Annotated in this window: 50 protein-coding genes and 2 pseudogenes; 15 read left to right on the top strand and 37 right to left on the bottom strand. The window is 72.4% G+C overall.

Annotation, left to right across the window (positions count from 1 at the left end; all coding sequences use genetic code 11):
• Positions 1–370 precede the first annotated feature (370 nt).
• A complete protein-coding gene (locus tag OHL10_RS17955) occupies positions 371–778 on the bottom strand; it encodes a hypothetical protein (RefSeq protein ID WP_265523619.1) in 408 nt (135 codons plus the stop codon).
• Positions 779–816: 38 nt separating this feature from the next.
• Between OHL10_RS17955 and OHL10_RS18695 the strand changes: the two are divergent.
• Positions 817–948, top strand: a pseudogene (locus tag OHL10_RS18695) (IS3-like element ISAar24 family transposase); the annotation flags it as partial.
• Positions 949–1,043: 95 nt separating this feature from the next.
• On the opposite strand, the gene OHL10_RS17950 reads toward OHL10_RS18695, so the two are convergent.
• From OHL10_RS17950 to OHL10_RS17940, 3 genes are all read right to left on the bottom strand, one after another.
• Positions 1,044–1,214, bottom strand: a complete 171-nt coding sequence (locus OHL10_RS17950; protein ID WP_265523618.1) for a hypothetical protein — start codon at positions 1,212–1,214, stop codon at positions 1,044–1,046.
• Between the two features lie 266 nt (positions 1,215–1,480).
• Complete coding sequence (locus OHL10_RS17945) at positions 1,481–2,122, bottom strand: NAD(P)-dependent oxidoreductase (protein WP_265523617.1); 642 nt, start codon at positions 2,120–2,122, stop codon at positions 1,481–1,483.
• Between the two features lie 68 nt (positions 2,123–2,190).
• Positions 2,191–3,042 (bottom strand): NmrA family NAD(P)-binding protein, encoded by an 852-nt coding sequence (locus OHL10_RS17940; protein WP_265523616.1) that lies wholly within the window; start codon positions 3,040–3,042, stop codon positions 2,191–2,193.
• A 59-nt stretch (positions 3,043–3,101) separates the two neighbouring features.
• On the opposite strand from OHL10_RS17940, the gene OHL10_RS17935 reads away from it, so the two are divergent.
• The 3 genes from OHL10_RS17935 to OHL10_RS17925 all read left to right on the top strand — a co-directional run bounded on the left by OHL10_RS17935 (position 3,102) and on the right by OHL10_RS17925 (position 5,422).
• Positions 3,102–3,590: a MarR family winged helix-turn-helix transcriptional regulator gene (locus tag OHL10_RS17935; protein WP_265523615.1), complete on the top strand. Its 489-nt coding sequence runs from the start codon at positions 3,102–3,104 to the stop codon at positions 3,588–3,590.
• 507 nt (positions 3,591–4,097) lie between these two features.
• A complete protein-coding gene (locus OHL10_RS17930; RefSeq protein ID WP_265523614.1) occupies positions 4,098–4,784 on the top strand; it encodes a PAS and ANTAR domain-containing protein in 687 nt (228 codons plus the stop codon).
• 158 nt (positions 4,785–4,942) lie between these two features.
• A complete protein-coding gene (locus tag OHL10_RS17925; protein ID WP_265523613.1) occupies positions 4,943–5,422 on the top strand; it encodes a DUF4291 family protein in 480 nt (159 codons plus the stop codon).
• 19 nt (positions 5,423–5,441) lie between these two features.
• Here OHL10_RS17925 and OHL10_RS17920 read toward each other — a convergent pair whose 3' ends face one another.
• Positions 5,442–5,942, bottom strand: coding sequence for a hypothetical protein (locus OHL10_RS17920; RefSeq protein WP_265523612.1), 501 nt, complete (start codon positions 5,940–5,942; stop codon positions 5,442–5,444).
• Between the two features lie 524 nt (positions 5,943–6,466).
• Between OHL10_RS17920 and OHL10_RS17915 the strand changes: the two genes are divergently transcribed.
• Positions 6,467–6,721, top strand: coding sequence for a hypothetical protein (locus tag OHL10_RS17915; protein WP_265523611.1), 255 nt, complete (start codon positions 6,467–6,469; stop codon positions 6,719–6,721).
• An 85-nt stretch (positions 6,722–6,806) separates the two neighbouring features.
• Here OHL10_RS17915 and OHL10_RS17910 read toward each other — a convergent pair whose 3' ends face one another.
• The 11 genes from OHL10_RS17910 to OHL10_RS17860 all read right to left on the bottom strand — a co-directional run bounded on the left by OHL10_RS17910 (position 6,807) and on the right by OHL10_RS17860 (position 13,974).
• Positions 6,807–7,145: a hypothetical protein gene (locus OHL10_RS17910; RefSeq protein ID WP_265523610.1), complete on the bottom strand. Its 339-nt coding sequence runs from the start codon at positions 7,143–7,145 to the stop codon at positions 6,807–6,809.
• A gap of 47 nt (positions 7,146–7,192) precedes the next feature.
• The gene (locus OHL10_RS17905; protein ID WP_265523609.1) at positions 7,193–7,870 is read right to left on the bottom strand and encodes a TetR/AcrR family transcriptional regulator; all 678 of its coding nucleotides are present in this window, start codon (positions 7,868–7,870) and stop codon (positions 7,193–7,195) included.
• The gene (locus OHL10_RS17900; protein ID WP_265523608.1) at positions 7,867–8,682 is read right to left on the bottom strand and encodes a tyrosine-protein phosphatase; all 816 of its coding nucleotides are present in this window, start codon (positions 8,680–8,682) and stop codon (positions 7,867–7,869) included. Before OHL10_RS17900 ends, OHL10_RS17905 begins: the two co-directional genes overlap by 4 nt.
• Positions 8,679–9,554 carry a phosphonate ABC transporter, permease protein PhnE gene (phnE, locus tag OHL10_RS17895; RefSeq protein WP_265523607.1) on the bottom strand — a complete coding sequence of 292 codons (876 nt, stop codon included), beginning with the start codon at positions 9,552–9,554 and terminating at the stop codon, positions 8,679–8,681. Before phnE ends, OHL10_RS17900 begins: the two co-directional genes overlap by 4 nt.
• The gene (gene phnC, locus OHL10_RS17890; protein ID WP_265523606.1) at positions 9,535–10,350 is read right to left on the bottom strand and encodes a phosphonate ABC transporter ATP-binding protein; all 816 of its coding nucleotides are present in this window, start codon (positions 10,348–10,350) and stop codon (positions 9,535–9,537) included. The genes phnE and phnC overlap by 20 nt, the downstream gene beginning before the upstream one ends.
• A gap of 13 nt (positions 10,351–10,363) precedes the next feature.
• Entirely contained in the window at positions 10,364–11,284 is a 921-nt protein-coding gene (gene phnD, locus OHL10_RS17885) for a phosphate/phosphite/phosphonate ABC transporter substrate-binding protein (protein ID WP_265523605.1), read from the bottom strand.
• A 113-nt stretch (positions 11,285–11,397) separates the two neighbouring features.
• Positions 11,398–11,793, bottom strand: coding sequence for a hypothetical protein (locus OHL10_RS17880; RefSeq protein WP_265523604.1), 396 nt, complete (start codon positions 11,791–11,793; stop codon positions 11,398–11,400).
• 29 nt (positions 11,794–11,822) lie between these two features.
• On the bottom strand, positions 11,823–12,305 hold the full coding sequence (locus OHL10_RS17875) for a DUF1269 domain-containing protein (RefSeq protein WP_265523603.1): 483 nt from the start codon (positions 12,303–12,305) through the stop codon (positions 11,823–11,825).
• 29 nt (positions 12,306–12,334) lie between these two features.
• Entirely contained in the window at positions 12,335–12,742 is a 408-nt protein-coding gene (locus tag OHL10_RS17870; protein WP_265523602.1) for a DUF7144 family membrane protein, read from the bottom strand.
• 45 nt (positions 12,743–12,787) lie between these two features.
• A complete protein-coding gene (locus OHL10_RS17865) occupies positions 12,788–13,459 on the bottom strand; it encodes a GAP family protein (protein ID WP_265523601.1) in 672 nt (223 codons plus the stop codon).
• A gap of 17 nt (positions 13,460–13,476) precedes the next feature.
• Entirely contained in the window at positions 13,477–13,974 is a 498-nt protein-coding gene (locus OHL10_RS17860; RefSeq protein ID WP_265523600.1) for a DUF1269 domain-containing protein, read from the bottom strand.
• A gap of 173 nt (positions 13,975–14,147) precedes the next feature.
• On the opposite strand from OHL10_RS17860, the gene OHL10_RS17855 reads away from it, so the two are divergent.
• Both OHL10_RS17855 and OHL10_RS17850 read left to right on the top strand, forming a co-directional pair.
• On the top strand, positions 14,148–15,920 hold the full coding sequence (locus tag OHL10_RS17855) for a SulP family inorganic anion transporter (RefSeq protein WP_265523599.1): 1,773 nt from the start codon (positions 14,148–14,150) through the stop codon (positions 15,918–15,920).
• Positions 15,921–15,922: 2 nt separating this feature from the next.
• Positions 15,923–16,645, top strand: coding sequence for a GAP family protein (locus tag OHL10_RS17850; protein WP_265523598.1), 723 nt, complete (start codon positions 15,923–15,925; stop codon positions 16,643–16,645).
• A 27-nt stretch (positions 16,646–16,672) separates the two neighbouring features.
• Here the strand turns inward: OHL10_RS17850 and OHL10_RS17845 are convergent, their stop codons facing one another.
• From OHL10_RS17845 to OHL10_RS17830, 4 genes are all read right to left on the bottom strand, one after another.
• Entirely contained in the window at positions 16,673–18,424 is a 1,752-nt protein-coding gene (locus OHL10_RS17845) for a SulP family inorganic anion transporter (protein ID WP_265523597.1), read from the bottom strand.
• Positions 18,425–18,467: 43 nt separating this feature from the next.
• The gene (locus tag OHL10_RS17840; RefSeq protein ID WP_265523596.1) at positions 18,468–26,282 is read right to left on the bottom strand and encodes a DUF5979 domain-containing protein; all 7,815 of its coding nucleotides are present in this window, start codon (positions 26,280–26,282) and stop codon (positions 18,468–18,470) included.
• Between the two features lie 216 nt (positions 26,283–26,498).
• Positions 26,499–28,391, bottom strand: coding sequence for an alkyl/aryl-sulfatase (locus OHL10_RS17835; RefSeq protein WP_265523595.1), 1,893 nt, complete (start codon positions 28,389–28,391; stop codon positions 26,499–26,501).
• 60 nt (positions 28,392–28,451) lie between these two features.
• Positions 28,452–29,504: a TIGR00341 family protein gene (locus OHL10_RS17830; protein WP_265523594.1), complete on the bottom strand. Its 1,053-nt coding sequence runs from the start codon at positions 29,502–29,504 to the stop codon at positions 28,452–28,454.
• A 149-nt stretch (positions 29,505–29,653) separates the two neighbouring features.
• On the opposite strand from OHL10_RS17830, the gene OHL10_RS17825 reads away from it, so the two are divergent.
• Positions 29,654–31,132, top strand: a complete 1,479-nt coding sequence (locus OHL10_RS17825; RefSeq protein WP_265523593.1) for a glycosyltransferase family 2 protein — start codon at positions 29,654–29,656, stop codon at positions 31,130–31,132.
• A gap of 13 nt (positions 31,133–31,145) precedes the next feature.
• On the opposite strand, the gene OHL10_RS17820 is transcribed toward OHL10_RS17825, so the two are convergent.
• The 4 genes from OHL10_RS17820 to OHL10_RS17805 form a co-directional block, all read right to left on the bottom strand.
• Positions 31,146–32,318 carry an ice-binding family protein gene (locus tag OHL10_RS17820; RefSeq protein ID WP_265523592.1) on the bottom strand — a complete coding sequence of 391 codons (1,173 nt, stop codon included), beginning with the start codon at positions 32,316–32,318 and terminating at the stop codon, positions 31,146–31,148.
• 390 nt (positions 32,319–32,708) lie between these two features.
• The gene (locus tag OHL10_RS17815; protein ID WP_265523591.1) at positions 32,709–33,713 is read right to left on the bottom strand and encodes a LacI family DNA-binding transcriptional regulator; all 1,005 of its coding nucleotides are present in this window, start codon (positions 33,711–33,713) and stop codon (positions 32,709–32,711) included.
• A gap of 31 nt (positions 33,714–33,744) precedes the next feature.
• Positions 33,745–34,356 (bottom strand): hypothetical protein, encoded by a 612-nt coding sequence (locus tag OHL10_RS17810; protein ID WP_265523590.1) that lies wholly within the window; start codon positions 34,354–34,356, stop codon positions 33,745–33,747.
• On the bottom strand, positions 34,353–34,895 hold the full coding sequence (locus tag OHL10_RS17805; RefSeq protein ID WP_265523589.1) for a helix-turn-helix domain-containing protein: 543 nt from the start codon (positions 34,893–34,895) through the stop codon (positions 34,353–34,355). The genes OHL10_RS17810 and OHL10_RS17805 overlap by 4 nt, the downstream gene beginning before the upstream one ends.
• 74 nt (positions 34,896–34,969) lie before the next feature.
• Between OHL10_RS17805 and OHL10_RS17800 the strand changes: the two genes are divergently transcribed.
• Positions 34,970–36,145 carry a benzoate/H(+) symporter BenE family transporter gene (locus OHL10_RS17800; RefSeq protein WP_425499034.1) on the top strand — a complete coding sequence of 392 codons (1,176 nt, stop codon included), beginning with the start codon at positions 34,970–34,972 and terminating at the stop codon, positions 36,143–36,145.
• Here the strand turns inward: OHL10_RS17800 and OHL10_RS17795 are convergent.
• Positions 36,130–36,645: a DUF6630 family protein gene (locus OHL10_RS17795; protein WP_265523588.1), complete on the bottom strand. Its 516-nt coding sequence runs from the start codon at positions 36,643–36,645 to the stop codon at positions 36,130–36,132. The two genes, OHL10_RS17800 and OHL10_RS17795, sit on opposite strands and share 16 nt — an antisense overlap.
• A gap of 150 nt (positions 36,646–36,795) precedes the next feature.
• On the opposite strand from OHL10_RS17795, the gene OHL10_RS17790 reads away from it, so the two are divergent.
• Both OHL10_RS17790 and OHL10_RS17785 read left to right on the top strand, forming a co-directional pair.
• A complete protein-coding gene (locus OHL10_RS17790; protein ID WP_265523587.1) occupies positions 36,796–37,620 on the top strand; it encodes a metal-dependent hydrolase in 825 nt (274 codons plus the stop codon).
• A gap of 81 nt (positions 37,621–37,701) precedes the next feature.
• Entirely contained in the window at positions 37,702–38,097 is a 396-nt protein-coding gene (locus OHL10_RS17785; RefSeq protein ID WP_265523586.1) for a hypothetical protein, read from the top strand.
• 37 nt (positions 38,098–38,134) lie between these two features.
• Here the strand turns inward: OHL10_RS17785 and OHL10_RS17780 are convergent, their stop codons facing one another.
• The 4 genes from OHL10_RS17780 to OHL10_RS17765 are packed head-to-tail and all read right to left on the bottom strand — an operon-like array spanning position 38,135 to position 44,760.
• A complete protein-coding gene (locus OHL10_RS17780) occupies positions 38,135–38,770 on the bottom strand; it encodes a GNAT family N-acetyltransferase (protein WP_265523585.1) in 636 nt (211 codons plus the stop codon).
• A gap of 17 nt (positions 38,771–38,787) precedes the next feature.
• A complete protein-coding gene (locus OHL10_RS17775) occupies positions 38,788–42,258 on the bottom strand; it encodes an error-prone DNA polymerase (protein WP_265523584.1) in 3,471 nt (1,156 codons plus the stop codon).
• On the bottom strand, positions 42,251–43,870 hold the full coding sequence (locus tag OHL10_RS17770; RefSeq protein WP_265523583.1) for a DNA polymerase Y family protein: 1,620 nt from the start codon (positions 43,868–43,870) through the stop codon (positions 42,251–42,253). The genes OHL10_RS17775 and OHL10_RS17770 overlap by 8 nt, the downstream gene beginning before the upstream one ends.
• Complete coding sequence (locus tag OHL10_RS17765; RefSeq protein ID WP_265523582.1) at positions 43,867–44,760, bottom strand: hypothetical protein; 894 nt, start codon at positions 44,758–44,760, stop codon at positions 43,867–43,869. Before OHL10_RS17765 ends, OHL10_RS17770 begins: the two co-directional genes overlap by 4 nt.
• A gap of 285 nt (positions 44,761–45,045) precedes the next feature.
• Here OHL10_RS17765 and OHL10_RS17760 point away from each other — a divergent pair, with 285 nt between their 5' ends.
• Entirely contained in the window at positions 45,046–45,594 is a 549-nt protein-coding gene (locus OHL10_RS17760; RefSeq protein WP_265523581.1) for a YbhB/YbcL family Raf kinase inhibitor-like protein, read from the top strand.
• 67 nt (positions 45,595–45,661) lie between these two features.
• Here OHL10_RS17760 and OHL10_RS17755 read toward each other — a convergent pair whose 3' ends face one another.
• The 6 genes and pseudogenes from OHL10_RS17755 to OHL10_RS17730 form a co-directional block, all read right to left on the bottom strand.
• Positions 45,662–46,621: a siderophore-interacting protein gene (locus OHL10_RS17755; RefSeq protein ID WP_265523580.1), complete on the bottom strand. Its 960-nt coding sequence runs from the start codon at positions 46,619–46,621 to the stop codon at positions 45,662–45,664.
• A gap of 31 nt (positions 46,622–46,652) precedes the next feature.
• Positions 46,653–48,803: an iron ABC transporter permease gene (locus OHL10_RS17750; RefSeq protein WP_265523579.1), complete on the bottom strand. Its 2,151-nt coding sequence runs from the start codon at positions 48,801–48,803 to the stop codon at positions 46,653–46,655.
• Positions 48,800–49,786, bottom strand: coding sequence for an ABC transporter substrate-binding protein (locus OHL10_RS17745; protein WP_265523578.1), 987 nt, complete (start codon positions 49,784–49,786; stop codon positions 48,800–48,802). Before OHL10_RS17745 ends, OHL10_RS17750 begins: the two co-directional genes overlap by 4 nt.
• Positions 49,787–49,891: 105 nt before the next feature.
• Positions 49,892–50,677 carry an ABC transporter ATP-binding protein gene (locus OHL10_RS17740; protein ID WP_265523622.1) on the bottom strand — a complete coding sequence of 262 codons (786 nt, stop codon included), beginning with the start codon at positions 50,675–50,677 and terminating at the stop codon, positions 49,892–49,894.
• 193 nt (positions 50,678–50,870) lie between these two features.
• A complete protein-coding gene (locus OHL10_RS17735) occupies positions 50,871–51,824 on the bottom strand; it encodes a universal stress protein (RefSeq protein WP_265523577.1) in 954 nt (317 codons plus the stop codon).
• 87 nt (positions 51,825–51,911) lie between these two features.
• A pseudogene (locus OHL10_RS17730) lies at positions 51,912–52,091 on the bottom strand (TrmH family RNA methyltransferase); the annotation flags it as partial.
• Positions 52,092–53,097: 1,006 nt separating this feature from the next.
• Here OHL10_RS17730 and OHL10_RS17725 point away from each other — a divergent pair.
• Both OHL10_RS17725 and OHL10_RS17720 read left to right on the top strand, forming a co-directional pair.
• On the top strand, positions 53,098–53,313 hold the full coding sequence (locus tag OHL10_RS17725) for a helix-turn-helix domain-containing protein (RefSeq protein WP_265523576.1): 216 nt from the start codon (positions 53,098–53,100) through the stop codon (positions 53,311–53,313).
• 2 nt (positions 53,314–53,315) lie between these two features.
• Entirely contained in the window at positions 53,316–54,797 is a 1,482-nt protein-coding gene (locus OHL10_RS17720) for a HipA domain-containing protein (protein WP_265523575.1), read from the top strand.
• Between the two features lie 357 nt (positions 54,798–55,154).
• Here OHL10_RS17720 and OHL10_RS17715 read toward each other — a convergent pair whose 3' ends face one another.
• Complete coding sequence (locus OHL10_RS17715) at positions 55,155–55,532, bottom strand: hypothetical protein (protein ID WP_265523574.1); 378 nt, start codon at positions 55,530–55,532, stop codon at positions 55,155–55,157.
• Positions 55,533–55,649: 117 nt separating this feature from the next.
• Between OHL10_RS17715 and OHL10_RS17710 the strand changes: the two genes are divergently transcribed.
• Entirely contained in the window at positions 55,650–56,009 is a 360-nt protein-coding gene (locus tag OHL10_RS17710; RefSeq protein WP_265523573.1) for a hypothetical protein, read from the top strand.
• Positions 56,010–56,145: 136 nt separating this feature from the next.
• On the opposite strand, the gene OHL10_RS17705 is transcribed toward OHL10_RS17710, so the two are convergent.
• A partial coding sequence (locus OHL10_RS17705; protein WP_322645589.1) for a TrmH family RNA methyltransferase occupies positions 56,146–56,280 on the bottom strand: 135 nt, incomplete at its 5' end.

Raw genomic sequence — 56,280 nt, 5'->3', positions numbered from 1 at the left:
AGCTGCGGTTCCCCACTCCGTGCAGGTCCCCGCGTCCGGATCCCAGAACACGTCGACCTTCTCAGGACCGGCACCGACCGGAGCACGAGGTGGCCGAGGTTGCCGAGGTTGCCGTACTCGACTTCGACGGCCGACTCGGGCACCCCGCCGGCCACGGCGGCACCGGGTCGTAGTGATCCTCAGGAAGCGTGAAGTCCTGACCGCGAGTCGACACGACCATCTGCAGCCGCCCGTCAGGCCCGAGCTCGCCCGGACGGGCCGCGAGCCGCTCGAACAGATCGACTCGGTGGGACGGCTTCATCGCGCCGATCGACTCGAGCACCCCGTCCACCGACTTCAGCTCGCCGACCTCACGCTCCTCGCAGGCGTCCTAGTAGGACTCCCAGTCACGGGCCGACCACCCGAACACGTCGGCGACCGTGTCGACGTCGTCCCCGTCGTACTCGGACGGGTCGACGTCGACCAGGACTTCGTCGGAGGTCGCCACCAGCATCTGCCCGTCAGCGACGACCCGAACCACCCGGCCGGCGGAGATCTCTAGGTCCAGGACACGGCCCCGCAGCCACTGCCCGTCCCTCCGCACCGCGGCCCCGCTCGTGCCGGGCGGGACCATGCCCGGGTGAGGTGGGGCGGGGAAGATCCCGCCGACCAGAGGCCGATCGTCACCGTCGCCGCGCAGGGCGTTCAGCCCGCCCTCGGCCTCAGTCGTGCCCTTCGTCGCGAACCGGCCTGTGGACTCGCGCGGGTGCACGGTCTCGTCAAACGTCCTCGTGTCCATGCTGGGGTTGTTGACGGGCGAACACGGCCGTGATTACGGAGCTCCTGGACCGACGCCGCTGGCGCACCCGCCTGGAGCTCGCGAACGGGATCATCGAGTATCTCGAGATCTTCCACAACCGCCAACGGCGGAATTCCTCACTCGGCCGACTCACACCCGTATCGCTCTAGAACACAGCGACGATCACCGTGGCCTAGATTCCAGCAACCCGGCTCCACGAAAGCCGGGGTACTCCAGGGCCTCCACTGAACCTGGGCTGCGACAGCTACACCCGGTCGCGGAACTCTCCTGTTGCGACGAGCCTGCTGCCTTCGAAGAGTTCGACAGACTTGAGGAGTGCAAACGCCTCCCCGACCCAGTCAGGGAACATCACGCGGATGTGCACCTCGACAGTCTCGCCGAGTTGGAACTGCGCCTGCCCCGAGTCGTCCTCCACGATGCAAGATGTCTGGAGCTCTCCCAGTCTGATTTGTGAACGCACTCCCGACGAAGGGGCAGTTGGCCGCCCACCCTCTTCCGGCGTGAGGAATCTAATGCGCGCGGGGCGCACATCGATGCGGCTAGAAGTCATGATTGATCTCCCTTAACCCGGCGTGGAACGCATCACTCTGGCCGCCCGGCTGAACTGTGCATCCGCTGCGGCCTCCGGACCCACGGCTTAGGTCTCAGACCCAAGACGGGGCGGACGCCCCCGCTCTGCAGTCAGCGTCGTGGGGTGGCGACGAACGGCGCAGTGCAGGGGTACAGGTCGCGCTCGACGACGTCGAGAAGGAAGGCAGCGAGGTCTGCCCGGGTGATCGATGTGGAGCGGGTGGATCGGTGGGCGTCGTGCTCGAGTGGCTTGTCCGAGGGTGGTCCGTCGACAAGGCGCGGCGGGCGCACGAGTGTCCAGTTCAGGCCGGACGCCGCCCAGATGGCGTATTCGGCGGGCTTGTCCTTGACGATGTCCCCGCCCAGTGTCCGGATGAGCCAGCTGATTGCCTTGTCCTTCGGTGCCTTGAGGTCGCCCGGGACGTCGATCCCGGCTCCGCTGACGCCGACGAACCGGCGCGGGCCGGTGGTCGACATGACGTCGACGAAAGCGCGGGCCGTTCGCGTGTGGAGGTCCGGCTGCTTGCCCGTCGGTCCCAGCGCGGACACGACGGCGTCCGCGCCTGAGAGCAGGTCGGCGATCGCCTCGGGGTCGGTCGAGTCGCCGACCACTGCTCGGACGTGGTCACGCGCCGTTCCCGGGAGCCGGTCCGGATCTCTTACGAGGACCGTGACGTCATGCCCCCTCTCAAGTGCTGTGGTGAGGGTGTGGCGGCCGGTGCGGCCGGTCGCTGCGACGAGTGCGAGCTTCACGAGTGGTTCCTTCGGAGGGGAAGACGAGGGTTCGGCGCCGATGCGCCGCCCAGGGCAATGGCGCGTTGTCAGGTGGTGGGGCGCCAGAGGGCGCGTTCGCGGCGGGCGAAGTCGACGAAGTCGATCGGGTCCCGGCCCAGGACGGTGCGAACCTCGTTGGTAAGGCCCGCCGCCATACCGAGACGGGCGGTGGTGTAGATCGCGGTGGTGACGATGACCATGCCCCACGGCATGCCAAGCACGCTGCGGGCGTGCCGGGCGTAGCGCCAGATGCTCGCGTGCCGGTACCGAATCGGGCGACCGAGTTCAACGGTGAGGATCGCCGCGATCTCGTCGTAGGTCAGGGCACGTGGTCCCGTAACCGTCCAGGCACGGTCCGCATGCGCCGCGGGGTCCATCAGGGCAGCCGCCGCCACGGCGCCCACGTCCTCAGCGTCGACGAACGCCGTGGCACCTCTTCCGGCGGGTACCAGGATCTCGTCGCGGTCACGGATGTCCGTGAGATGGGTGGTCGATAGGTTCTGATGGAAGAAGGACGCTCGCACGAAGGTCCACGTCATGTCGGACGAGCGCAGCCACTTCTCGACCTTCGCGTGCGGGACGACCTTGTTCTTATCGGCACCTTGCAAGGAGAGGAAGACGACGTGCCTCACACCGGCCTCTCGCGCCGCGGCGACGGCTGGTAACAGGTCCCGTGTCACGTTCCCGATCGCCGGAGGGCGAACGAGGAAGAGGGAATGGACGCCCTCGAACGCACCCGCCCAGGTGGCTGGATCGGTGAAGTCGAAAACGACCGTGTCACCGTGCCCGGCAGGACTGTGGCGGTCTGCCCGGCGATGATCGACGCCCGCCGCTGTGAGGATACGCACGACCGCCGCGCCGACGTTGCCGCTCGCGCCGGTCACCAGGATCGTCGACATGCCCCACCCACTCCCGAAGTATGCGCCATACATGCGATCGCTGTATGTAGAGTACATGCATGGATGTCGACGGACAATCGGACCTTGCGCAGCTCGACCGGGCGCTCGTGCGGCTTCGGCGCTTCTTCGAGGCCCCGGCCGTGCTCGACGACGACGGTGCCTCCGTTGAGCTGTCGACGCTGCTCGTGCTCGACGCCGTCACCTGCGCGCCCACGGCGGCGGAGAAGTGGACCGTGCGCGACGTCGCCCGCCAGCTCGACGTCGCGCACTCGACGGCGAGCAGGTTCGTGACCCGGGCCGAGCGGGCAGGGGCGGTGAAACGTGGCGCCTCTGGCACTGATCGGCGCGAGACCGTCGTGGAAGCCACGGAAGCAGGACGAGCACTCGCCGAGCGCGCGGCGCACTTCCGCCTCGCCCGCCTCGAGGGGATCACCGGCACCTGGGAACCACGTGACGTCGCGGCACTGGCCGCACTCCTCGACCGGTTCGCGATCGACAACATCGCCGCCGATCCTGATCGGCGCGGGATCGCGCAGCGCGACGCGTAGCGGGCCGTCAACCGGCGCTACTCTCTGGCTGGCGGTCGCTCCTTGCTGGTCACTCACGATGCACAGACGGTGCCCCGCCCAACATCCCTGGCCCGGATGCTGCGCTGATCCTTGTCGTGACATTCGTTCGATCAGGAGGGACCAGAGTGTCCAAACAGGCGTGGTTGGAACGGCGCTTCTGCGACCAGTGTCCAGACGTCCTCGACGTCCAGATGCATGTCCACGCGCCGGAGGCGCCCGGAGAGGGGCACGTCACGGCCGCCGTCGGGTACGACGCCGCGGGTCACGAGTTCCACTGCCCGGGGGTGAGCGTGGCGCTGCTCTTTGACTGCCGCCCCACCCCGCCACGGGCCGTGCGGGGGTCGTGGCGGTGCCGACATCGGCTCTTCCCACGTTGGTGGGGATGAAGGGGCTTGCCACTCAGAAGCCGCTGTGCTCTGGAGAAGGGCGGTCTTCGTGGGTACGGTTTATGGCACGGAACGAGTCAGGCAGTCGGCTCACGCGTCCTTGAACCCTGAGGAGTCGTCCCGTCATGTCGATCGAAGACCGCGCTGTCACGGCGCCTGCAGCAGCGCGCGAACAGCAAACACGACGGATCAGCAGGTCACCGGTCGATGGCGGTTCGACCTGGTCACCGAGCAGTGGTGGTGGTCGGAGGAGACCTTCCACATTCACGGCTTCGAACCGCACGAGGTCGTGCCCACAACGGAGCTCGTGCTTGCGCACAAGCACCCCTCGGACCGCGAGCGGTTCCGCGAGGTGTTCGAGGCGGCGAAAGTCTCGGGTGCCCCGTTCCACAGCGTCCACCGCATCATGGACGCCCGCGGGCAGGAACGGGTCATGACCCTGGTCGGCCAGGGCCGCCTGGATCCCGCCACCGGTGAGGTCGTCGAACTCATGGGGTACTTCATCGACACCACCCTCCCTCTGGCTCAGCGCGCTGAGGCATTAGCCGGCAAGCACATCCGCGCCGCAGCCGCCCATCGGGGGGCGATCGAACAGGCCAAAGGCATCTTGACCCTCACCCACGGGCTGACGATCGCGGAGACCTTCCAGCTCCTTCGCGCCATCTCGAACCAGCACAACGTCCCCGTGCGCGACCTCGCGGCCCGCGTGGTGACCCTGGGGCGCATCCTGCCCGTGGACGAGCACCGCCGCCACGCCGTCGACGAGTTCCTGCGCAACCCCGTTTAGGCTCGCTCTCCAGACGTGGACGTATCCTTGGCCCCGAGGGGGGCAAGACCGACCTACCGCCGCGGCGCGTCGGGCACGCCGACAGCGCCGCTCACCAGCCCGGGCCGCCGACGACGCTGCCCACCTCTACTTACCGGCCGATCGACGCGACCTCGCTGGTGGGCACCGTCGTGGGTGGCGACGAGGGCGGGCGGCTCGCCTGCACAAGACGTCCCGCCCACCTCTCACGCTCGCTCTCGCGCACCAAGCTCGGTCAGGAGCACATCCTGGCCATCCGGATCGCCCGCACCGGGTTCGAGGAAGACCTCGCCTCCACATCCCTGAGCCACTACGACGACTCTGTCTACTCCAGTCCCGAGCAATGGCGAGCACGCAAGCAAGCCAGCCTCGTCCGTGTCCAGTGGGACCCCGAGCGCGACCTCCACCTCGAACCGCTGCCCTGGCGCTCACTCCAGGTCGGACTCTCCGGCTCCGTCGTGACGCAGTACCTGCACGACTGGATCGTCAGCATCGACGACATCACCGAACGGGCGCAGCTGCTGCGCACCGCCGCGGTCGCAGACCCGTCCCTTCTCCCCGCGGAGTGCCCCTACCCGTTGCCCGACCAGATCGCCCAGGCCGTCGGCGCGAGCCGCTGACCTGGCAGATCCGCACCGGTCAGTTCGACAGCTCGACGGAATCAGCACCGGCGGCCTGGAGCAGCCAGACCAGGGCCTCAAGAGAAGCGGGCCAGCCATCGACCAGCGCCAGCACTCTCCGGCCATCGAATGCCCACCAGCGCCATGGCCGCGTGTGCGAGTCGACGGCAGCAAGCCAGTCCTCGAGCATCCACCCAAGTTCTGCCTCGGCTTGCGCCTTTCCGGCACGATCAAGCGTGCGCCAGCGGGCCAGCCACCTCTCCCGTTCATCCGCCGTCTGCGGAGCAGAACATGCTCCGACGAACCACCCCGGCAACCTCTGAGCCCACTCCGAGTCGCCGGGGCTCAGACCGTCTTCGCCGCCCTCGATCACCGCCGCTAACACGGCCCGGGCGCGCTCCACCACCACGTCGGGACTGTCAGCGCCGACAATCAACTCCTCGACCAGGCCCGGTGCTGGCCCAGATGGAACACCGACCCCAGCGCGCAAGCGCTCCATCTCCTCACGGCCCGTCAGCATCGACCACTCCCAGGGATGATCGCGCAACCCAAGCCCGCGAACTCAGATTGAGCCAGACCAGTGATCTGTCCGTACGCGCGATATCGACCTGCTGGATCGGCGCTCGGCCTGACCACGTCGGACGTCGACAGGTTCCGCCGGCTCCTCATCTGAGGCCGAGCACGAACGACAAGAGGCCCCGTCGTGTGGACGACGAGGCCTCTCGATCCGCTGTCTCATTCGGATCCCGCCGACGCTCTCGCGCCGGAAGCATGGTCCGAGTCTACCGGTCGCCGGAAGCATCGTCCGAGTCTACCGGCCCCCACCGAAGGCGGGCCCCTCCCCCGGTCGTGACACTAGGTGAACCATGAAGGTGCGCGCCGAAGCTGAGCTCGTGCCTGGCTTCGGCACCCTGCCGACGACCTGCCGTGATGACAACGCGCTGCCCCGCTGGGCAGGTAGGGTCCACGTGGAGGATCCGGGAGACCGCACCACAAGGCGGTCCTCACCGGGCGCCTGAACCGAGAGACGGGACGCATGGAGCAGTGACTCACAAACGACTCGTCTGGCTCGCGGTCATGAGCATCCCGGCCCTTGTCGCAGTCGGCGCTGCCGTCTACGCCCTCGTCGTGCTCATCACCCAGGGCCCCGCTGCGGAGGTCTGGGTACCGACCCGGGGAAGCGACGGCGGCACCTCCTCGTGGATCGGCGTCATCTTCTACGTCGTCGCGGCGGTCCTGGGGTTCAGCATCAGCTGGGTGATGTCGAAGCAGGCGGAAACGGGCAAGAGCGCGGAGTGAGGCACAGCGTGCGCCCGCACCCACGCGGAACTCCGGGTCGGCGGAACTGGCTGTCACGTTCGACAGCGTTGCTTCTCGAGCCGCCTCAGATCCCCGTCGGAAAGAACTCGAGGTCCCCGGTCGGCATGTCGTCCACCGTGACGACCTGGCACCGCACCGATCCCGTGTCGGTCTGGCCCGCGTCGACGACGTCGCGATCCATCACGATCTCGGACCATCTCCAGGGACGGGGGACGTCGAGCTCGATGTCGAACACGCCCCCGGCACGGACCGCGGCAGCACCTCGCCACGTACCGACGAGTCGACCCGTATCGGTGTCCACCGTCAGGCCCGCCTGATCGACCTCGGCATCGTTGAGCGCTACCGCCCACATCAGCACAGCCCTTCGCAGGAGAGTGCGAACCACGAGGTACGTGTGGTTCACCACTCAGCAGTGTGGTCGAGAAGACGCGGAGGCGCGACACCCCCTCGTCAAGGCATAGTCCAGGGCTCGGTGACCGTGGTCCGCTGCCGGCGTGATGGCGACGTGTCCACCGACATCCCCCGCCATGCGGTCTGGACGGCAGTTCTGCACCTGGCCATCGTCTGCGGGTCGTCGAACCGCGCTCCGCGCACGACGTACTGGTAGTAGAAGACGCCGTTGATGAGGTCGATGCAGGCGTCGATGTCGATGTCGGGCCGGAGGATCCCGCGGGAGATGCCGGTTCGCAGGACGTCGACCAGCGCGGTGCGGCGAACGGCGACGTGCGAGCGCCAGTACGCCTGCGCGAGGGTGCTGTTGGACATCGCCAGGCGGATCCGCAGGCGGAAGCGCTCTTCCGGGAAGTGCTGGCCCGCGGCCTGTGGGGTCGGAGCGAACGCGGCCAGGAGGTTCTCGAGCAGGTCGCCGTCGAGCGGGATCCGGTACGGCTCGCGGCCGTGGTCGAGGGCGGCGGCGGCGAGGTCGGTCATGCTGGGCCACCGCCGGTAGATGGCTGCGCGGCTCACCCCGCTCTGCTCGACGACCCTGCTGACGGTGATCTCCTCGCCCCGGTCGATCAGCTCGACCGCGGCGGCGACGATCCGGGCGTCGTGGCCCTGGGCACGGGGACGCCCGGGGCCACGGCGAGTGCTCACGGCCCCGGGGTCCTCGTCGGAGGTGGGTGTCATGCCGCCGGCACGTCGTTCGCCGGACCGTCGACCGCCCGCTGCCGCAGCCGTGCGACCAGGTGGTCGGTGAGCCCGGCCCCTCTCAGCGGCCCGAGCGGATCGCCGTGCCGCGCGGTGAGCGCCGCGAACAGCTCACGCATCGGCGCGTCGGAGAACTCCGACCGGACCGCGGCACGGGCCGCTTCGTCGAGGTCAAACCCGAGCCGCTGCATCAGCGGGGCCATGAGCGGCGCGATCCGCGCCATGATCGCGGTGGAGTTCTCGCCCGTGCGGGCGTAGTCCGCGATGATGCCCTCGCGGTCGGCGCCGAGCGCCAGCAGCAGGGACGCCGCGAGGACGCCGGTCCGGTCCTGCCCTGCGGCGCAGTGGAACGCGACGGTCCCCGGCGCGTACGCGATGATCGCGAGCGCCATGACGATCTGCTCGGCTGCTCCCTCGTAGATGCGCAGGTACAGCGGGCCGAACCGGCTCTGGTCGATCAGGTCGCCGGGGTCGACGTCGGGCGCGCCGGCCGCCTGACCGATGCTCACCATCAACGGCACGTGGTGGTAGGTCACGCCCGGGTGCGTGCCGAGCGGGCCACGACCGGTGAGCTCGACCTCGTCGGCGGAGCGGAGGTCGATGACGGCGCGCAGGCCGTCGGTGACGAGCCTGTGCGCGTCGTCGGTGGTGACGATCGCGAGGTCGTCGGCGCGCAGCGCGAATCCCTGGCGCACGGTTCCCCCGGGGACGTGGATGCCCCCGAGGTCGCGGAGGTTGACGGGCGCGCTGAGCACGAGGTCGGGAGCGGTGGGAGTGTCGATGACGGTCATGTGATCCTCTTCCGGATGATGGCGCTGGCCTGGTCGATGAGCGTGACCAGCACGATGATGCAGATGACGATCGCGGACAGGTGCCCGTAGTCGTACATCTTCATGGCGGTGGTGAGTTCCAGGCCGATGCCTCCGGCGCCGACCATGCCGAGGATCGTGGCGCCGCGGACGTTGCCCTCGAACAGGAGCAGCGTGTAGGAGACGAGCAGCGGCCCGGCCTGCGGCAGGACGCCGTACTGGACCACCTGACGTCTGGACGCACCGGCAGCCTGGATGGCGGTGACGGGACCGGTGTCGACGGCTTCCATGGCCTCGGCGAAGACCTTGCCGATCGAACCGATGGAGCCGATGGTCATCGCGAGGATCCCGGCGAACGGGCCGAGGCCCACGGCGGAGACGAACATCAGCGCGAAGACCAGGTCGGGCAGGGAGCGGATGACGTTCATGACCCAGCGGGTCGGGTAGTAGAGCCACCTCGGTGCGATGTTCGACGAGGCCCCGAACGCCACGACGAGGGACAGCACCGCGCCGAGGACGGTCCCGACGATCGCCATCTGGAGGGTCTCGACGAGGAGCTCGACGATCACGTCGAGCTTGTCCCACGTGGGCGGGAACATGCGCGAGAGGAAGTCGCCCATGTTGACCGCGCCCTCGCCCAGCTTGAGGAAGTCGAACTCGGCGCCGACGAACGACCAGACGAGCAGCACGAGCGCCATCGGCACACCGAGCAGGAAGCGGGCGCGGGGCACCCGGAACGCGGACTCGAGCCGCTCCCGCTCGCGCGGGTCGAGCTGCGGCTGGACGACCGGTCCGCTACGGCGCGGTGCGCGTCCCGGGACCTGCCGCGGTCTGTCAGGCGACGTGGTCGTCATCACGGTCTCCGTCCTCGTCGTCCCGCGCGTAGAGCAGGTCGAGGCCCGCGGCGTCGAGATCGTGGGTCGGGGCACAGACGAGCACCTCACCGTGACGCAGCCCGACGATGCGGTCGGAGTGCGCCAGCGCGAGCGGGAGCTCGTGCAGGCTGACGAGCACGGGGATGCCGTCCTCGCGGGCGATCTCGTGCAGGAGGTCCATCACCGAGTGCGACATCCGCGGGTCGAGCGACGCGACCGGTTCGTCGGCGAGGATGAGCTGTGGTCGTTGCATCAGGGCGCGTGCGATCGCTACGCGCTGCTGCTGCCCGCCCGAGAGCGTCCGGGCCTGCTCGGTCGCCTTGTGCGCGATCCCGACCCGGTCGAGCCGCTCGAGGGCGTGCTTGCGGTGCGCACTGGTGAACCGGCCGCTCAGGTTGATCGGCCCCGCGTCGTGCAACGCACCGGTCAGGACGTTGGTGAGCACGCTGAGCCGGCCGACGAGGTTGAACTGCTGGAAGACCTGCCCGACGGATGCCCGCACGGTGCGCAGCTGCCCTCGTCGCAGGTTCGTCAGGTCATAGCCGCTGACGCGCACCTGCCCGGCGTCGATCGGTGCGAACCCGGTCAAGCACTTCATGAGCGTCGACTTGCCGGAGCCCGAGGACCCCAGGAGCGCGACCAGCTCGCCGGGGAACAGGTCGAGGTCGACGCCGTCGAGCACAAGAGGTCCGTCGCCGTAGGCGACCTTCAGCCCTCGCACCGAGACGAGCGGGAGGCGTGCAGCACTCACCTCGCCCGTCGCCGGGCTGGTCATGGTCCGCACCGGCTCAGCCCAGGTCGGAGATGTCGACGTCGGCGACGGCGGCGATCTCGACGAACGGACGGAAGATCTCGGCGTCCGGCTCGAGGATCGGCTCCGTGCCCTGCATCGCCTGCATCATCGCGCCGAGCGCCTCGGCGTTGTCCTCGACGAAGACGTTCGGCACGGCGTCCAGCAGGAGCTCGCGCTTGTCCTCGGCGAGGTCCTGGTCCGCGAGGACCGTGACCGCCACCGGCATCGAGGCGCTCTCGCCGATCGAGCGGGTCTCGCCCTCGTCGAACGGGAACATGCCGTTGTCCATGCCTGCCATCGTCGGCATGATCGTCGACGTGCAGGCCACGTCGACCTGTCCCTCCTTCAGGGCGATGAAGCTCATGTCGTGCCCGCCCGAGAACGTCGACGCGTAGTCGACGTCCTTCTCCAGGCCGGCGTCGTGCAGCATCGCCACCGGCATGAAGTAGCCGGAGCTCGACGCCGGGTCGGCGAACGCGACGACCGTCTCCGGGGTGAGGTCCTCCAGGGTCTGCAGGGGCGAGTCGTCGAGCACCAGGCAGGTGGAGACGGGTTCATCGTTGCCCGGCCAGGCGACGAGGGAGTCGACCTCGCCGGTGCTGACCGCGAGCGCGGACGGGAACCCGCTCATGAAGCCGATGTCCACGTGGTGGTTGCGCAGCGCCTCCACGACCGCCGTGTAGTCCGGCACGTCGACGATCTCGACCTGACGACCCGTCTCCTGCTCGACGAGCTCGGCGAAGGCCTCGATCGGGTTCTCCGCCGTCGGGTCGTCCCCCAGGGGCGTCGTCGCGAACGTGATCGGGGCGTCCGGGTCGGCGGTCGTCTCGGACGCGGACGAGCTCGAGCAACCGGCGAGGACGACGGCGGCGCCCAGGCCGAGCAGGCACAGACCGGGGAGGGTGTTGGCGCGCATGCGCGTTCCTTTCGGGAGGTCCGGGCGTGGCCCGGAGGGGGTATCGCGACTGGCGATACCGAAATGACACCCTCCGAAGGTGACGGCGAATTACGAGACCGCTGTACCTGAAATCAAAGACTGGGTGAACACCTGGCGGTGGCCTCGACGCCCGTGACGTGCTCCGAGATGCGGTCGACGAGGACGACGAACACGACGGCAGCTCCCGCGACGAGCGCGGCGAACGCCGTCTGCTGGACGCCCCAGCCGCTGGGGAGGATGCGGTCGACGACGACCCACGTCGCGAGCGCGACGGCCATGACCAGCACGGGGTGGGTCCCGGGAGCGCCACGGCGAGCGCGAGCAGGACGGTCGAGTCGGCGACGAACGGCACGAGACTCCGACGCCTGCCCAGCGGCGCGAGCCAGACCGTCGGCCGCGATCACGACGGCGAGCGCGGTGCCGCCGAGCAGCACCGCGCCGCGTGACAGCAGCCAGTAGACGAAGAGCCGGACGACCGGTCCTCCCACCGCAGCACTCCCTGGAACGCGAGGAAGCGTCAGCCGAAGGTCTCGAGCAGCGCGCTGCGCTCGGCCTCCGTGAGGTTCGTCGCGACGAGCGTACCGGCCACGCCGTGGAACCGTTCGCCCACCGTGTCGAGGTCGCCGTCCTCGGTCACGACGAAGAGTGCGGACGACCCCGGCGTGATGCCCTCACGGATCCGATCGAGCTGGTCGGCATCGATACCGACGGCAGCCATGGCCTTGGACGACGCACCGATGGCGGCGCCGGCAGCCGCTCCCAGCACCGGGACGAGGAACAGCGACCCGAGCAGGAGACCCCAGAAGGAGCCCCATCCGGTACCGCGCCAGGTGTCCTCGTGCTTGTGGCGCGTCGTCGGCTTGGCCGCGCCCTCGGGCCAGCTCACGACCGCCGAGTCGATGATGCGTACAGCACCCTCGGCCGCGACGTCGTGCAGGATGGTCGACGCCGTGTCGGCGCCGCCCGGCGAGTCGAACTTCCAGACGGTGAACGTTGCCATGATCTCCTCCAGGTCAGATGCTGGGCGCGTCAGTGCGCGGCCCGTTCGGCCTCGTCACCGTGGACGACGAGCGCCCACAGGACGAAGATGTCGAGCACGATCGTGACGAGCGACCACCAGGGCGTGACCTGCAGCGTCGTGAACTGCGCGAGCGCGTTGAGGACCACGAGGACGATCGCGACCATGCGCGCCCACCCCTTGCCCGCGAAGAGGGCGAAGGCCGTCAGCACGAGCAGGACGCCGATGACGAGGTGGATCCATCCCCACGTCGACACGTCGAGGACGACGATCCCCTCGTCCGTCACCCCGACGAGGCTGTTCGGGGAGAAGACCGCGACCAGACCGCTGATGGCGTTGAAGAATCCGACGGTCAGCAGGACGACGCCGGCGAACCAGACCCATCCGACCCACACGGTGACCTGCGACGAACGTGGCATAGCAGTCCTCCAAGGACCTCGATCCGACACGACGATGGTGCGGCGTCAGAGCACGGTGAGTCCGTCACCGAGCATCTTCGACCCGAGCACGAGCAGCAGGACGGCCATGATGACCGCGTTGTGGTGGATCATCCACGTCTTGAGCTCGTCGAGCATCACGCCCGCTCGCTGCCCCATGAACACGTAGATGAAGATCGGTGTCGCGACCCCGAGGCTCGCGATGATCGCGAACACGATCGCGGCGACGACCTGGACGGTCGTGTCCCCCGCGGCAGCGGAAGCGATGGCGGTGCCGCCCGAGACCACGAGGAGCAGGTTCTTCGGGTTGACCGCGCCCAGGAGAACGGCGAGACCAGCAGCCTTGACCGGGGTGAAGGCGTCGATCGCCGACATCCAGGTCGGGGCGGGCGGCTCCACGCCGTCTCGCGGCCGGCCTCGCCACTGCTTCACGGCGAGCAGAAGCAGCAGGAGCCCGAGGACGATCTTCGTGATCGCCACCCAGGTGGCGGTGCCGGCCTCGCCCGAGGCGGCGGAGCCGGCGATCGTCGCGACGACGAGAGTCACCGCCCCCACCGCCACGAACCACCCGGCGAGGAAGGCGAACGCGTTCGCCTTCGCTCGACCGCTGACGAGCATGAGGACGACGGCGACGATCGGCAGCGGGCTGACGAGCACGCCCACCGCGACGGGGAGGGATGATCCGATCGCTGCTCCCATCATCGTCTCCTCGGCGCTCAGACGCTCTCGTCGAAGGCCGCGCGCAGCTTGGCCTCTTCGTCCTCGGAGAGGTTGGTCTGGATCAGCTGGCCGTCGAAGCCCTCGGCCTGCAGCGCGTCGTGCACACGGTCGAGAACGCCGCCGGACGTCAGCACGAAGAGGGCCGAGGTGCCCGGGGTGACCTTGCTGCGGACCGAGTCGATGAAGTCGTCGTCGATCCCGACGTCCGCCAGGGCGCCACCGAGCGCTCCGGACGCAGCACCGATCGCCGCGCCCAGGAGCGGGACGAAGAAGAGGAGACCGAAGAGGAGGCCCCAGAAGGTTCCGCCGAGCGCGCCGGCAGCCGTCGTGCTGTTCGCCTGGCGGGTCTTCGGCTTCTTCTTGCCCTCTTCCCAGGACACGGTCGCTGCGTCCTGGACCTGGATGAGCTCCTGCTTCTGCAGCCTGAAGAGGGCGTCCTCAGCCTGCTGAGCCCCGTCGGGGGTCTCGAACTTCCACACGGTCAGCGTTGCCATGTTCGTCCCTTCTCCGTTGCCGTCGCTCGGCGCAACCGCACGAGCCGCTTCGAAACTAGCCGCCCTCGCCCGGGTGCGCGCGTCGAGAGTGAGCCGGGTCGCTCCGCTGGCGGTCCGCCGGATTCACGAGATGATCTGTTCCGGGGGACTCCCCGAACGAGCGGAGGCGAACGTTGTCCGGACCCGGCAAGGTCGTCCGTCCTGCGGGCGAGGCTCCACAGCCGTCGAGCAGTCGAGGCACGCGCACCACACCGCTCCTGTTCGGCTCTCTGCGCGGCTACCAGCGGGGCTGGCTCAGGAGCGACCTGATCGCGGGTCTCACGGTCTGGGCCGTGCTCGTCCCGGAATCGCTCGCGTACGCCACGATCGCCGGGGTCTCCCCCGTGGTCGGCCTGTACGCCGCGGCGCCCTCGCTCGTCCTCTACACCGTGTTCGGTAGCTCGCGGCACCTCGTCGTCGGCCCGATGTCCGCGACCGCGGCACTGTCTGCGGGTGTCGTCGCCCTGTACGCCCCGGGCGACCCCGCCGTCTTCACGGCACTGACGACGGCGGTCGCGCTGGTGACCGGCGTGCTGTGCCTGGTCGCGGGGATCGCGCGACTCGGCTTCATCGCGTCGTTCATCTCCGAACCCGTCCTCAAGGGCTTCATCGTCGGGATGGCGCTCGTCATCATCATCGGCCAGGTCCCGGCCTTTCTCGGCGTCGAGAAGGGCGAGGGGAACTTCTTCGAGAAGGCATGGGCGATCCTCGCCCAGCTCGGCACGACGAGCCTGCCGACCGCCGCCCTCGGCGTCGTCACGCTCGCCGCGCTGCTCGCGATCCGCCGCTGGGCGCCGAAGGTGCCCGGGTCGCTCGTCGCCGTCGCGGTCGGGATCGTCGCGATCCTGGTGCTCTCGCTCGACGACGAGGGTGTCGCGATCGTCGGGCCGATCGACGCGGGACTGCCTGCTCTCGGCCTACCCGACGTGTCCTGGGGGGACTACACGTCGCTCCTCGGCCCGTGCGCCGGCGTGATGCTCGTGGGGTTCGCCGAGGCGCTCGGTGCGGCCAAGGCGTACGCGGCCCGCGAGGGGTACGACATCGACCCGAACCGCGAGCTGATCGGTATGGGTGCCGCGAATCTCGGTTCCGGTCTCGCGTCGGGGATGGTCGTGAACGGCAGCCTCTCCAAGACGGCCGTCAACGGCGGGGCCGGCGCCAAGAGCCAGGTCTCGGGTCTCACGGCCGCCGTGCTCACCGTCCTCACGCTCCTCTTCCTCACACCGGTCTTCGAGTCGCTGCCCGAGGCGACCCTCGCTGCCGTGGTCATCGCCGCGGTGATCGAGCTCGTCGACGTGCGGTCGTTGCGCCGTCTGTACGGCTTGCAGACCCCGACGATGCGCCGCCTCTACGGCAACGCCGCACGCCACGACTTCTACGCCGCGGCCGCGACGACGCTCGGTGTCCTGGTCTTCGACACCCTGCCGGGTCTCGTCATCGGCGTCCTGCTGTCCCTGTTCCTGCTGCTCTCCCGAGCATCCCGGCCGCACGTCGCACTCCTCGCGCGCACCACCGACGGACGGTGGGTCGACGCCGAGCGCCGGGCCGCGCTCGGCGCAGACGGCGGCACGTCGATCCCGGGCGTGCTGGTGGTGCGCGTCGAGTCCGGGTTGTTCTTCGCCAACGCCGACACGGTACGCAGCCGGGTACGGGACATGGTCGCGGACGGACGCCCGCACCTCGTGGTGCTCGACACCGAGACCGTGCCGTTCGTCGACGTCGATGCCGCGGGGATGCTGGCGACCCTCCGCACGGACCTCGCCCGGCAGGGCGCCACGCTCGTCCTCGCCCGCAACGTCGGCCAGGTGCGGGACGAGCTGCGGTCCGCCGTCGCCGCAGACGAGAGACCCGAGATCTACCCCGACGTCGAGAGCGCGATCGCCGCGCACCGCGGGGCGGAGGGCTGACCGTGGGCGCGCTGGTCCTCGAGCTGCTGCCGCTCGGGCTCGGCATCGTCATGAGCCCGCTCGCGATCATGGCTCTCGTCGCCGTGCTCCTCTCGCAGCGTGCGCGGACGAACGGCGTCCTCTTCCTCGTCGGCTGGGTGGTCGGCCTCGCCCTGGTCCTCGCGCTGAGCTTCGTCCTGCTCGACGCGCTCGAGGTCCACGAGAGGCGCACGCCACCGCTGTGGGTGCCGGTCATCCGGCTTCTCCTCGGTGCAGGGCTCCTCTACGCGACGGTCTTCGTCTACCGACGCGGGTCGAGCCGCAAGCAGCAGATGGCCGCAGCCGGGAGCCCGCGCGAGGTCGCGGCCGCCGCCCCCCAGCTGCCCGGCTGGCTGCAGGCGGTCGATACCTTCACCCCGGGACGCTCCTTCCTGCTCGGGCTCGGGATCTTCGCCCTCAACCCTGTCGACGTCTCGTTCGCGTTCCTCGCCGCCCTCGAGATCCGGCTCGCCGAGGTGCCCACGACGGCGGCCGTCGGGTCGCTCGTCGTCTTCGGGCTCGCCGGCACCCTCCCCATCGCCGTCCCAGTCTGCTGGCGCCTCGCCGCAGGGCCGCGCGCCGAGCCGTCGCTCGACCACGTCCGGCGCTGGATCGCCGCACACACCAGCGTTCTCAACGCTGCGCTGCTGCTCTTCATCGCCGTGCTGCAGATCCAGAAGGGCGTCTCGGCGCTCGTCGGGACCTGACGCGTCCTCAGCCCGACCGCGATCTCATCAGCGGCGACGCCACGTCGAGCGCAGCCGCGCCCACAGCCTCGTGACGAGCCCGTCCTGAACCTCGACAGGGCTCTCGACGGTCTCGACCCCACGCACGAGCCATGCCTCGGCATGACGCAGAGCGTCAGCCGTGGACTCCCCCAGCACCGGCCGAGCAGGGAAGACCGTGATGCGCTCGTGCCTCTGCAGGTCGATCACCCGGTCGAACGTCTCCACGAGCGCGGGTTCGACGCCGCTGACGTACAGCCGGCCACCGTGCTCGCCCAGCCGGTCGGCGTAGCGGGCGAGCACGGTGAAGGCCGTCGCGCCGAGGCTCGCACGGCCCCGCATGCGGAGCACCACAACAGCGTCCTGCGCCCGTGCAGGCTCCGGCAACGCCGCCTCCAGCGCACGCGCACCTGCGTAGAAGAGGCTCCCGTAGACATCGAGCACGGTGACGGAGCGGGCTTCGAGCCGGTGGGGCGAGCGTTCCTCGCGATAGCGGCCTCCCTCGAGCGGCACGAGGCGCACGATCCGCAGGTCCTGCGACTCCCGGTTCGCCTGCAGCAGGATCGAGAGCGCGGCACCGATCCCGACCGCGGCGGCGACCGGCAGGAGGAGCGTGGCGAGGAAGGTCGTCGCCATGGCGACCTGTGACTGCCCCCCGGTGTGCCAGGCCGTGGCCATGGCAGAGACCCGGATCGACGCGACCGACGCGACGACGAGCACCGCGGCGAGAGTCGCCGACGGGACCGCCCCGACGGGGCCGGAGAGTGCAACGAGCACCACGAGCACCCACACGCCCGACATGATCCCGGCCCACCGGTCCCGCGCCCCTGCGGAGACACTCACAGCGGTCTGGCCGACCGAGCCCCCCACGGGGATGCCGCGGAAGACGCCGACCGCCATGTTGGCGACACCCTGGGCGACGAAGTTCCGGTCGGGGTTCGCACGGCGCCCGCCGGGGTTCGGCACGGACTCGGCGACCCCGGCGCCCTGCACGAGCACGATCGCCGCGACCGCGAACGCGCCCAGCGCGACCTCGACGGAGAACGACCCGAGGTCCGGGAGGACGGGTGCCGGCAGCCCGCTCGGAATGGCACCCGCGTCTGCCACGAGCCGCACGGACGCCGCCTGCGTGAGCCATACCCCGAGGGACGCCGCGACGAGCGCGACGACCGCGGCGAACGCCGCGAGCCGGGTCCGGGCGAGCAGCACCAGCAGGAGCACGGAACCGGCGCCGACGAGGAGTGTCGGCAGGTCCCACGTCCCCGGCGCACGCAGCACCTCGTACGCCTGGACGACGGCGAGCGAGCCCGGCGGCTCCGTGCCCGTGAGGTCGTCGAGCTGTCCGAGGAGGATGTTGACCGACACCCCGGTGAGGAACCCCGTCATGACCGAGTGCGACACGAATCCCGTGAGCCGGCCCAGGCCCAGAAGCCCGGCGCCCAGCATCACGACGCCCGCGAGCGTCGTCAGGAGGAAGAGTGCGGAGAGCCGCTCGTCAGGGGCGACACCACTGAGCGCAGAGCCGGCAGCAAGTGCCGCCGCGCTGGTGGTCGTCACGACCATCAGCCGTGAGTCGACCGTCAGACCACCGGCGATGCGGCCGATGGCCGTCGCGTAGAGGCCGTGGATCGGGTTGACGCCGACGAGGGTGGCTGCCGCCATACCGTCGGGGACGCCACCGACGGCGCCCGGCACACCGGCGCCCGTCGAGCGCCAGAACGTCCCCGTCGCGGGACGTGTCTCGGCCCACCACGTCCGCACCGCACGTACTGGACGGATGCTCACGACGTGCGCGCGCCGGCGGTCAGTCGACACCTCCGAGCGCGCCCGCGCCCGGCACCGGACGACGGGTGACCACGAGCAGGGTTCCGGTGCCGACGAGGAGGACGACGAGGACGGTCAGCGCGCCGAGCCGCGCGCCCGTGACGGGCAGGCTGCCGCCACCCCCGCTCGCCCCCTCGCTCGTGAAGGAGTTGACCACGCGCACGTCGGTCCGTGAGCCGTCGCCCGTCGGCACCGTGAACGTTTCCGACTCCGCCGCCGCGTCACCGGGGTCGACGGTCACGTCGGTGCCCGCGACCTCGATCCGCACCTCGTCCGCGGCGCCCGTGCCGGTCTCCGTGACGGTGCACGTCGCACCCTGGGGTACCTGCTCGTACACCGCGGTCCAGTCGCCGTCCGCGGAGAGCGTGCGTTCCGCGCCGCCGGGAACCACCACGTCGCGCGCCTCCCCGTCGACGTCCCACGTGCACGTCAGCGAGACGACGAACTCGTCCTCGCGGTGCTCGGACGCGCCGGACCCGGACAGCGACTTGGCCACGACGACCTGGCCGACGTCGAACACGTTCGTCACCGTGACCTGTTCCGGGTCCGCTCCGACGGTCGCCGCGCCGGGTTCTCCGCCCTCCACGGTCGCCGACACCGTCGTCGACGACGCACCACCCGCGGCGGTCTCCGTCACAACGCACTCCGCACCGATCGGCAGGCCGTCGTAGTCGACCGTCTCGTCGCCCACGATCGCTCGCTGCGCGCCGCCCGGGACGTCGATCGGCTCGCCCTCGAAGGTACAGGCGAGGTTCACGGCGAACGGCCCCGCGCCGAACGCGTCGGCGCCGTCGCCGGCGACGAGCTTGGTCACCTCGATCGCCCCGGTGTCGAACGTGTTCGTCACGACGGCCGTCACGGGCTCGAGGGCGCTCGCCGTGCCGGTGATGACGACGGGGTCCGGTGTGTACTCCACCGATGTCGCCCCACCGGTCTCCGTCTCCGTGAGGGTGCACGTGTCGCCGTCCTGCAGCCCGAAGTACAGCGCCGGGAAGCCCGGGCCGAAGCGGCGGTCCGGTCCGCCCGGGATGAGGTCGACCGGTGCGCCCTGCGACGTCGTGCACTCGAGCGTCACCGCGTAGGGGAACTCGTCGAACGGCACCGCCGCCAGGTACTCCTCCAGCTCTTCCAGGAGCTCCGCGAGCGTCGTCGGATCGATCGGGCCGTCGGGGACGTCCGGCAAGGGCGGGAGGTCCGGCATCGGCGGAGCGAACTGCGCCGCGTCGCCGTCCACGACCTTGGTCACGACCAGCGGGGCGGTGAGGAACGTGTTCGTCACCGCGACGGTCACCGCGGTCGGCGAGCCGCCGTCCACGGGCGGGACCGTGACCTCGACCACCGTCCCGTCCGTCGGCTCACCACCGTCGACGCTCATGGTCGTCGACGACGCACCGAAGGTCTCCGTCTCGGTGACGGTGCACTCCGCCCCGACGGGCAGACCGTCGTACACGACCGGCTCCCCGGGCACGAGCTCGCGCACGTCACCGCCGGGGATCGTGAGGTCGACGTCCTCGTAGGTGCACGCGAGCGTGACCTCGAACGGGCCGGGGCCGTAGAGCGCACCGAGCCCGTCGAGCTCCTTGTCCACCTGGACCGAGCCGACGTCGAACGTGTTGGTGATGACCACCTCGGCGGTCTCGCCGGATCCGACCGTCACCGAGTCCGGCACGACGACGGCGCCCGTCGCCCCCGCGTCGTCCACCTCCTCGATGCCGCACACAGCGCCTGCGGGCAGGTTGGCGATCTGCGCGTCGAGCGGCCCGGCAGCACCGAGCACGATCTCGCCGTCGTAGACCGTGCGCGGCTCACCCGGTCCGTCGCCGTCGTCGTCGTAGGTGCAGACCACGGAGATCCTGAACGGTCCTGTGCCGTAGGCGTCCGCGCCTTCGCCGTCGACCACCTTGGTGAGGTCGATCGCGCCGACGTCGTAGGTGTTGGTCAACGTGACGTCGTTCGTCGACTGACCGAGGACGTCCCCGACGAGCGTGAGGTCCGCCACGGGGCCGTCCGTCACGACCGGCTCGGTCACGGGCTGCTCGACGGTGATCGTCACCGACGACGCGTTGCCGGTACCGGTCTCAGTGACCGTGCACTGCGACCCCACGGGCAGGCCGATCAGCTCGACGGTCTCGCCGTCCTCGAGGGTCACGACCATCGGGTCGTCCGGGCCGTACCCCTCGGCGTACACCGGCGACCCGAGGAAGGTGCAGTCCACGGTGGCCTCGAACGGCCCGAACGGGACCGGCGCGCCGTCCTGGTCGACCGCGTCCGTGACGACCTCCTTCGACAGCTCGATGCTCGACAGGTCGTAGCGGTTCACCGCGACGATCGTCGTCGGGTCGGCAGGGTCCTCGCTGTCGATCGTCACCGTGCCGACGATCAGCTCGGTCTCACCGTTCGTGCCGTCCTCGGTGATGGTGCACTCCGCGCCGTAGGGCAGGTCGGGCACAACGGTCGGTGCCCCCGGGACGACCGTGATGGGGATCGGGTCCATGACCGTCTCCACCCACGTCCCGGGCGCCGAGGTGCACTGCACGAACAGCTCGAAGGACTCGGGTGCGTACTCGCTCCCCTCGCCGATCGCCATCTTGATCACCGACAGCGGGCCGCTCGCCGTCGCGACACCCACCTTGGTGCCCTCGGCCGACAGCAGGGGGAACTCTCCCTGGTTCGTGACCGTCACGCCGGACGCGGCCGCCGAGTTGTACGCGATCGCCCGGTCGCCGGCCACCGGCACGAGCGGCGGCGTCGTCGTCGTCCCTTCCAGGGCGATGAACTGTCCGGGCGCGAAGAGGTTGCCGTCGGCCATCTCGACGACGGCCTTGATCGCGGTGATCTGCGCGTAGGTCTCGTCGCTCGTGTCCGCCGTCAGCTCGACCCAGCCGGTGGTCGGGTCGTCCGTCGGGCAGACGGGTTCGTTGAGCGGTTGGTTCAGGTCGTCCATGCAGTAGTCGTCGACGGTCGTGTAGGAGAACGTCGTCGTGCTGCCCAGAGGTGCGTTGACGAGCTGAGGCGGAGGATCGTTGCTGAGAATCGGGGTGAACTGCGAGTTGCGTGGCGAGTCGGTGGACGACCCCGTGTCACCGGGTGTCGGCAGTCGGTCGTAGATCACGACCTTGTCGAGCGGCAGGTTGCCCACGTTGTCCACGCGGATGCGCCAGGTCTCGTCGTGCCCCGGCGGGACGACCGGGGTGCACGGGTAGGCGTAGAAGCCGGCCGCGTTCGGTACGCACCCGCCGGGCACGTCCGGAGCCACCGGGTCCGGGTCCACGAAGACGTCCAGCTCGTCGTCGTCCGTCGCCTTGACGAGCTTGGACTGCGCGAGCACCGCGGAGGGGATCGTCTGCACGTCGGCGTCGGCCTCGCACGCACCGGTCTCGTCGTTCAGGCGGGTGACGCACCCGTCCCACGGCCGGTCCCCGGTCACCCCCGCCGTGTTCTCGACGACGGTGCCTGCGGCCAGGGTGACGCGGAACTGGACCTGGACGGTGATCGTGTACGTCTGCCCGACCTCGAGGACGGTCCCTTCGGGGAACGTGAACGTCAGCCCGGCGAGGTCGCCGTCCGCGTCGACCGTGACCTGGTCCGGGTCCGTGGGCAGGGGTGTCCCGTTGGCGGGGACGGGTGCGTCGCCGGCCAGCACGTAGGAGTACGGGTCGTCGACGCCGTCCGCGAGGCGCAGCTGCGGCCCGTCCGCGTCGGCTGGCATCGGGTCGTCGACGATCACCGGGTCGACGATCGGGCGGTCACCGGTGTTGGTCACGGCGATGTTCATCGGCACGACCGCGTCCGGGGGTTCGGTGCCGCCCGTGACGTCACCGTTGAAGTCCTTGACGATCTCGACGGCGTTGGTGGCGTGCTGGTAGAGGATCGACGCGTCGGTCTCGTCCGTCGCCGAGACCGGGACCACGTCCCCGGTGCCGGGGTCCACGACGAGGTCGGCACCGGTGACGACCCCCTGGACGTCGTTGCTCGCGACGCCCGGGCCGTCCTCCCCCGGCGCGGCCGGGTTGGCCTCGAGGTCGGGCAGGACTGGACCGCCCGTGCGCAGCTCGTCACGCCGCAGGATCTGGATCGGCACCGCCTGCGTCGGGGTCGCCGGGTTCTCCCACACCGACCCGTCCGTTCGGGTGAACGTGAAACGCAGCCCTTGCACCCCGGCCGGGTCCACGCCGTCGGGCAGCGCGAACGTGCTGGCGGGCGTCCCGGTGACCCAGGCGCCACCGGTGACGGTGACGCCGTCCGCGTCACCCGTGAAGGTGCCTCCGGTGAAGGCGTCGACCTGCACCTGCTGGATCGGTGTCACGAGCGTGGCACTCGGGTCGAAGCCCACGAGGTCGTACTGGTTCCAGAACTGCGGCTCGTCGTCGGTGAGGACCATCTCGACCGCGCGTGACGGGCCGAGCGGCTGGCCCGTGAGCGTCATCACGACGGGCGCGTCGTCGACACCGCCCTGCCCGTTGTTCGGCTCGACCACCGTGTCCGGGCTGAACGACTTGCCGACCTCGAGCCCGATGGCCGCGTCCTGCAGCTCCATGGTGGCGTCGTCGTTCGCGAGGCGCACGTCGTCGTCGGTCCCACCGGGATCGGCGATCGTAGCGGCGGCGCCGTTGGGGACCGGGTTGTCGTCGGCCACCGTGACGGGCTCGCCCGTGTACCTGTCGAGCTCGCGCAGCTGCAGCGTGAGGTCCATCGACCCCGTGGCCCCCGGCTCGACGAGCCCGTCGTAGACGACCTCGACGCCGACGACGTCGACCAGCTCCGCGGCAGTGAGCGCCTCGGCCTCGGCCTCGGTGAGGGCAGGGGTCGAGATCGTGCCGCCGGCGTAGTACAGGGTGACGGCGCTCGTCTCGGCGCCGGTCGGTGGGTCGATCTGGACGGAGCGCAGCGTGAACGCGTCGAACGGCGTCGTGCCGTCCGCGGTCTGCACGGTCCCGGAGCCCGGGTCCGTCGGGTCGGCCAGGCGGAGCTGGTCGACCTTCGCAGCAGAGGCGTTCGTCCCGGCGACGGTCACCGTCGTGGTGGGGTAGAACTCGAGCGGCGTGCCCGGGGGCGGGACCGAGATCGGGCCGCCGGTCCAGTCCTTGGCGACGGTGACGTTCAGCGGCTGGTCGATGATGAGGACGTCGTCGTCGTCGACGTCCGTGTACTCGTCGCCGTCGAAGGTCGCCGTGCCGCGGGCAGTGTCGTTCACCAGGCCCGGGTCGTCGGTGTTGTAGAGCGTGCCCTGCGTCGAGCCGAGCACCGGCGAGCCGTCGCTGCGCTTGTCGTCCCGCACCTCGAACGTGAGGTCCAGGTGGCGCCCGTCTGCCTGCGTGGACCGGGCGACGCCGTCACCGGGCTGAGGTGCGAGGGGGTCGGTGACGGCGCGGTCCGGGTTCTCGGTGTAGGTCAGACGCACCGACGTCGCCGCCGCCTGCTCGTCCGCGGTGAGCGTGTAGCCGGGGAACGACCCGGCGCACGGGCAGGGGTCACCGGACGCGTCGATCCACGCACCGTCGACGAAAAGCTCGACGCTCTCGACCTGGTCGTACTGGATGAGCGGGTCGACCGAGGAGTCGATGGCCTCGACCCGCACCAGGTCGAACGCGTCGTAGAAGGAGTCGGCGATCGGCGTGCTCTCCGGGTCGGCGATGTCCGAGATCACCATCGGGTCGACGCCGGAGAAGCCGTTGGTGGACCATGTGATCTGGGCGGTGACCTGGTCGTCGGAGCGTGCCAGCACGCTGACGGGCTGGTCCCCGAGGAACGTCTTGTCGACGAAGTCCAGATCACCCGTGCCGTCGACGGGGAACGGGTCGACCGTGGCGCACCCCTCGGCCGGGGGCGTCGGGTCGACGGTGCCGGACGACGCGCTCGACGCGCCGCAGTTCTCGATCGGGTCGTCCCGGTCGGCGGGCCCGGTGTAGTCGGCGGTGACGTTGGGCTGGAACTGCGTGCCCGGCGGGAACCCGTCGCCGGTCGAGTCGTAGACGAACTGGACGCCCTCGGCGCCGTCGGGCAGGTCGCAGCTCGCGGTCGTCGGCCCGGTGAACGGCCCGCAGGCGGGCGCCTCGACCCATGCCGTGCCGTCCCAATAGTTGACGGTCAGGGTGGAGCCCGCAGGGACGTCCGTGGTCCGCACGGACGTGGCGGTGAAGTTCTCCCAGAACTCACCCGGGTCGGACGGGTCGGTCGGGTCGGAGATGACGACCTGGTCCGCGTTCGTCGTCGAACCGTCCGGTCCGAACGGCAGGAGCTGGGTCGGGAGCTGCACGATGACGCTCTGCCCCGGTACCGCGGGGATCTGCGACGGCGCGATGAGCTTGTCGGTCTCCGTCGCGAGCCGGTCGTTCAGGGTCACGAGGTCGGCGGCGGCGGTGCCGGACGCGTTCGGCACCTCGGCGGTGATCTCGTTGGGGTGGGTGACGTCGTCGGGCACCTGGTCGGGGTCCGTGTCCGCCGTGAAGGGGATCGAGGCAGCGCCACCGCTGACGATGTCGCCCGTGAACTCGACCGAGAACCCGGTCAGCTCGCAGTCCGGGGGCGGGTTGGGCAGCGTCCCCGTCGTCGTGGTGCTGTCGCTCGGCGTGGCGCCGTCGGCGCACGTGAAGGTGACCGTGGCCTCGGTGGCGTCCGCCGGCCACGTCACGCCTGTCCCGTCCCCCTCGGGGCCGAACCCGGTGAAGGTGATCGGGTCCTCACCCTCGAACGGGCTGGGCGTCCCGGGTGACGGCTCGGTGATCGTCAGCGAGTCGACCGGCGTACCGGTGTTCGTCGCGCCGATCGTCACGGTGGTCGGGGCGCCGGCGCTCACCGTGGCGGGGTCGAAGCTCTTGGACGCGGTGACGCTGTTGTTCGGCGGCGTGATGACGTACGTGTCGCTCGCCGTCGTCGGGTCGGACTGGTCGTCGCCGTGCGTCACGAACGACGACGTGTCGTTGGTGACGGTGGTGCTGTCGGTGAGGTCGGTGACGGCGTCGCTCTGCTGGACCTCGACCGGGATCGTCGCGGTGGCGCCGGGCTGGATGTCACCGCTGAACGTGTACCGCACGCCCTGCACGGTGGTGGGGTCGACCGTGTCGTCGAGCGGTTCCCACGAGTCCCCGTCCCAGTACTCCTCCGTGACCTCGGTCGCGTTGGGTGGGAGCGTGATGTCGCCGGTCCCCGTGTACTCGAGAAGGGTGAACGGGTTCGGGTCGGCGGTCGGGTCGACCGGGTCCTGGATCACGAGCGTGTCGACGGGGTCGTTCGAGGTGTTCGTCGCGCCGATCGTCATCGTCGCCGGCGTACCGGGTGCGGCGAGCGCCCCGTCCGGCTCGATGCTCTTGGTCGTCACGGAGTCGAGCAGGAGCGGGACCACCGGAACGATGTCGTCGGAGGCGGACTGCTCGACCGCGTTGTCCGAGACGACCGTCGCCGTGTTCGTGATCGGCACGCCGTCCTGGCTGAACGGGAGGTCCGGGTCCACCCGCGCGGTGACGAGGATCTGGACCTGGCCACCGTTGGGGACGCTGTCCGCGGTGTAGGTCACCGTGTCGGTCTCGGTGTCCGCGACGATCGCCCCGCCGGTGGCGCCGCCCTGGTTCTGGATCGAGGCGCTGACGAGCTCCATCCCGTCCGGCAGCGGGTCGGTGAGCGTCGTGGGCACGCACGGGTCCGCGTTGGGGTCGGAGCAGGAGACGGAGACGATCCACTGGACGTCGTCACCCGGCCCGTACGGGCCCGTGCTGATCTCGGTCTTCTGGATGCCCCAGGAGGCCGCGGCGGCCGGCAGCGCCGGGCCGAGCGCGAGCGGCAGCGCGAGGAGTGTCACCCCGAGCGCAGCCCATCCCCGACGTACCCGGTCCGCGCGGCGCGCTAGCGCGCCGCGCGGTGCCGAACCCCTGGACGTACGACGAACCATGATCACGGTGTCCTCCGCTCACGCGCCCCCGACGCCGCACGGTTCGTGCGCTCCGTCGCGCACGACATTGCCACAGGGACCTCGCGGCGTCCTGTCGAAACTGCGCGCGCCCGTCCCACGGCCGGCTCAGGGGGTGACGATCGCGAAGTTCGCGTCCCCCGGGTCGAGCACGGCCACGAGGCGACCGAGGACCGAGGCGTCGCCGCTGACCTCGATCCCGGCTCCGGCCAGGCCGTCCGCTGTGAGCGCGCCGGTGACGAGCGCGGGCAGTGCGCGTCTCGTCGTCGTGAGCGTGACGTCGGCGTCCCCCTTCTGCGCCGCCGCGCTGTAGGTGAGCACGCCGTTGGCCAGACGGAGCCGGTAGCGCTCGTCCGCGTCGGTCAGCACGACGTCGATCGACAGCTTCTCGTCCCACGCCCTCGGGCCGTCGACCTGGATGGCGATGGCGTCGAAGAGCATCGACGGGGTCAGCTGGCCGACGACGTCCGGGGCGTTGGTCTCGGTCGGCGTGCCGAACTGTCCGTCCCGCAGCTCGACGGCGCCCGAGAGGTAGAAGTCGCGCCACGTGCCGTTCTCCGAGCCGTAGCCGAGCTGCTCGTACGTGTCCGCGAGCAGCGCGCGCGCCGCCGCGTGGTCCGGCTCGGCGAAGACGACGTGGTTGACGAGCTCGGCCACCCACCGGTAGTCCCCCGCCTCGAACGCCGTCCGCGCCTTCTCGACGACGGCGTCGGCGCCGCCTCCGAGGTCGACGTAGCGCTTCGCCCGCTCGACCGGTGGGTGCTCCCAGAGGTGCGCGGGGTTGCCGTCGAACCACCCGAGGTAGCGCTGGTAGATCGCCTTGACGTTGTGGCTCACCGAGCCGTAGTAGCCGCGCGCGTGCCAGGCGTTCTCCAACGCCGGCGGGAGCGTGATCTCCTCGGCGATCTCCGGCCCGTTGAGACCCTTGTTGAGCAGGCGCAGGGTCTGGTCGTGCAGGTAGGCGTACAGGTCGCGCTGGAGCGACAGGAAGGTCACGACCCGCTCCCTGCCCCACGTGGGCCAGTGGTGAGAGGCGAACACGACCTCGACCTCTCCGCCCCACAGGTCGACGGTCTCGGTGAGGTACTTCGCCCACGCGTGCGGGTCGCGCACGACCGCGCCGCGCAGCGTCAGCAGGTTGTGCAGGTTGTGCGTCGCGTCCTCGGCGGCGCACAGCGCCTTGTGGTCGGGCAGGTAGATGAGCATCTCCGACGGCGCCTCGGTCCCCGGTGCCATCTGGAACACCATGCGGACGCCGTCGACCACCTCCTCGTGCCCCGTCGTCGTGACGAGGTCCGTGGGTGCGATGAGCGAGACGGTCCCGATCGACACGGTCTGGCCGAGGCCTGCTCCCACACCGCCCTGCGGACCGCGTGCCAGCGCGGCACCGTACATGTAGCCCGCCCGGCGGCTCATCGCGGTGCCCGCGTACACGTTCTCGGACACCGCGTGCTCGATGAAGCCCTCCGGCGCGAAGACCCGCACCGCACCGGAGTCCACCTCCTCCTGGCTCACGAAACCCTTCACCCCGCCGAAGTGGTCGACGTGCGAGTGGGTGTACACCACAGCCTTGACGGGGCGGTCACCCCGGTGTTCGCGGTAGAGCGCGAGCGCGGCAGCACCGGTCTCGGCGGACAGCAGCGTGTCGATGACGACGACGCCCTCGTCCCCCTCGATGAAGGACGTGTTCGACAGGTCCATGCCGCGCACCTGGTAGATGCCGGGCACCACCTCGAACAGCCCCTGGACGGCGTTGAGCTTCGACTGCCGCCAGAGGCTCGGGTTCACCGTGTCGGGCGCGTCGCCCGTCAGGAAGTCGTAGGTGTCGTTGTCCCACAGGACGGTGCCGTCCTCGGAGGTCACCGCGTTCGGTGACCGGCTGGCGATCAAGCCTCGCGTCGCGTCCTCGAAGTCTTGGGCGTCGGAGAAGGGCAGCGACCCCAGGAGGGCCTGGTGCTGCCTGACGATCGCTGCAGATGCGGGAGCCGGTGGTGTCGTCATGACGGGAGCATGCCAGCGCCGGAACGCGTGCGCATCCGGAACGATGGCCCGCAGGGGCCCTCACCCCCGCGCGGGATCCACCCGTTCTCCCACCGTGTGCACGAGGATGACGTCTGGCTCCCAGGGGACGAGCTCGTCGACCCGGTCCTGGAGCGTTCCGACGTCGGGAACCGCCCCGGGGCTGCGGACCTCCACCACGACGTCGTGACCGTGCCAGCGGACGTCGTCGACCGTGGCGTTCTCGCCCGTGCCCGCCCAGTCCAGCGCGGCCGCACGGACCTGGCTCAACCAGAGGTCCGCGAGGCCTGCCTGCACGGAGTTGAGCACCATCGGCGCCGCCACCAGGAGCACCACGGCGAGGGCGACGACCGGCCGCGAGCGCCGACGTCGACCTCCGGCCGGGTCGCCGCCCCGCGAGCGCTCCTCGCGGGCGTAGCCGACACCCGAGAACACCACGACGGCCGCGATGACGAGCGCGACGGCGTTCGACACGAACAGCAGGAGAGCACCGGCCGCGAGGGAGGGCTCGCCCTCGCCCAGGCAGACACCGACGACACCGAGGGGCGGCACGAGGGAGATCGCGATGGCGATCCCGGGCAGCACGTCCCCGAGGTCGCGCCGCGCGAGCGCGATGGCACCCGCGAACCCGGTCGCGAAGGCCGCGACGAGGTCACCGACCCCCGGTGAGGTGCGGCCGGTGATCTGGGAGTTCGTCACGACGCCCGATACCGACGGCAGCACGAGCGTCGCGAGCAGTCCGAGGAGGACGACGACGGCGACCCCGCTGACGACGTAGAGCAGTGAGCGTGCCGCGGGTGCCCGTTCGCCCAGGACGATGCCCAGCCCGATGCCCAGGATCGGGGTCGCCAGCGGCGCGATGATCATGGCGCCGATGACGGTGGCCGTCGAGTCCGTCACCACACCGGAGACCGCGATGATGCCCGAGAGCACGAGCATCACCCAGAACGCCGATCGCTTCGCCCCCAGGTCGCCGGTGTCGAGGTCGAGGCGATCCACGATCTCCGGCAGGGTGCGCCGCTGGTTCGCCGGGACGAGCACGGAGAGTGCGCGTCCCGCACGGGCACGGACGGGACGTGCGCCTCCGCTGCTCATGCCGCCATTCTGCGACCACGTCCTCCCGTGCGCGACCTGCGGCATCTCCTGAGCGAATCTTGGGACTCTCCTGCCTCCGAGGTGCGCGGACGCCGAGGTACTCGTCACAGGATTCATCTCGTTGAATCCTGGACTACCTGAGGAACACGATGACCGCCCTGCTCTCCGAGTCCCCCGCCACGTCGATCACCGACCCGTTCACCGAGACCCCGCTCCCGGCCTTCGGGGTCGAGCTGGACCGCTACGAGTTCACCCCTGCCGAGATCGTCGTCGCCGACCGGACGCGACGGGCGACCATCGGCGCGGTCGTCCCCGCCTACAACGAGGCGGCGACGATCAAGTCCGTGCTCAAGGGGCTCCTGCGCCAGACGCGCCTGCCCGACGTCGTGCACGTCGTGGTCAACAACACGAGCGACAAGACCTTCGCCAAGGCGTCCAAGCTGGCCGGGGAGCACACGGTCGTGCGCAAGGGCGTCGAGCAGACCACCCGCGTCTACGTGCACGACCTCGGCACGCTCGCCGACAAGAAGGTCGGCGCGCTGAACTACGGCTACCGGCTCGTGCAGGGCGCCGACTACCTGCTGGGTGTCGACGGCGACACCGTCCTGGCGAAGGACGCCGTCGAGCGCCTCGAGGAGGAGATGTCCTCGGACCCTCGCATCGGTGGGATCTCCGCGATCTACACGGTCGACGCCACCGACGCCGGCCCGGGCCTCCCCCGGTTCCTGCTCACCGGGCAGCGCGCCCAGTTCGCCGCCTTCAACATGCAGAACCTGCTGCGCGGGCGCAACATGGCCGTCCTCGGCGGGCAGGCGTCGCTGTTCCGGATGGCGGCGCTCGAGGCCGTCATGGCGGCCCACCACCAGCGCAACCCGTGGGTGAGCGACTCCGAGGTCGAGGACTCGCTGCTGAGCCTGCAGATCAAGTCGCTCGGCTTCTCCACGAAGATCAGCGCGACCGCCCGCGCGACCGTCGGCGGCATGACGACGCTCCGCGCCCTCGACGGCCAGCAGGTGAAGTGGAACTACGGGGCGATCGACCTCATGTGGCCCGGGCAGCGGGGTGACACCCAGGGGCAGCCGTTCCACCCGAACCTCCGCCTGCGCTGGATGGAGAACATGGGCATGCTCGTCAACGCCGCGACGCGCCTGCTCTTCGGCATGCTCCTGCTCGGCGCCCTGAGCATCCAGGCGTTCGAGTTCTCCCCCGTGTGGCTCCTGCCACCGCTCGTCGCGATCGCGCTCAACGTGCGCACCGCTCTGTCGATCAAGGGCCGCACGTGGCGCGACGTGCTGTTCGCCGCGACCCTCGTGCCCGCCGAGCTGTACATGTGGATCCGCATCGGCCACTTCGTGCGCGCCTGGTCCAAGTTCCTCTCCCACTCACGCACGGACAACTGGGCCGCCCAGGCCAAGGCCGAGCGCGGAGCGGGCTGGGCCTACCTCAGCCCGCTCCTCGTCGGTGTCGTGGTGCTCGCTGCCGTCGCCTGGATCTGGACCACCCTGCCGCTGGTGGCGCAGTCGACCGTCCTCGCGATCGGCTGGCCCGTCCTGGGCATCATCACGGTGGTCCAGACGCTCTTGATGCTGAGGCGCCTCGTGCGGCGCCAGCACGGCTACCAGGCCTGAGGACCGGACCGGGTCAGGACTGACGACGTCGGGCGAGGAGCACCCCGGTGCCGCCGACGGCGAGGCTTCCCGCAGCCATGGCGACCAGCGCGGCGCTCGAGGTGCCGGACCGCGCGAGCGCGCTCGGGTTCTGCGTGCCCGTGCCGCCCTGACCGCTCCAGCTCCGCCCGCCGTCGCTCCCCGGTCCGGACGATCCGTCCGGTCCGTCGCCGCCGGAGCCGGACGGCCCGGGACCGTCACCCGACGGCGTGCCGTCGGCGTTCGAGGTCCCGTCGCCCGCGCCGGGCGTCCCCCCGGACGGTGTGGGCGACGAGCCCGTGTCCGTGGGGTTCGTCGTCTCCGACGGTGTGTCCGTCGGCGGCGACGTGTCGGTGGGCGTGTCGGTGGGCGGCTCGGTCTCGGTGGGCGTCTCGGTCGGGATGCTGTTGTCGCACTCCCCCGACGTGAAGGTGTTGTTGTCGAGCGTCACCGCACCGTTGCGGGCGAGCGCTCGTCCGACGACGTCGGTCCCGGACGTGACGCTGATCGAGGTCAGCGCCATGATCGTGCCGGTGAAGTCGGAGTCGGTGCCGAGCGTCGCGGACGACCCGACCTGCCAGAAGACGTTGCAGGCCTGGGCTCCGTTGAGGAGCACGATGTCGCTGGCCGACGCGGTGATGAGCGTCGAGGCGACCTGGAAGATGAAGGTCGACGTCGGGTCGTCCTCCGCGTCGAGCGTCAGGGTCCCGCTGACGGCGATCGGGCCCGACGAGGTGTAGACCCCGCCCGTGAGCGTCTGTCCCACGAGGTCTCCGGCGATGTCGACGTCGGTCGCGCGCCCCGCGGCGTCGTCGTAGGCCACGACGAGGTCCGACTGTGCCTGGAGCGCGGAGGCGTCGCCCGCGTGGGTGGCGCCGCCGACCGTGCCGGGCGGGAAGCCCGTGATGGCGTCGCCCGGGTGGACGCCGAGGTCACCGCCGAGCACGCTGGGCCCGGTGTTCGTGACGGCCTGCCCGCCGAGCACCGAGTAGGTCGCGGCCGTCCCCAGACCGACCGGCGGCCCGCCGGCCGCGGACGCCGACTGCGACGTGAGCACCGCCCCGACGAGCAGGCCGGTCGCGAGGAACCCGGTGAGGGTTCCGGTCGCGACCATCGAGGAGAGCCGGCCGCTGGGCCTTCTACCGGTCGTGGAGTGTGCAGGGGTCATGGGTGTCGCCGTCCTGTGCAAGAGGTGGAGGCGCGTGCGCGCCGGGTGCGTCGTTCCGCCGATGCCGAGCGAGAGTGCTCGGAGAGGTCCGCCGGGATGTGCCGGACACCGGCACCACGGCGTGGTGGGAGGTCTGCTCGCGAGCGAGCGTCGCGGAGCGGTGGGGCTCAGAAGCCCTTCGCGTGCGGGTGACGTGGCAGACGTTGCCTGTCGGGACCAGCAGGTGCGACCGACGTGCGTTCGGTGGCCATCGAGGCCTCCCCCTGTGTGACCGCGTCCTCGTACCTCAGTCGGGGTACGTTCGTCGCGTCTGGCCCGAGACTACGGGAGTCTCACGACCCCGCCACTGGGGGCGACGGCGGGGCCGGCGTGACCGGACCGGCGGCGGGGTCAGACGCCGCCCGTGGTGCTCGCCCGGACGACGAGCTCCGGGGTGAAGACCACCTGCTCGACGTCGCGCGCGGGGTCGGCGATCTCGCGGAGCAGCAGCGCGGCGGCCGCGGCGCCGATCTCGCGGCTGGGCTGCCGGACGGTCGTCAGCGGGACGGCGGAGACCGCCGCGAAGGGGATGTCGTCGTAGCCGACGACGGCGATGTCGCGGGGGACGTCGAGACCTCCGCGCTGGAGCGCCCGCACGAGGCCGATGGCGTGCAGGTCGTTGCCCGCGAAGACCGCGTCGGGCCGTTCGGCCGGCGCCATGGCGACCACGGACCGGCCGACCTCCTCGCCCACGCCGATGTCGAGGTCCACCGACTCGACGACGTCGAGGCGCACGCCGCCGGCGGCGTCGACGACCTCGCGGCACCCCTCGAGACGTTGGCGCACCTGCCGCACACCGGCGGACCCGCTCGCGAACAGCAACCGACGGCGGCCGCTCTCGACCAGGTGCCGGGTCGCGAGCCGACCGCCCTCGCGGTGGTCGAGCGACACCGTGGACAGCCCGTTCTCCGGGTCCTCGTGGTCGACGAGCACGACGGGGGCGCCGCGGGACCGACGCTTGCGGAGCGGGCCGAGGTCGTCGTCGAACGGCGTGACGATGACACCGTCGAACCGGAACTGCTCGAACATGTCGAGGAACTTCGTCTGCTGCGCGGGTGACTCGTGGGTGCTCCCGACGACGACGGCCAGGTCGGCGTCCTCGGCGGCGAGCTCGACCGCGGTCACCATCTCCCCGAAGAACGGGTTCGCGGCGTTGATGACGGACAGCCCGATGATGCCGCTGCGGCGTCGGCGCAGCTGGCGGGCGGGAAGGTTCGGCACGAACCCGAGGTGCTCGACGGCGTCGCGCACCTTGACCGCGGTCGCCGGCGAGAGGCGGTCAGGCCAGTTGAGGAAGTTCGACACGGTCGCGACCGACACCCCGGCGCGCTGCGCGACGTCGTGGATGGTCACCATGTCGCGAGCGCGTCCGTCATGACTCCGGAGCCTACTCGGGGCCGGAGGGCCCCCGCCACGCCCCTCGGGTGGCGAGGTCGAGACCAGCGGCCCATCCGGGGGCTCGTCCACCGCCCGGCGGGACGAGATCGGCGGGGAGACCGGCACGCACGAGGAGCCAGGAGACCAGCGAGTTGGAGTTCCATATCTCACCCGTGGGCGGCACCGTCCGGCCCCAGGTCAGGACCGGGACCTGCTCGACGGCGGCCAGCAGCCGTGCCGCCGTGGCCTCGTCCCGGCTGACCACGACCGGCCCGCCGACGGCCCACCGACGGTCGGGGATGACACCGTCGCGCCAGCACCGGACCTCGTAGCGGAAGAAGCGCGACCGGCCGAGGGCACGGAGACCGACCGGCCCGCTGGCGACGACCTGCCGGTCGCTCGCGGGAACACCCCACGCCGGCGCCATCTCGACGACGTACCGGCCGTCGTGCAGGACCACCTCGAGCGCCGCGTGGAGCAGCGGCGCCCGAGGCCGGTGCTCGCGGCGCGCGCTGAGCAGCTCCCACCACCGGCTCGTGTGCTTGACGACGTGCCCGCCGGCGCCCACGGGCAGCCAGAGCAGGAGCACCGCGCACGCAGCGGGGTCGTGCGCGCTCGTCATCGTGGGCTGCCCGCACCGGGCGCCGGGGACCGGATGACGAGCACGGCGTCCGCGGGCGAGCCGCCGAGCGCGTCGTAGCCGTGCGGCCCGTCGCTCACCCACGTCGTGTGCCCGCCGACCTCCACGTCGACCTCCTGCCCGGTCCGGCCCGCACGGACGGCACCGCGGGTGACGAGCAGGTGTTCGACGACTCCTGGACCGTGCCCGGGCGAGCGGCGGTGCGCGCCCGCGTCAAGGTGGAGCGCGTAGACCTCGGTCGTCCCGTCGTGGTGCCGGGTGTCGAGGAGCCGGGCGCTGACGCCGTCGGAGGCGACCTCGGCACCGACCCGCTCGGCGAGGAGCGCCGAGAGCGGCACCTGGAGCGCTCCGGCCACGGCGTAGAGGGTCGCGAGCGTCGGGTTGCGTGCGCCGTGCTCGAGCTCGGAGAGCGATCCCTTGCCGATGCCGGCCGCGGCCGCGAGCGCCGAGAGCGAGATCGCGCGCTCGGCGCGCAGGCTGCGGATGCGCTCGCCGACGAGCTCCGTGGTGCGGTCGTCCATCGTCGAAGCCTAGCGTTCCGTTCGTGGAACGACCGGTGCTACCGTTCCACGAACAGAACACCGTGAGGAGCGCCATGATGTCCGACCGCCTCCAGCCCGTGCTCGCCGGCCTCGTGACCGCGCTGGTCGGGTTCACCAGCTCGTTCGCCGTGGTCCTCGCCGGCCTGGTCGCGGTCGGGGCGACCCCCGCGCAGGCCGCGTCCGGCCTGCTCGCGCTCTGCGTCACGCAGGGGGTCGGCATGCTCTGGCTGACCTGGCGCCATCGCACACCCCTCACCCTCGCCTGGTCCACCCCCGGCGCCGCGCTGCTCGTCAGCACGGGCGCCGTCGCCGGCGGCTGGCCCGCGGCCGTCGGCGCGTTCGCCGTCGTGGGCGGCCTCGTCCTGCTCACCGCGCTGTGGCCCGGGCTCGGGCGGCTGGTCGCGGCGATCCCCGTCCCGATCGCCCAGGCCATGCTGGCCGGGGTCCTGCTCACCCTGTGCCTCGCGCCGCTGCGCGGCCTCGCCGACGTCCCGCTCCTCGTCGCACCGGTCGTCGTGACCTGGCTCGCGCTCCTGCGGTTCGCACCACGCTGGGCCGCACCGGCCGCGCTCGCCGTGACCCTCGCCGTCGTCGGGGTCGTCGCCGTGCGCGGCGGGACGCTCGCCTGGGCGGACGCGGCACCCGCGATCACGCTCACCGCCCCGACCCTCACCTGGCAGGCCGTGGTCGGGCTCGCCGTCCCGCTGTACGTCGTGACGATGGCCTCCCAGAACGTCCCCGGCGTCGCGGTGATGGCGTCGTTCGGGTACCGCGTCCCCTGGCGCGAGACCATGACGGTGACCGGGCTCGGGACGCTCGCCGGCGCGACGGCGGGCGGCCACGCCGTCAACCTCGCCGCGATCAGCGCCGCCCTCTCTGCGGGACCCGAGGCCCACCCCGACGCCCGACGCCGCTGGGTCGCCGCCCGGACGGCCGGCTGGGCCTACCTGCTGCTCGCGCTCGCGTCGGCGGGCCTGGCCGCACTGGTGGCCGCGGCGCCGGCGGGGGTCGTCGAGAGCGCCGCGGGCCTGGCGCTCGTCGGTACGTTCGGGGCCGCCCTCGCGGCCGCGGTCTCCGAGGTGCAGGGGCGGACCGCCGCGGTCGTCACGTTCCTCGTCGCCGCGGGCGGTGTCACCCTCGGCGGGATCGGGGCGGCCTTCTGGGCGCTCGTCGCCGGGCTCGTCGTGCACACGGTGCTGCACCGCCGGGCCGGTCAGCGCACGGGGTGAGCCGCACCGCCCAGCTCGAGGGCGAGCGCGACGACCTCGTCCACCGCACGGGCGGGGACGACGACGAGCGGGTAGGCGTCCGAGTCCTCCTCGAGCAGGACGAGCGCCAGACCCGCGGCGGAGAGCAGCAGGTCGGCGTGGGCGAGGGAGCCGAACAGGTCCGTACCGTCGTCGAGCAGCGGGTCGAGACCGACGCCGGCACGCACCACCCGGGGCGCCGCCCCGAGCGCGGCGACGAGCTCCGCCCCGGCGTCCGCGGCGTCGAGGTAGACGAGGGCGCCCGCGTCGTCGAGCCCGTCCAGGAGCGCCGACCACACGTCGACCGGCACCCCGTCGTCCGCGTCCTCCGCGGCGCCCGACGGGAGCGCCGCCGCCCGCTCGGTCGCGTAGCGCGCGGGGTCGGTGAGCGCGAGCCGCACGGCAGGCCAGAGCTCGGGGTCGTCGTCGAGCAGCCCGCAGAGCCGTTCCCAGAGCCGTTCCCGGTCGCTCGTGCCCGTCACGTGGTCCTCCCTGCCTCAGGGGTGCCAGGCTACGGGTCGCAGCCCTGTCCGGCGAGGTGCTTGGCACACTATTCCTGAATGTCTCCTCCGACCGGTACTGTCAGGGCGTTCAGGACAGACCTCGCACAACCGACAGGAGCTCGACCGACCATGATGGGTGGCCACCATGCCGCGTGCGGCGCCGCAGCCTGGGTCGCGGTGACCTCGACCGCGCCCTACACCCTCGGGCTCTACCCCGTGTCCGACGTCGGGGTGGTCACCGGCGCGATCGTCTGCGCCGGCGCGGCGCTGCTCCCCGACGCCGACCACCACAACGGGACGATCGCGCACTCGCTCCCCCCGGTCTCGGAGGCCGTGGCCGACGTCGTCGAGAAGATCTCCGGCGGGCACCGCAAGGGCACCCACTCGATCCTCGGCGTCGCGGTCTTCACCGCTCTCGCCTGGGCCGCGGGCCTCGTCACGCACGAGTCCGAGACGTTCGGCACCGTCGCCGTCGGGGCGGGCGTCGTGGCGATCCTGCTCGTGGCGTTCGCGCTCAAGGCGCTCAAGCTCACCCGCGGCGGCAAGCTCGGCCCCTGGATCGCGTCGGTCACCATCGCCGCCATCATCGCGCTGCTCGCGCCCGAGGAGTGGAACTGGCTGCCCGTCGCCGTCGCCCTCGGCACGAGCGTGCACATCCTCGGCGACGTCGTGACCACGGGCGGCTGCCCGCTGCTGTGGCCCATCCGGTTCCGCTCCCCGCGCCGCGTGCGCCGCACCCCGATCCTCAAGGACGTGTGGCGACCCGGCGGCAACATGGCGCTGCCGATCCTCGGGAACGCCGGGTCCCGGCGCGAGTGGATCCTTATGACGCCCGTGAGCATCTACGCCGTCGGGGGTGTGCTGTGGGCCCTGCTCACCCAGATGGGCCTCGACACCACCGGGACGTACGAGCTCGTGCTCGGCCGGATCACGGGCACCACCGCGGCCGGCTGAGACGGGGCGCCGCCCGGCTCCTGGCCCTGCGCCGAACCCGCCGGGGCCCTAGCGTGGGGAGCACCGACCGGGGCGGAGACCATGAACGACTACGACCACGACGACGTCCAGACGTTCCTCACCGACTACGGGGCCGCGCTCTCGGCGGGCGACCTCGACACGATCTCCGACTGCTACGCCTACCCGGCGCTGGTCGTCGACGACGCCCGGTCCCTGCTCGTCCCCGACCCCGAGTCCGTCCGGGACGCCTTCCGGTCGGCCACCCGGGGCTACCGGGACCGTGGCCTGGTCGCCGCCGTCGCGCAGATCACCCGGCTCGAGACCACCGGCGCGGCCCTGCTGTGGGTCGACGTGCGGTGGAGCTACCGGGACGAGTACGCCCGGGAGGCGGCCGCAGAGAGCTACCGCTACCTCCTGCGGCGAGGCCGGGACAGGTTCGAGATCTGCGTCGTGGCCCCGACGGACGCGGGCACCTGAGGCGGCGAGCACCCGCCGCTCTCTCGCCCACCCTGCGTCAGTCCCGCAGGTCGCGGCGCACGACCCAGCGGGGCGCGCCGCCGCTGACGGAGCTCGTGGGTGCCACCTTGGCGAACCCGGCGGCCTCGAAGAGCCGGACGGTGCCGGGAAACGCTGCCGCCGAGCCCAGGCGTCCCTCGACCGGCTCGACCGGGTAGCCCTCGATCGCGGGCGCACCGGCGGACCGTGCGTGCTCGACGGCGGCCTCCAGGAGCGCGGTCGCCACACCTCTGCGGCGGTAGCGCGCGAGGACGACGAAGCACACGACGCTCCACACGGGCAGGTCGTCGACGGCCGGGATCGTGCGGGAGGAGCGTAGCCGGCGCATCGAGTCGCGCGGGCCCAGCCCGCACCAGCCGGCGACCTCGCCCTCGCCCTCTCCGTCGCCCCTGACGTAGGCCAGCAGCCCGGGCGCCGGGGACCGGGCCGTGAGCTCGCGGACGTACGCCCCGCGGTCGTCGTCCAGGCGCCGGCGGTCGGCGGGCGACGGCTCGCGGTACGCCAGGCACCAGCACGCCCGCGGGTTGCCCGTCGGGGACAGCACGGCCGCGACGTCGTCGAACCGGTCCGCGGTCGCGGGCCGGACCTCGCAGCGCAGCGGCGTCCGCTGACCGGGAGCCGTCGGGTCGACCATGGGCACGACCCTACGCCTCACCGGAAGTCCCGCGACGTGGTGGCGACCTGCAGCGAGAGCGGCGCGAGATGCTCGGCGACGAGGTTCGTGGCGCCGTCGGCCCGCTCCACCCGCCCGCGCACCACGAGCGCCGCCGAGGAGCGCGCCACCTGCCGGAACCGGCGCCACAGCCCGGGCGAGCAGATGACGTTGAGGATGCCGGTCTCGTCCTCGAGCGACAGGAACGTCACTCCCCCGGCGGTCCCCGGGCGCTGGCGGTGGGTGACGACACCGCCCACCGCGACCCGTCGGCCGTCCTGGGCGGTGAAGACCTCCTCGACCGTGACGACCCCCGCGGCGCGCAGGCCGGGGCGCACGTACTGCACCGGGTAGGAGTCGGTGGACACACCCGTCGCCCACACGTCCGCGACCGCGGTCTCGACCTCGCTCATGCCGGGCAGCGCCGGGGCGCGGACCCCGACGCTCACCCCTTCCAGGGTGTCCGGGCCCTCCTGGGCGAGGGCCGCCGCGGCCCACAGCGCCTCCCGCCGCTCGACACCGAGGCAGGCGAGGGCGCCGGCCGTCGCGAGGCCCTCGAGCTGGGCGGTGCTGAGGTCCACCCGGCGCACCAGGTCGCGCAGACCCGTGAACGGTCCGGGCGCCCGGGCGGCGACGAGCCGCTCGGCCGGGTCCGTCCCCATCCCCCGCACGCTCGCCAGCCCGAGCCGCACCGCGAGCGCCCCGTCCGCGGTGCGCTCCACACCCGCCTGCACGGCGGAGGCCCCGACGTCCGGGCGCAGCACCTGCACGCCGTGCCGGCGGGCGTCGGCGACGAGGGACTGCGGCGAGTAGAACCCCATGGGCTGGGCGGCGAGCAGCCCGGCGAAGAACGCCGCCGGGTGGTGGACCTTGAGCCACGCGCTCGCGTAGACGAGGAACGCGAACGAGTACGCGTGCGACTCCGGGAAGCCGAAGTCGGCGAAGGCCTTGAGCTTGTCGTAGATCTGCTGGCGCACCTCGGGCCCGATCCCGTTGCGCTCCATCCCCGTCATCAGCCGCGCCCGCAGGGCCTCCATCCGCTCGACCGACCGCTTGGAACCCATCGCGCGACGCAGCTGGTCGGACTCGGCGGGGGTGAAGTCCGCGACGTCGATCGCCATCTGCATCAGCTGCTCCTGGAACAGCGGCACACCCTTGGTCTTGCCGAGCGAGTTCTCGAGCAGCGGGTGCAGGAACGTCACCGGCTCGCGGCCCCGCGCCCGCTCGATGTACGGGTGCACCGACCCGCCCTGGATGGGGCCGGGGCGGATGAGGGCGACCTCGATGACGATGTCGTAGAAGGTGCGCGGCCGCAGGCGCGGCAGGGTGGACATCTGGGCCCGCGACTCGACCTGGAACACCCCCACCGTGTCCGCCGCGCACAGCAGGTCGTAAACCGCGGGGTCGTCCTGCGGCAGGGTGTGCAGCGCGAGGTGCACCCCCTCGTGCTCCGCGACGAGGTCGAACGCGATGCGCAGCGCCGTGAGCATCCCGAGGCCGAGCAGGTCGAACTTCACCAGCCCGGCGTCCGCGCAGTCCTCCTTGTCCCACTGCAGCACGGTGCGCCCCGGCATCCGGGCCCACTCCACGGGACAGACCTCGATGACCGGGCGGTCGCACATGACCATGCCGCCCGAGTGGATCCCCAGGTGCCGGGGCAGGCGCAGCATCCGGTCGGCCAGGTCGAGGACGGCGTCCGGGATCTCCCCGTCCTCGGCGGCCGACGGCGGGCGGCGGGCGGGCACGACGTCGTGGGTGTCGTCGGCGCGCAGCGCACCGGCGAGGCGCTCGTCCTGCGCGAGGGGGTCCACCACCTGCCCGGGCTGCGGGCCCCAGAGCGCCTGGACCTGCGCGTCCTTGACCGCGGTCCGGCTCGCGACCGAGGCCTCCTTCTGCGCGCGGTCGGCCGCCGGGCTGCTCGGGTCGGGGCCGCGCAGCGAGCCCCAGCGCTCGATCGACTTGCTCCACGCGTCCTGCTGCCCGACGTCGTAGCCCAGCGCGCGGGCGGCGTCGCGCACCGCTGACCTGGGCCGGTAGGAGATGACGTTGGCCACCTGGGCGGCGTGCGTGCGCCCGAAGCGCTCGTAGACGTACTGGATGACCTCCTCGCGCCGGGCGGACTCGATGTCGACGTCGATGTCCGGCGGTCCGTCCCGCTCGGGGGCGAGGAACCGCTCGAAGAGCAGGCCGTGGTGCACGGCGTCGACCGCGGTGATGCCGAGCGCGTAGCAGACGGCCGAGTTCGCCGCCGAGCCGCGCCCCTGCGCGAGGATGCCCCGGGTGCGGCAGAGCTCCACGAGGTCGTAGACGATGAGGAAGTAGCCGGGGAACCCGAGCTGCTCGATGACCCGCAGCTCGTGGTCGATCTGCGCCCAGGCACCGGGTTCGCGCTCGGCATCCCGGGGCCCGTAGCGCTCGGTGGCGCCGCGGTGCACGAGCTCGCGCAGCCACGTCGTCTCGGTGTGCCCCGCCGGCACCGGGTAGGGCGGCAGCGCCGGGGCGACGAGGGTGAGGTCGAACGCACACTCCAGGCCCAGCTCCGCGGCGGTCGCCACCGCCTGCGGGTGGCGGTGGTGGCGTGCCAGCATCTCCGCGGCCGAGCGCAGGTGCGCCGTCGGGGCACCGGGCAACCACCCGTCCATGTCGTCGAGGGCCGACCGCGCACGCACGGCCGCGAGCGCCCCGGCCAGGTCGGCGTCGCGCGGCCGCGCGTAGTGAACATTGCCGGTGGCGACGAGCGGTACCCGCGCGCGCTCGGCCAGCGCGGCCAGGGCGCGGCACAGGTCGGCGTCGTGCGGGTCGCCGGAGTCGGTGATCTCGACGGCGACGTTGCCAGGCCCGAAGAGGGCGACGAGCCGGTCGAGCTCACGGCGGGCGGCGTCCGGGCCCTCGGTGACGAGGGCCCGGCGCACCGCTCCCTTGCGGCAGCCGGTGAGGACGAGCCACTGCCCGTCGGCCTGCTCGCCGAGACGCTCGAGCCGGTAGTCGGCCGCGCCCTTGGTCCCCGTGGCCAGGTGGGCGGTCGCGATCGCGCTCGACAGCCGGTGGTAGCCCTGGGGCCCGCGCGCGAGGACGAGCAGGTGGGTGGCGCGCGGGTCCGGGACGCCGGTCGGCGGGTCGAGGACGGGGGCGCCGGGTGGTGCGTCCGCCCGACCGTGCGACCGGGCGTCGGCGTGCGCCGGCGCGGGCAGGTGCAGCTCGGCCCCGAAGACGGTGGGCAGGGCGACCTTGGCCGCGGCCTGCGCGAAGCGCACGACCCCGTACAGGCCGTCGTGGTCGGTGAGCGCGAGCGCGCTCAGGCCGAGGCGCGCCGCCTCCGCGGCGAGCTCCTCGGGGTGGGACGCCCCGTCGAGGAAGCTGAAGGCCGAGTGGGCGTGCAGCTCGGCGTACCGGGCTGGCCAGCCGGCCGGCCGGCGGGCCGGCCGGTCGGCAGGACGGTCGGCAGGACGGTCGGCAGGGCGCTCAGTCATAGACGGCCTCCACCGTCCAGCGGCCCGCGGTGCTCGCGAGGAGCACGCCGCGGCCGTCGGCGAGCACGACCTGCAGGTGCACCCGCCGCCGGGGGGCGGGGGTCCACCAGCGTTCCGCGAGCGGCCAGGGGCCGGCCCAGTCCCGGACGGTCTCCTGCCGGGAGCCGCCCGGACCTGCCGGCACGCCCCAGCGCACCGCGGCCGGCGGTGCGCTCATCGCGAGGCGGGCGTCGACCACCACCGGGCGCCCGGCGTCGTCCAGGAGAGCGACGTCGACCGGCTCGACGAGGACCGTCGCCGGGGCAGGGCGGGGAAGCCGGCCCGGCCACGGCAGCGCCGGGTCGCGCGGCGCGCGCACGTCCTCGCCGAACGGGACGAGGTGCACCTGGTCGCGCGCGTCCCGCCCGCCCTGCAGGGCGACCTGCAGGACGGCGTCCCCGCCGAGGATGCCCTGCACCCGGCCGAGGGCGCGGTGCGCCCGCTGGTCCTCACCGCTGGAGGCGCCCCACAGCCGGGGCTGCTCCGCACCCGCGGCGACGACCTCCTCCGCGGTGAGCGCCAGGTGCACGACCGGGGCGACGGGCACGTCGGCGCGGCGCAGGCTCGAGGCCGTGAGCCAGCCCTCCAGCTGCCAGCGCACCCGGTCGGTGATGCGGGCCGGGCTGAGCCCGCCCAGCCCCCCGCCGCCCGCGCCGTCGGTGCGCCACGCGCGCTCGAGCTCGCCGCCGTCCGCCGTGCGGGCCGTGATCCGCAGCCGGCCGGCGGCGAGCGAGCGGGAGACGATCTGGTCGTGCAGCTCCTCGGCGAGCCGACGGGCCACGAACGTGGCGACGTCGACCCGCTCGGCGGGCGGGTCGAGGTCGGTGCGCACCGCGACGTCGGGCTCGATGCGCCGCCGGGCGGGCGGGCGCAGGTCCTCGCCGCGCGCGAGCCGGTGCGCCCACGCCCCGAGGTCGCCGAAGCGGGCCTCGACGACGGCGGCCGGCAGCGCGACGAGGTCGCCCAGCGTGCGCACCCCGAGCCGGCCCAGCAGGTGCACGAGCTCGTCGGCACGGCTCGCCACGTCGGGGCGCGCGGCGGCGTGCAGGAGCGTCGAGGCCGGCAGCGGGGCGAGGTAGGCGGACGAGCCGCCCGGGGGCACGACGCGGGACTCCCGGGCGGCGAGGACCGCGGCGAGGATGCCGTCGGCGACCCCGACCTGGCACTCGTACCCGGTGCGCTCGGCGACCCGGGCGACGAGCTCCTCCGCGAGGCGCGCGGCCGACCCGTGGTACCGGCTGGCCCCCGACGCCGGCAGGAGCAGCAGCCCCGGCCGGGCGATCTCCAGGCCCGCGACGACGGTCTCCGCCGCGAGCGCGACGGGTTCGAACTCGCGGGCGTCGCGGGCGTCGTCGACGTCGAGGAGCTCCAGCTCCGGGCAGCACTCCTGCGCCCGACGCCGCCGCATCCCCCGGCGCACCCCCTGCGCGCGGGCGGTCGCCGAGACCGCGACGACCCGGCGGCCGTCGTGGGTGGCGGACGGCACGTGCGCCGGGACCTCCCGGGTGGCCATCGCGGCGAGCACCGGCCAGTCCGGCACCCACAGGGCGGCGGTGCGGGTCGGCGTGGTCATCCGACGAGCCGGAGGTCCGGGCCGGGGGCGAGATCGGCCGTGGGTTCAGCAGGCCGGGTGGCGTCCGGCCGGGTGCGGGGGTCGGCACGGGAACCGGTGAGGTAGCGCGGCGCCGGGCCGAGGTCGAGGGGCACCTCGACCTCGAGACGGACCGCCCGGGCGGCGCCGGCACGTCCGGCACGCTCCACGAGCACGGTGCGCCGGCGCAGCCAGCCCGCGCCGCGGTCGACGCCGGTCCACGTCCCCGCGCGCGCCGTCAGCACGACGTGCGCCCCGACCCAGGGGACGGACGAGACCAGCACGGCCCCCCGCTCCCGCGCGCGGGCACCCAGGCGTCGGCGCTCCGGGTCGGTGAGCGCGGCCTGCGGCCCCACCACCACGACGTCCATGCCGTCGAGCAGCGCCGCGATGGCGACGGCCGCGTCCGGTCCGGGCCGCGGCACGAGCACGAACCGGCCGAGGTCCGCCCCGGCGTCGGCGGCGGCGAGCACCCCCACCCCCGGAAAGCCCACCGCGGCGGTCCAGGCGCCCGCGCGGGACGCCTGCGCCACGAGGGAGAGCAGCAGGCCCGTCGATCCCTGGACACTGAGCGTGGTCCCCCGCTGGAGCGCACCGAGCGGGAGCAGCGGCGCGAGATCGGCGTGCACGGGCCAGGTCCGCTCGTCGGGCACGGCGGAGACCTGACGAGGAGCAGGAGCCGGCCGAGGAGACGACGCAGGCGCGGGGGCCGACGTGGCAGCCGCGGCAGCCGCCTGGGTCGGCTCCCGGGTCCTCGCCGTCCGGCGGACCCCCGCGCTCTCCTCCGCACGCTGCAGGACGGAGCGGGCGAGCGCGAACCGGCTCGCGGAGGTCGCCTCGTCCTGGCCCGCGGGAGTCTCGACGACCGTCATCGCGCCTCCCAGCAGATGGTGCACCGGCCACGGCCGGGACGTCCTTCGACGGGGTGCCACCCGTCCTTCGAACAGGTGTTCGAACACTTCTAGTACACGCCCGGGTGCGGGCGGTGTCAACTTCTCGTGCGGCGCCACGACCCTCGACCTCCGGTCGAGGTCGAGGGTCGTGGCGAACCGTCGACCCGTGGTCGAGGGTCACCCGGAACGGCGACATCTCGTGGAATCCTGCGGATCTCCCGCCTCCCGTGGCTACCGCACGGCGTCTTCGGCACGATGGGAGGCATGGAACTCGAGCTCCGACCCCACGCACCCGAGCCCTACTCCCTGCTCCCCGAGATGCCCACCTTCACCCTCACGAGCACCGACATGACCGACGGCGAACCGCTGCCCGACACCCATGCGGCGGCCGGGGACGACCTGTCCCCCGCGCTCGGCTGGTCCGGCTTCCCCGAGGGAACGCGCTCGTTCGTCGTCAGCTGCTTCGACCCCGACGCGCCGACCCCGGCCGGGTACTGGCACTGGACGGTGGTCGACCTCCCGGTCACGACGACGGCCCTCGCCACGGGCGTGGGCGTCCCGGACGCCGACCTGCCCGCAGGCGCCTTCCAGACCAGGACCGACGGCGGCGCGGTCGGCTACGAGGGCGCCGCACCCCCGCCCGGGGACCGCCCGCACCGGTACGTCTTCGCGGTCCACGCCCTCGACGTCGACTCTCTCGCCGACGCCGAGGGGGTCGGACCGGACGCCTCCCCGACGGCGGTCGCGTTCACCGCGCTCTTCCACACGATCGCGCGCGCGACCCTGACCCCGACCTACCAGGTCCCCGCGTAGCGGCACCAGTCGCACCAGCAGGACCGGTCGTACCAGCAGGACCGGTCGGGCAGGCCGCGGGGGCCGCTCAGCTCTCCGAGCGGCCCTCGCGCCAGTAGCCCATGAAGGCGACGGCCCGGCGGTCGACGCCGAGCTCGCCGACGAGGTGGCGGCGCAGCGTCTTGATGACGCCCGCCTCCCCGGCGAGCCAGGCGTAGAGCACCGTGTCCTGCACGAGCGGCGCGCCCGAGCTGTCGACGGGCACCTCCCAGAGGATCGCGCTGTCCACGTCGACGTCCTCGACCTCGGTGCCGACCTCGGTGCGCGGCTCCTGGGACGGGCGCACCCCGAGCTGGAGGAAGCGCTCGGCAGCCTCCTGCACGGCGGGGACGAGGTGGGTGCCGTGCGGCTCGCCGTCGCGCGCCAGCCAGGTCACCCGCACGCCGTCCGGCGCGGCGAGCGCGAAGCGGTCCCCGGTCTCCGGGACCTCGAGGTACGCCTCGCCGACGGCGTCGGCCGGCAGGTCCTCGAGGATGGCGGCGATCGCCGGGACCGCCGTCTCGTCCCCGGCCAGCAGGAGCGCGTGGCTGCACGCGGGCGGCGCGAACTCCACCCCGCCGTGCGGGCCCTCGTGGCGACGGTTCGGCCCCAGCAGGACGAGCTCGGAGCCGGCGACCGCGGACAGCGCCCACCGCGACGCCGGGCCGCTGTCCCCGTGCAGCACGACGTCGACGTCGACCTCCCGCTCCGCGTGGCGCACCGCACGTGTGGTGTAGGTCCGCAGGCGGTTGCGGCGGTCGTCCGGCTGGGCGCGCCACGCGGCGTACCACTCGGCGCCGCGCACGAGGTGCGTGTACCCGCCGTCGGGCGCGGGCAGGACGAACTTGATGCGCACGTCACGCCCGACGTCGGCGAACTCGTCGAGGTCGGGGCCGGTGAACGTGATGCGCAGGAAGCTCGGCGACAGCCGGGCGACCCGCGCCACGGACACGTCGAAGAAGCGCCAGGGCGTCACGGCGGTCACCTGGTCGGCGGGGGCCTGCGTCATGGTCGTCTCCTGTCGTGGGCGTACGGGTGGGTCACGCCTCGCGCCCGCGGCCACGCCACAGGAGCCAGACGAAGTAGGGGGCGCCGATCAGCGCGGTGGTGAGGCCGGCCGGGATCTGCACGGGGGCGAACGCGGCGCGCCCGACGGTGTCGGCGACGCTCACGAGGAGCGCACCGAGCAGCATCGCGACCGGGACGACCCGCCCGTGCCGCGAGCCGACGAGCGCGCGGGCGGCGTGCGGGGCCACGAGGCCGACGAACCCGACGACCCCGATCGCGCACACGGCCGCGGCCGTGAGCAGCGCGCTCGAGGTGAGGAGCACGAACCGGTCGCGCCCGAGCGCGAGGCCCAGCACCCGCGGGGTGTCCTCGTCGAGGGCGAGCACGTCCATCTCGCGGCGCGACCAGAGCGCGACCGGCACCACGACGACCAGCGCGAGGACGACCGGCACGAGGTGGTCGAGGGTGCGCCCGTACGTCGACCCGGACAGCCAGGTGAGGGCCACGTTCGTGTTCCACGGCTGCACGACGACGATGACCATCGCCGTCAGCGCGGTCGCGCCCGCGCTCGTGCCGACGCCGATGAGCACGAGGCGGTCCGAGCTCAGCCCGCCGCGGGACGCCAGCGCGTAGACGAGCGCGAACGTCCCGAGCGCGCCCACGACGGCCGCACCGGACATGGCCCAGATGCCGACGCCGGGGACGAGGAGCACGACGGCCACGGCGGCCAGGCCGGCACCCGCCGTGATCCCGAGGATCCCCGGCTCGGCCAGGGGGTTGCGGGCGACGGACTGCACGATCGTGCCCGCCAGGCCCAGCGCCGCACCCGCGAGGAGCGCGGCGAGCACCCGCGGGACGCGCTGGTCGAGGACGAACGTCACCTGGCGCCCGGCCTGCTCCGTCATCCAGTTCACGACGTCGCCGGTCAGCAGGAGGCGGTCGCCGAGCAGCAGCGCGGCGAGCGCGGCACCGACCACGAGGACGACGAGGACGCCCTGGACGACCAGCGCCCGGCGACGGGTCCGGGGGCGCACGCGGGCGCTGCGCGCGGTGGCCGCGGGCCCGGAGTCCCGCAGCCTGCGGGCCAGGAGCACGAGCGTGACCGCCCCGAAGACGGTCGTGACGATCCCGGTCGGCACGGCCACGCCGTAGCCACCGGGCAGCACCGCGCGCAGCAGCACGTCGGCGCCGAGGACGACGACCACCCCGGCGAGCCCCGCGAGCGGGACGAGGACGCGGTGGCGGTTGATGCCGGGGACGCGGCGCGCCGCGAGCCGGACGATGACCGGCGCGCACAGCCCGACGAACCCGACCGGCCCGGCCACCGTCACCGCCGCGGCGGACAGCAGCACGGCGAGGACGACGGTCACGACGCGGGTGCCGCGCACGTCGACGCCGAGGACGGTCGCGGCGTCGTCGCCCAGGGCGAGCAGGTCGAGGCGGTGCGCGACGAGGAGCAGCCCGACGAGCCCGAGGAGGACGAGCGGTGCGGCGAGCGCGACGGACCGCGTCCCGGACTGCACGATCGAGCCGCTGCCCCAGGCGAACAGGCCCAGCGTCTCCTGCTGGAACAGCACGAGCAGGACCATGGTCAGGGCGTTGAGCGCCATCGCGACGGCGGAGCCGGCGAGGATGAGGCGCGTCGGCCCGGAGGCCCCGCCCCGGGCGAGCACGAGGACCAGGCCGGCCGCCGCCAGCCCGCCGACGAACGCCATCAGGCCGGAGAGGTAGAACGGGACCGAGATGCCGACGACCGCGGCGAGCACGACCGTGACCCAGGCGCCCGCGTTGACCGCGAGCGTGTCCGGCGAGGCGAGCGGGTTGCGCGCGACGGACTGCAGGGCCGCCCCCGCGGCCCCGAGGGCGACGCCCACGAGGAGCCCGGCGAGGAGCCGGGGCACCCGGGACGCGACGAGCACGGCCCCCGTGGTGGGGTCGGTCGGGTCCACCAGGTAGCGCAGGAGGTCGCCCACGCCGACGTCGGCGGTCCCCTGTGTCAGGTGGACGGCCGCGAGCGCCAGGACGACCAGGACGGTGATGCCGAAGACCACGCCCACCGCCAGGCGGTGGGTCGGGTGGGTCGTGGCCTGCGGGACGTGCCCCGCGGGGGTGGGGTCGGCGACGAGCAACGGGTCTCGTCGGTCGACCTCCTCGGTCACCCCCCGCGGGGCACGCGTGCTCACGCCGTCAGTGCCTCGACGAGCGCGTCGATGTACGCGCCCGCGGACGCCGGGCCGCCGAACATCCAGATGCCGTCGGGGATGCGGTGCACGTCGCCGGCCTCGACGAAGGGCAGCTGCTCCCAGACGGCGTTGCCCGCGAGACCGTCGGCGAAGGGGTCCTCGTCGCCGCTGGCCGCGTAGAAGAAGGCCAGGTCGCGGTCGAGGACGGTGAGCCCCTCGACGTCGGTCTGCGAGAGCCCGTAGTCGGCGTCGCCCTCCTCGGGCCACGCGTTGACGAGGCCGAGCTCGTCGGCGATGCCGCCGAAGAACGACCCCTCGGTGTACATCCGCACGGAGACCGTGCCGTTGCTGACCCAGCCGTCGGCGAAGACGAACTCCGCGCCGTCGACCCCGGCGTCCGCGAGCCTCGCCGTGGCCTCGGCGACGGCGTCGTCGAACCCGGTCAGGAGGTCGGCGCCGGCGCCGTCGGTCCCGGTCACGGCGGCCAGGGTCGTCACCGTCTCCCGCATGTAGCCCACGGGGTCGGTGCCGTCGGAGCCGCGCAGGACCACGAGCGGGGCGATGTCCTCGAGCTGGTCGAGGACGTTCTCGGGGGTGTCGGTGGTGACGGCGATGAGGTCGGGCTCCAGCGCGGAGACGGCGTCGAGGCTCACCTCGCCGCGCATACCGACGTCGGGCGTCGACTCGTCGATCGGCACGACCTGGTCCCACGTGTTGTAGCCGACGACGTCCGCCTGGCCGACGATGTCGACACCGAGGGCGAGCAGGTTCTCGGTCAGCCCCCACTCGAGGGAGACGACCTCGGTCGCCGGGGCGTCGAGCGTGTGCTCACCGCGCTCGTCGGTGTACGTCACGGGGCCCGACGCCGCCGGGGCGTCCGTGGTGGTCTCCGCGGCAGGCTCCTCCGTGGTGCCGCAGGCGGCGAGAGTGAGGGCCGTGGCCAGGACGGCTGCGGGCAGCCCGATCCGGTGTGCAGGTCGCATGGGTTCCTTCGTTCGTGGTGCTCGGGTGTCGAGCGGGTGGTGAGAGGACGGGCGGCGGCTGGGTAGGTCGACCGCCGATCGACCGCCGGTCGGGCTGCCGGACGATCAGGCGCCGACGGCGCTCCGGCGCGAGTGCTTGCCGACGGGTTCGGTCCGCACGGCCCCGGTGTGCGGGTCGCGGCTGACGTCGATGCGGATGCCGTAGGTCTCCGTGAGCGCCGGCGCGGTCAGCACGTCGGCCGCGAGGCCGCAGGCCCGCACCGCGCCGTGCTGCAGGAGCACGACGTGGTCGGCCACGGCCGCGGCCTGGTTGAGGTCGTGCAGGACCACACCGACCGCGACCTCGTGGTGGTCCGCCAGGTCGCGCACGAGGTCGAGGATCTCGACCTGGTACCGCAGGTCCAGGTACGTGGTGGGCTCGTCGAGCAGCAGCACCCCGGTGTCCTGGGCGAGGCACGTGGCCAGCCAGACGCGCTGGAGCTCGCCGCCGGACAGCTCGTCGACGCCGCGGTCGGCCATGGTGCGCACCCCGGTGACGTCCATGGCCCACGCGACCGCACGGACGCCGTCGGGATCGGAGGAGCGCAGGCGCCCGCGGTAGGGGTGGCGGCCGTAGCCGACGACGTCCCGGACGCTGACGCCGTTCGGCGTCGGCCGGCTCTGCGAGAGCAGCGTGACGCGGCGCGCGAACTCCTTGGGGTGCAGCGCGAGGGCGTCGTCGGCGTCGGGCAGCGACACCGTGCCGGCGGTGGGGCGGTGCAGGCGGGCGAGCGAGCGCAGCAGCGTGGACTTGCCGCTGCCGTTGGGACCGATGAGAACCGTGACCTCGCCCGGGAGCAGGCGCAGCGCGGCGTCGTGCACCACGGGCGCGCCGCCGTAGCCGAGGGTCATCCCGTGCGCCGAGAGCGCGGCGGCCCGGGTTGCGGTCGTGGGCGCGGCCACGCCGGGCAGGCTCGGCGCGACGACGGCGGGTAAGGTCTGACTCACGTAGGAGAGCCTAACCACACTCAGGGCCGGATGGCACCCCTCGGTCACGGGTGTGAGTCAGGTCACCGCGGCCTGTCAGGACGACGACCGCGCGATCTCACCGCGCGATCGTCACCGGGCAGTACGCCTCCCGGATCACCGTGTGGGTCACCGATCCCAGCAGCAGCGCGGCGAACCCGCCGCGCCCGCGGGTGCCCAGCACGAGCCGTTCGGCCCGCGCCGAGATCGCGACCAGCGCACGGGCGGGCCGACGCTCGACGCTCTCCCCCGTCACCTCGAGGCCCGGTTGCCGGTCCCGCGCCGCCGCCAGCGCGGCCGCCAGCAGGTGCTCGGCCGTCATCCCCGCGTTCTCGGGCGGGTAGCCCGCGCGGAGCAGCGACTCGAGGTGCTCCGACGTGCGGACCCACCAGGCCACCACGACCCGCAGCGGCACACCGAGCGCGTGCGCCGTGTCCGCGGCGTGCACGAGCGCGACCTCGCTGCTCGGCGACCCGTCGACACCGACGACGACCGGCAGCGACACCTCGCGCAGCGCCTCGACGTCGCCGTGGACGACCGTGACGGGGCAGTGCGCGTGCGCGGCCACCGCGAGCACGACCGACCCGCCGAGCTCCCCGGCGACCCGGCCGCGGTCACTCGCCCCCACGACCACCATCGCGGCGTCCAGGGAGCAGCCGACGAGCACGGCGGCGGGCGGCGCGAACTCGACGAAGGTCTCGACGGGCAGGTCCGGCGCGACGTCCCGCGCACAGTCCGCCCCCCGGTCCACCAGGACACGCCCGGCCGCCGCGACCAGGCTGCGCCGCGCGGCGACGTCGTGCGCGATCACCGCCGTCGTCGTGCGCGTCGAGGCAGCCACCCCGGCCAGCGTCGCCGCCTCCGGCCCCTCGACGGGCAGGTGGTCGTCCTGGCCGTCGTGCGCGAGCACCACGTGCAGGGCGCACCCACGGCGCGACGCCTCCCGCGCCGCCCACCGCACGGCGGCAGCAGCGGCCGCACCGCCGTCGTACCCCACGACGACCGGGCCGCTGAGCGCTCCCTCGCCGGACATACCCCCATCGTGGACCCCCCGGACGCTCGGCGACAGCCCAGACCGGTGGCTACCCGACGCGCTCCCCCGCGTGCCGGGTCAGTTCGGCTAGGCCCGGGTGGCCCAGAAGGCCACGGCCGACGCCGCGGCGACGTTCAGGGAGTCCACTCCCCCGGCCATGGGGATCGTCACCACGGTGTCGGCCGTGCCGATCGCCCCGCGCGAGAGCCCGTCGCCCTCGGTGCCGAGCACGAGCGCGAGGCGCTCGGGAAGATCGGCGACCAGGTCGCGATACCTCGAGAGCAGGGACTCGCCGGAGGTGAGCCATGGGCCAGAAGCGCGTTATCGACCAGAGGGGCGCGCCATCACGAGTGAGTCGCCGTCGGCAGGCACGCGCCGGCACCTCGCCGCCCATCCTGCACTCACGGAGTATCCCCGGCTCGATCCAGCCGGCCCGGCCATCGGCAGGCTGCCGAGGTCTCCCGGGCGCCGCCGGACGGCCCGCTCGTGCTCGGCGGCGACCTGAACGACGCCCCGGGCGGCCCGGCGCGCGCGGCGCTGGCCAGTGTCGGGGTGTCCGAGATAGGCGCGGCCCAGCCGACGTTGCTGTTCCGCGGTCGTGAGCCGCGGGCACTGTACGTGCTCGGCGCGTGGTGCGGCGCTCGACGTGCTCGAGTCGCCGTTCGTCGTCGAGCGGGCCGTGCCGACTCTCGTGTGCCCGTCGGACCGCGTGCCGGTGCGAGGCCTGCCGGAACTGCCGTGACCCGGCCCAGTCCGGCCCGGCGGCGCACCCCGCGCAGCGCCGACCACTGCCTGTGCCCACCAGTGACGGCGGAAGGCGCCACACCACGACCAGCTCGACGCCGAGCACCAGTCCCAGGTGGACGACGACGTCCGGTCGCTCTCGGACAACGCGGTCGGCGACGAGCAATGGGACTCCGACCGGCAGCCACCACTCCCGCCAGGCAGGGCCCGCTCCCTCGCGCAACTCGCTGGAGGGCGGCCGTCGATCCACGGCGTGGTTGCGCGGAAGCCCGACTCGTCAGCGATCGCACCGTGGTCCAGCACCGCACGCGCGGCGGCCGAGAGCACCGGGAGGACCGTGATGACGTGAGGACGAGGACGACGACAGGCGCGGACATCATGAGCCCCCGACGTGCGGCTGCCTCGGGCGCCGTGTCGGCGGGATAGAACCGGGTCCGATAGCAAAGTTGCTTGTGGTCCACTTCCGCTGAAGTGTACTGTAGGCCACATCCGCGAAAGTGGACCAGGACGCACATCTCAGGAGGCGCGGATGCAAGTTCGCACTATGGCTGACGTCGGAGCCCTCATCCGCGACGCCCGCGAGCAGGCCGGACTCACCCAGGTCGAGCTCGCCCGCCGCGCCCGCGTCGGCCGCGAATGGCTCATCAAGGTCGAGTCCGGGCGAACCAGTGCCGAGATGCCCCGCATCCTGGACGTGCTCGCCCAGCTTGGCCTCGTCCTCGACATCCAGCCCGAGGAGCACTGACCGTGGCCGGTCGAACCCTCGACGTCTACATGGACGGCGCCCACGCCGGGACGCTCGCCATGACCAGCGCAGGAAGCATCACCTTCTCCTACGACGGCGCATACCGGAACGCTGCCGGCTCGACGCCGCTGTCACTGTCGATGCCCAAGGTCACAGCGCGGCACCGGCAGCGCGTCGTGCTGCCCTTCATCCAGGGCCTGCTCCCGGACAACGAGAAGGCCTTGGCCTCCCTAGCCACCACCTACCAGGTCTCGGCACGGTCCCCGTTCGCGATCCTGGAGCACGTCGGTGGTGACGTCGCCGGAGCCCTGCAGCTCTTGCCTCCCGAGCGCGAAAGCACCGACGCCACTGCCGACCGGGCAGCGCTCGAACCGATCAGCGAGGACGAGGTGACCGACGACCTCTCCAGGGTCATCGACGCGTACCGCACCGGCGCCCCGCTGCGCGGACGCGAGCGCATGCGGATCAGCCTGGCTGGCGCGCAGCCCAAGATCGCGTTGGTCGCCCTGCCGGACGGCTCCTGGGCGCGCCCCGGCCCGGGAGCGCCGACAACCCACATCCTCAAGCCCGAGTACAGCGTCCCCCGTACGGCCGCGGACGAGCAGTATCCGGGGCTGACGACCGTGGAGGCGTTCAGCCTCGCGGTGGCTCGCCATGCCGGCCTGCGCACGCCCGCGGCTCGCACGTGGACTTCACCGGACGGGCAGCTGAGGGCGCTGGTCGTGGAGAGGTACGACCGGCACCTCGGGCCCGACGGAGTCGTGCACCGCGGCCACCAGGAGGACCTGTGCCAGGCCCTCGCAGTCCCGCCCGAGAAGAAGTACCAGCACCTCGACGGCGGACCTGGCGTCGGCGCAGTCGGAGAGCTGTTGCGGCAGCGGCTGCAGCCGAGCGACCGGATCGAGGTGGCACGCGACTTCCTGGCGCTGCTGACGTTGAACATTGCTCTGGTGAACACCGACGCCCACGCCAAGAACTACTCCCTCCTGCTCGACGGGGACACCGTTGAGCTTGCCCCCGCCTACGACGTGCTGTCGATCGCCCCCTACGAGAAGCCGGAGGACGCCGCCGTCAACGGGCCGCTGACCTTCCCGATGCGGATCGGCGACGACTACCGGATCAGCGGGATGCACGGCGCGGTCATCGCCGCGGAGGGGCGCCGCCTGGGCCTGACGGCCGAAGAATCCCAGGACGTCGTCGACGGTGTCCTGACCGCGGTACCCGGCGCTCTTGAGCAAGCTCGCAAGGACGTGGAGCAGATCCCCGGAGGCACCAAGATCGCCGACGCGACGATCCGGAACCTGCGTGACATCTCTCCGCTGCACCCCGAGCCCGCGAAGGTGACCGACTTCAGCCCAGCTGCCAGCCCGGCCGGGCCGGCGAGGCCCGCGCGCGCGAGAACCACGCCTGCGAGCACGCCCGGATCGTCCGCACCGCACGTGCGCGGCGAGGCCGGCTCCACCCTCAACGACCCCCAGGCCTGACGGCGGGATCGATCAGTTCAGCGAAGCGCAGCCGCGACGAGCGCGTCCCGCAGCCGGTCCGCCCGGCCCCACCGTGGGTCGACCACGCACACCGACACGCACCCGGCCAGGTCTGCGCGCGCGGCGCGCGACAGCTACGTCGGGCGCTCCATGACGCACACGACGACCGGGTCCGGGTTCACGCGTCGTCCACGGGCGTCGCCCGCCGCCAGGGCAGCAGGCGATCAGTGCGGCTCCGGTCTCGTTGCCAGGCAGCACAAGGACGATGTGCGAGCGCGCCTGGGCGGGGTCCGGGGGTCTGCTCGTCGTGGCCGGTCGGGTGGCTCAGGCCCCTTCAGAGTGCGGCACGACGCCGGTTCAGGACCCGAACAGCCCGCGGGTCTGCGCGGCCCAGAAGGCGTCCTTGTCGCCGCCGGTCGCGGGCATCAGGCCCATCTGGCGGGCCAGGATGTAGAACCCGGTGCTCGGGTCGTTGCCGTGCAGGTAGATCACCAGGGCCGAGAGTTTGTACCCGCGGCTGGGGTAGTCCTCGACGACCACATGACCGAGCAGGTGACCGATCGCGGCGCGCTCAGCTGGGTCGGCGAAGTTGAACGCCCGGTGCCCGGTGCGCTCGACCAGCTCGGCGTTCAGGTCGCTGTAGTTCGTCAGGGCGCCGCGCACAGCCACCTCGTCCAGGAAGTCGGAGGCTGCGGCCACCAGGTCGGCCCACCCGTCGTCGTCGCGTCCGTACACGCGCTCCCCCCTCGTAGGTCGCGGCTTCCACCGCGACCTCGCGCACGGGGCCGCCGGCGCGCTAGGGAACGTCTCGTCACCTGAGGGCCTGATGCGGATCGGCGGTAGGTTGCCGACATGGTGATCGATCACGTGCAGGACTACTGCGACTGGTGCATGGGTCCGTTGTCAGAGGCGTCCCGGATCCGGTCGCGCTGGCTCGGCCTACCCATCGAGGATGCGTGGGCGTGCAACGGCTGCCTCCAGGCGGGCCGCTACCACGTCCCGCCGGACGGGTGGAACGGTCCGCCTGAGGAGTGGCTGGCCGGTGACCAGTACGTGCTCGGCGCGGATGACGTACTGGTGATCGTCAATGCGCTGAACGAGATTCTCCACGGCCCGGACGCGATCGATGACTCAGAGTTTCAAGCGCGGACTGGCGTCCCGCGCGAAGCTGCTCGCCAGACGTTCCAGCGCCTCTCGGGGTCGGCTTCGTAGCCGGACCGCGATAGCGACCAGAACGACAGCGCCGCGGAAGGCCCTGGTCTGCTCGTCGTAGCGGACGGCCGGGGCGCGCCACCGCTTGAGCAGGGTGAGCCTGCTCTTGCGGGGTGTCCGGCGAGCGGGCCGAGCGTCAGACCCGGGTGGCCCAGAAGGCCACGGCCGACGCCGCGGCGACGTTCAGGGAGTCCACTCCCCCGGCCATGGGGATCGTCACCACGGTGTCGGCCGTGCCGATCGCCCCGCGCGAGAGCCCGTCGCCCTCGGT

The organism is Oerskovia flava (assembly GCF_026163685.1).
Lineage (GTDB): Bacteria > Actinomycetota > Actinomycetes > Actinomycetales > Cellulomonadaceae > Oerskovia_A > Oerskovia_A flava.
Note: the sequence above shows the minus strand (reverse complement) of the source record. Positions and strands in the feature narration are given on the sequence as shown.

What these genes read in the sequence shown, in the direction of transcription:
- OHL10_RS17760 (WP_265523581.1), top strand. Translation starts at nt 45,046, where the DNA reads ATGGAACTCGAGCTCCGACCCCACGCACCCGAGCCCTACTCCCTGCTC.
- OHL10_RS17940 (WP_265523616.1), bottom strand. Translation starts at nt 3,042, where the DNA reads ATGTCGACGATCCTGGTGACCGGCGCGAGCGGCAACGTCGGCGCGGCG.
- phnC (WP_265523606.1), bottom strand. Translation starts at nt 10,350, where the DNA reads ATGACCAGCCCGGCGACGGGCGAGGTGAGTGCTGCACGCCTCCCGCTC.
- OHL10_RS17875 (WP_265523603.1), bottom strand. Translation starts at nt 12,305, where the DNA reads ATGGCAACGTTCACCGTCTGGAAGTTCGACTCGCCGGGCGGCGCCGAC.
- OHL10_RS17745 (WP_265523578.1), bottom strand. Translation starts at nt 49,786, where the DNA reads ATGCGACCTGCACACCGGATCGGGCTGCCCGCAGCCGTCCTGGCCACG.
- OHL10_RS17740 (WP_265523622.1), bottom strand. Translation starts at nt 50,677, where the DNA reads ATGACCCTCGGCTACGGCGGCGCGCCCGTGGTGCACGACGCCGCGCTG.
- OHL10_RS17835 (WP_265523595.1), bottom strand. Translation starts at nt 28,391, where the DNA reads ATGACGACACCACCGGCTCCCGCATCTGCAGCGATCGTCAGGCAGCAC.
- OHL10_RS17725 (WP_265523576.1), top strand. Translation starts at nt 53,098, where the DNA reads ATGCAAGTTCGCACTATGGCTGACGTCGGAGCCCTCATCCGCGACGCC.
- OHL10_RS17955 (WP_265523619.1), bottom strand. Translation starts at nt 778, where the DNA reads ATGGACACGAGGACGTTTGACGAGACCGTGCACCCGCGCGAGTCCACA.
- OHL10_RS17755 (WP_265523580.1), bottom strand. Translation starts at nt 46,621, where the DNA reads ATGACGCAGGCCCCCGCCGACCAGGTGACCGCCGTGACGCCCTGGCGC.
- OHL10_RS17820 (WP_265523592.1), bottom strand. Translation starts at nt 32,318, where the DNA reads ATGACCCCTGCACACTCCACGACCGGTAGAAGGCCCAGCGGCCGGCTC.
- OHL10_RS17860 (WP_265523600.1), bottom strand. Translation starts at nt 13,974, where the DNA reads ATGGCAACGCTGACCGTGTGGAAGTTCGAGACCCCCGACGGGGCTCAG.
- phnD (WP_265523605.1), bottom strand. Translation starts at nt 11,284, where the DNA reads ATGCGCGCCAACACCCTCCCCGGTCTGTGCCTGCTCGGCCTGGGCGCC.
- OHL10_RS17805 (WP_265523589.1), bottom strand. Translation starts at nt 34,895, where the DNA reads ATGGACGACCGCACCACGGAGCTCGTCGGCGAGCGCATCCGCAGCCTG.
- OHL10_RS17780 (WP_265523585.1), bottom strand. Translation starts at nt 38,770, where the DNA reads ATGGTCGACCCGACGGCTCCCGGTCAGCGGACGCCGCTGCGCTGCGAG.
- OHL10_RS17770 (WP_265523583.1), bottom strand. Translation starts at nt 43,870, where the DNA reads ATGACCACGCCGACCCGCACCGCCGCCCTGTGGGTGCCGGACTGGCCG.
- OHL10_RS17790 (WP_265523587.1), top strand. Translation starts at nt 36,796, where the DNA reads ATGATGGGTGGCCACCATGCCGCGTGCGGCGCCGCAGCCTGGGTCGCG.
- OHL10_RS17905 (WP_265523609.1), bottom strand. Translation starts at nt 7,870, where the DNA reads ATGACACCCACCTCCGACGAGGACCCCGGGGCCGTGAGCACTCGCCGT.
- OHL10_RS17800 (WP_425499034.1), top strand. Translation starts at nt 34,970, where the DNA reads ATGATGTCCGACCGCCTCCAGCCCGTGCTCGCCGGCCTCGTGACCGCG.
- OHL10_RS17865 (WP_265523601.1), bottom strand. Translation starts at nt 13,459, where the DNA reads ATGGGAGCAGCGATCGGATCATCCCTCCCCGTCGCGGTGGGCGTGCTC.
- OHL10_RS17785 (WP_265523586.1), top strand. Translation starts at nt 37,702, where the DNA reads ATGAACGACTACGACCACGACGACGTCCAGACGTTCCTCACCGACTAC.
- OHL10_RS17815 (WP_265523591.1), bottom strand. Translation starts at nt 33,713, where the DNA reads ATGGTGACCATCCACGACGTCGCGCAGCGCGCCGGGGTGTCGGTCGCG.
- OHL10_RS17900 (WP_265523608.1), bottom strand. Translation starts at nt 8,682, where the DNA reads ATGACCGTCATCGACACTCCCACCGCTCCCGACCTCGTGCTCAGCGCG.
- OHL10_RS17920 (WP_265523612.1), bottom strand. Translation starts at nt 5,942, where the DNA reads ATGCTGACGGGCCGTGAGGAGATGGAGCGCTTGCGCGCTGGGGTCGGT.
- phnE (WP_265523607.1), bottom strand. Translation starts at nt 9,554, where the DNA reads ATGACGACCACGTCGCCTGACAGACCGCGGCAGGTCCCGGGACGCGCA.
- OHL10_RS17870 (WP_265523602.1), bottom strand. Translation starts at nt 12,742, where the DNA reads ATGCCACGTTCGTCGCAGGTCACCGTGTGGGTCGGATGGGTCTGGTTC.
- OHL10_RS17825 (WP_265523593.1), top strand. Translation starts at nt 29,654, where the DNA reads ATGACCGCCCTGCTCTCCGAGTCCCCCGCCACGTCGATCACCGACCCG.
- OHL10_RS17765 (WP_265523582.1), bottom strand. Translation starts at nt 44,760, where the DNA reads ATGACGGTCGTCGAGACTCCCGCGGGCCAGGACGAGGCGACCTCCGCG.
- OHL10_RS17735 (WP_265523577.1), bottom strand. Translation starts at nt 51,824, where the DNA reads ATGTCCGGCGAGGGAGCGCTCAGCGGCCCGGTCGTCGTGGGGTACGAC.
- OHL10_RS17710 (WP_265523573.1), top strand. Translation starts at nt 55,650, where the DNA reads ATGGTGATCGATCACGTGCAGGACTACTGCGACTGGTGCATGGGTCCG.
- OHL10_RS17810 (WP_265523590.1), bottom strand. Translation starts at nt 34,356, where the DNA reads ATGACGAGCGCGCACGACCCCGCTGCGTGCGCGGTGCTCCTGCTCTGG.
- OHL10_RS17830 (WP_265523594.1), bottom strand. Translation starts at nt 29,504, where the DNA reads ATGAGCAGCGGAGGCGCACGTCCCGTCCGTGCCCGTGCGGGACGCGCA.
- OHL10_RS17775 (WP_265523584.1), bottom strand. Translation starts at nt 42,258, where the DNA reads ATGACTGAGCGCCCTGCCGACCGTCCTGCCGACCGTCCTGCCGACCGG.
- OHL10_RS17935 (WP_265523615.1), top strand. Translation starts at nt 3,102, where the DNA reads ATGGATGTCGACGGACAATCGGACCTTGCGCAGCTCGACCGGGCGCTC.